The organism is Sphingobacterium ginsenosidimutans (assembly GCF_039536865.1).
Lineage (GTDB): Bacteria > Bacteroidota > Bacteroidia > Sphingobacteriales > Sphingobacteriaceae > Sphingobacterium > Sphingobacterium detergens.
This window is the reverse complement of record NZ_BAAAZK010000005.1, coordinates 269535-327205: the sequence shown is the minus strand read 5'-3', so window position 1 is coordinate 327205 and position 57671 is coordinate 269535. Positions and strand designations below refer to the sequence as shown.

56 protein-coding genes (1 of these 56 only partly in view) are annotated in these 57671 nt (G+C 39.4%); 31 read left to right on the top strand and 25 right to left on the bottom strand.

Going from position 1 to position 57671, the window contains the following annotated elements; genetic code table 11:
- Positions 1-101 precede the first annotated feature (101 nt).
- From ABFX33_RS10365 to ABFX33_RS10355, 3 genes are all read left to right on the top strand, one after another.
- A complete protein-coding gene (locus ABFX33_RS10365; protein WP_346085938.1) occupies positions 102-2504 on the top strand; it encodes an FtsX-like permease family protein in 2403 nt (800 codons plus the stop codon).
- A gap of 93 nt (positions 2505-2597) precedes the next feature.
- Entirely contained in the window at positions 2598-3257 is a 660-nt protein-coding gene (locus tag ABFX33_RS10360) for an ABC transporter ATP-binding protein (RefSeq protein ID WP_120261602.1), read from the top strand.
- Between the two features lie 96 nt (positions 3258-3353).
- Positions 3354-4205, top strand: a complete 852-nt coding sequence (locus tag ABFX33_RS10355; RefSeq protein ID WP_306429556.1) for a transglutaminase-like domain-containing protein — start codon at positions 3354-3356, stop codon at positions 4203-4205.
- Positions 4206-4218: 13 nt separating this feature from the next.
- On the opposite strand, the gene ABFX33_RS10350 is transcribed toward ABFX33_RS10355, so the two are convergent.
- Positions 4219-5370, bottom strand: coding sequence for a hypothetical protein (locus tag ABFX33_RS10350; RefSeq protein WP_346085936.1), 1152 nt, complete (start codon positions 5368-5370; stop codon positions 4219-4221).
- 177 nt (positions 5371-5547) lie between these two features.
- On the opposite strand from ABFX33_RS10350, the gene ABFX33_RS10345 reads away from it, so the two are divergent.
- From ABFX33_RS10345 to ABFX33_RS10290, 12 genes are all read left to right on the top strand, one after another.
- The gene (locus ABFX33_RS10345; RefSeq protein ID WP_346085934.1) at positions 5548-6198 is read left to right on the top strand and encodes an epoxyqueuosine reductase QueH; all 651 of its coding nucleotides are present in this window, start codon (positions 5548-5550) and stop codon (positions 6196-6198) included.
- 102 nt (positions 6199-6300) lie between these two features.
- Entirely contained in the window at positions 6301-6837 is a 537-nt protein-coding gene (locus ABFX33_RS10340) for a YceD family protein (RefSeq protein ID WP_046672268.1), read from the top strand.
- 14 nt (positions 6838-6851) lie between these two features.
- A complete protein-coding gene (rpmF, locus tag ABFX33_RS10335; protein WP_077437804.1) occupies positions 6852-7043 on the top strand; it encodes a 50S ribosomal protein L32 in 192 nt (63 codons plus the stop codon).
- Between the two features lie 106 nt (positions 7044-7149).
- Positions 7150-8088 (top strand): phosphate acyltransferase PlsX, encoded by a 939-nt coding sequence (gene plsX, locus ABFX33_RS10330; protein ID WP_077437805.1) that lies wholly within the window; start codon positions 7150-7152, stop codon positions 8086-8088.
- 6 nt (positions 8089-8094) lie between these two features.
- Positions 8095-9084, top strand: coding sequence for a beta-ketoacyl-ACP synthase III (locus tag ABFX33_RS10325; RefSeq protein ID WP_120261596.1), 990 nt, complete (start codon positions 8095-8097; stop codon positions 9082-9084).
- A 75-nt stretch (positions 9085-9159) separates the two neighbouring features.
- Complete coding sequence (gene accB / locus ABFX33_RS10320) at positions 9160-9639, top strand: acetyl-CoA carboxylase biotin carboxyl carrier protein (RefSeq protein WP_257093866.1); 480 nt, start codon at positions 9160-9162, stop codon at positions 9637-9639.
- Positions 9640-9710: 71 nt separating this feature from the next.
- On the top strand, positions 9711-11066 hold the full coding sequence (gene accC, locus ABFX33_RS10315) for an acetyl-CoA carboxylase biotin carboxylase subunit (protein WP_120261594.1): 1356 nt from the start codon (positions 9711-9713) through the stop codon (positions 11064-11066).
- Between the two features lie 76 nt (positions 11067-11142).
- Entirely contained in the window at positions 11143-12003 is an 861-nt protein-coding gene (gene tatC / locus ABFX33_RS10310; protein WP_346085930.1) for a twin-arginine translocase subunit TatC, read from the top strand.
- A 13-nt stretch (positions 12004-12016) separates the two neighbouring features.
- Positions 12017-12463, top strand: a complete 447-nt coding sequence (gene rpiB / locus ABFX33_RS10305; protein WP_282250232.1) for a ribose 5-phosphate isomerase B — start codon at positions 12017-12019, stop codon at positions 12461-12463.
- A 269-nt stretch (positions 12464-12732) separates the two neighbouring features.
- On the top strand, positions 12733-14307 hold the full coding sequence (locus ABFX33_RS10300) for a M28 family peptidase (protein ID WP_346085928.1): 1575 nt from the start codon (positions 12733-12735) through the stop codon (positions 14305-14307).
- Between the two features lie 127 nt (positions 14308-14434).
- Positions 14435-15370, top strand: a complete 936-nt coding sequence (locus tag ABFX33_RS10295) for a DnaJ C-terminal domain-containing protein (RefSeq protein ID WP_346085926.1) — start codon at positions 14435-14437, stop codon at positions 15368-15370.
- Between the two features lie 4 nt (positions 15371-15374).
- Positions 15375-15665 carry a chaperone modulator CbpM gene (locus ABFX33_RS10290; RefSeq protein ID WP_257093872.1) on the top strand — a complete coding sequence of 97 codons (291 nt, stop codon included), beginning with the start codon at positions 15375-15377 and terminating at the stop codon, positions 15663-15665.
- A 36-nt stretch (positions 15666-15701) separates the two neighbouring features.
- On the opposite strand, the gene ABFX33_RS10285 is transcribed toward ABFX33_RS10290, so the two are convergent.
- From ABFX33_RS10285 to ABFX33_RS10265, 5 genes are all read right to left on the bottom strand, one after another.
- The gene (locus tag ABFX33_RS10285; RefSeq protein ID WP_346085923.1) at positions 15702-16595 is read right to left on the bottom strand and encodes a hypothetical protein; all 894 of its coding nucleotides are present in this window, start codon (positions 16593-16595) and stop codon (positions 15702-15704) included.
- Positions 16596-16607: 12 nt separating this feature from the next.
- The gene (locus ABFX33_RS10280; protein ID WP_346085922.1) at positions 16608-18647 is read right to left on the bottom strand and encodes an energy transducer TonB; all 2040 of its coding nucleotides are present in this window, start codon (positions 18645-18647) and stop codon (positions 16608-16610) included.
- A gap of 29 nt (positions 18648-18676) precedes the next feature.
- Complete coding sequence (locus ABFX33_RS10275; protein WP_223583938.1) at positions 18677-19045, bottom strand: BlaI/MecI/CopY family transcriptional regulator; 369 nt, start codon at positions 19043-19045, stop codon at positions 18677-18679.
- A gap of 149 nt (positions 19046-19194) precedes the next feature.
- Complete coding sequence (arfB, locus tag ABFX33_RS10270) at positions 19195-19599, bottom strand: alternative ribosome rescue aminoacyl-tRNA hydrolase ArfB (RefSeq protein ID WP_346085919.1); 405 nt, start codon at positions 19597-19599, stop codon at positions 19195-19197.
- Complete coding sequence (locus ABFX33_RS10265) at positions 19596-20315, bottom strand: DUF1003 domain-containing protein (protein ID WP_346085917.1); 720 nt, start codon at positions 20313-20315, stop codon at positions 19596-19598. The genes arfB and ABFX33_RS10265 overlap by 4 nt, the downstream gene beginning before the upstream one ends.
- A 208-nt stretch (positions 20316-20523) precedes the next feature.
- Here ABFX33_RS10265 and bshA point away from each other — a divergent pair, with 208 nt between their 5' ends.
- From bshA to ABFX33_RS10245, 4 genes are all read left to right on the top strand, one after another.
- The gene (gene bshA, locus ABFX33_RS10260) at positions 20524-21666 is read left to right on the top strand and encodes an N-acetyl-alpha-D-glucosaminyl L-malate synthase BshA (protein ID WP_257093889.1); all 1143 of its coding nucleotides are present in this window, start codon (positions 20524-20526) and stop codon (positions 21664-21666) included.
- Between the two features lie 74 nt (positions 21667-21740).
- Positions 21741-22445: a UMP kinase gene (gene pyrH / locus ABFX33_RS10255; RefSeq protein WP_075991132.1), complete on the top strand. Its 705-nt coding sequence runs from the start codon at positions 21741-21743 to the stop codon at positions 22443-22445.
- A 28-nt stretch (positions 22446-22473) separates the two neighbouring features.
- On the top strand, positions 22474-23037 hold the full coding sequence (frr, locus tag ABFX33_RS10250) for a ribosome recycling factor (protein ID WP_346085915.1): 564 nt from the start codon (positions 22474-22476) through the stop codon (positions 23035-23037).
- A gap of 258 nt (positions 23038-23295) precedes the next feature.
- Positions 23296-24279: a sugar phosphate isomerase/epimerase family protein gene (locus ABFX33_RS10245; RefSeq protein WP_346085914.1), complete on the top strand. Its 984-nt coding sequence runs from the start codon at positions 23296-23298 to the stop codon at positions 24277-24279.
- A 43-nt stretch (positions 24280-24322) separates the two neighbouring features.
- Here ABFX33_RS10245 and purE read toward each other — a convergent pair whose 3' ends face one another.
- From purE to glyA, 8 genes are all read right to left on the bottom strand, one after another.
- Entirely contained in the window at positions 24323-24832 is a 510-nt protein-coding gene (purE, locus tag ABFX33_RS10240; RefSeq protein WP_223583932.1) for a 5-(carboxyamino)imidazole ribonucleotide mutase, read from the bottom strand.
- A gap of 7 nt (positions 24833-24839) precedes the next feature.
- Complete coding sequence (locus ABFX33_RS10235; protein WP_346085911.1) at positions 24840-25982, bottom strand: 5-(carboxyamino)imidazole ribonucleotide synthase; 1143 nt, start codon at positions 25980-25982, stop codon at positions 24840-24842.
- A 32-nt stretch (positions 25983-26014) separates the two neighbouring features.
- Entirely contained in the window at positions 26015-26518 is a 504-nt protein-coding gene (locus tag ABFX33_RS10230) for an NADH-quinone oxidoreductase subunit B (protein WP_259186463.1), read from the bottom strand.
- Positions 26519-26520: 2 nt separating this feature from the next.
- The gene (locus ABFX33_RS10225; protein WP_346085909.1) at positions 26521-27108 is read right to left on the bottom strand and encodes an NADH-quinone oxidoreductase subunit A; all 588 of its coding nucleotides are present in this window, start codon (positions 27106-27108) and stop codon (positions 26521-26523) included.
- Between the two features lie 126 nt (positions 27109-27234).
- Entirely contained in the window at positions 27235-28575 is a 1341-nt protein-coding gene (gene ffh, locus ABFX33_RS10220) for a signal recognition particle protein (RefSeq protein WP_259186461.1), read from the bottom strand.
- A gap of 135 nt (positions 28576-28710) precedes the next feature.
- Entirely contained in the window at positions 28711-29406 is a 696-nt protein-coding gene (locus ABFX33_RS10215; RefSeq protein ID WP_120261577.1) for a zinc metallopeptidase, read from the bottom strand.
- A gap of 233 nt (positions 29407-29639) precedes the next feature.
- Positions 29640-30188 carry an RNA polymerase sigma factor gene (locus ABFX33_RS10210; protein ID WP_428835645.1) on the bottom strand — a complete coding sequence of 183 codons (549 nt, stop codon included), beginning with the start codon at positions 30186-30188 and terminating at the stop codon, positions 29640-29642.
- 646 nt (positions 30189-30834) lie between these two features.
- Positions 30835-32106, bottom strand: coding sequence for a serine hydroxymethyltransferase (gene glyA, locus ABFX33_RS10205; RefSeq protein ID WP_257093901.1), 1272 nt, complete (start codon positions 32104-32106; stop codon positions 30835-30837).
- Between the two features lie 286 nt (positions 32107-32392).
- On the opposite strand from glyA, the gene ABFX33_RS10200 reads away from it, so the two are divergent.
- The 7 genes from ABFX33_RS10200 to ABFX33_RS10170 all read left to right on the top strand — a co-directional run bounded on the left by ABFX33_RS10200 (position 32393) and on the right by ABFX33_RS10170 (position 40249).
- Positions 32393-32743, top strand: coding sequence for a HesB/IscA family protein (locus tag ABFX33_RS10200; RefSeq protein WP_346085906.1), 351 nt, complete (start codon positions 32393-32395; stop codon positions 32741-32743).
- 335 nt (positions 32744-33078) lie between these two features.
- A complete protein-coding gene (gene ileS, locus ABFX33_RS10195) occupies positions 33079-36492 on the top strand; it encodes an isoleucine--tRNA ligase (RefSeq protein WP_346085904.1) in 3414 nt (1137 codons plus the stop codon).
- A gap of 3 nt (positions 36493-36495) precedes the next feature.
- Positions 36496-36882 carry a TraR/DksA family transcriptional regulator gene (locus tag ABFX33_RS10190; RefSeq protein WP_046674049.1) on the top strand — a complete coding sequence of 129 codons (387 nt, stop codon included), beginning with the start codon at positions 36496-36498 and terminating at the stop codon, positions 36880-36882.
- Between the two features lie 54 nt (positions 36883-36936).
- Positions 36937-37587 carry a lipoprotein signal peptidase gene (locus ABFX33_RS10185; RefSeq protein WP_257093902.1) on the top strand — a complete coding sequence of 217 codons (651 nt, stop codon included), beginning with the start codon at positions 36937-36939 and terminating at the stop codon, positions 37585-37587.
- Positions 37588-37718: 131 nt separating this feature from the next.
- Positions 37719-38663: a M20/M25/M40 family metallo-hydrolase gene (locus ABFX33_RS10180; protein ID WP_120261573.1), complete on the top strand. Its 945-nt coding sequence runs from the start codon at positions 37719-37721 to the stop codon at positions 38661-38663.
- A 129-nt stretch (positions 38664-38792) separates the two neighbouring features.
- Positions 38793-39707, top strand: a complete 915-nt coding sequence (locus ABFX33_RS10175; protein WP_346085902.1) for an SDR family oxidoreductase — start codon at positions 38793-38795, stop codon at positions 39705-39707.
- A gap of 14 nt (positions 39708-39721) precedes the next feature.
- Complete coding sequence (locus ABFX33_RS10170) at positions 39722-40249, top strand: acyl-CoA thioesterase (protein WP_257093904.1); 528 nt, start codon at positions 39722-39724, stop codon at positions 40247-40249.
- Positions 40250-40368: 119 nt separating this feature from the next.
- Here the strand turns inward: ABFX33_RS10170 and ABFX33_RS10165 are convergent, their stop codons facing one another.
- The 4 genes from ABFX33_RS10165 to ABFX33_RS10150 form a co-directional block, all read right to left on the bottom strand.
- Positions 40369-40779: an EVE domain-containing protein gene (locus ABFX33_RS10165; RefSeq protein ID WP_257093906.1), complete on the bottom strand. Its 411-nt coding sequence runs from the start codon at positions 40777-40779 to the stop codon at positions 40369-40371.
- Between the two features lie 27 nt (positions 40780-40806).
- The gene (gene gldC, locus ABFX33_RS10160; protein ID WP_088160288.1) at positions 40807-41157 is read right to left on the bottom strand and encodes a gliding motility protein GldC; all 351 of its coding nucleotides are present in this window, start codon (positions 41155-41157) and stop codon (positions 40807-40809) included.
- 99 nt (positions 41158-41256) lie between these two features.
- The gene (locus ABFX33_RS10155) at positions 41257-41502 is read right to left on the bottom strand and encodes a hypothetical protein (RefSeq protein ID WP_346085899.1); all 246 of its coding nucleotides are present in this window, start codon (positions 41500-41502) and stop codon (positions 41257-41259) included.
- 7 nt (positions 41503-41509) lie between these two features.
- Positions 41510-42880: a DEAD/DEAH box helicase gene (locus tag ABFX33_RS10150; protein WP_346085897.1), complete on the bottom strand. Its 1371-nt coding sequence runs from the start codon at positions 42878-42880 to the stop codon at positions 41510-41512.
- Positions 42881-43056: 176 nt separating this feature from the next.
- Here ABFX33_RS10150 and ABFX33_RS10145 point away from each other — a divergent pair, with 176 nt between their 5' ends.
- Positions 43057-45195: a S46 family peptidase gene (locus ABFX33_RS10145; RefSeq protein WP_346085895.1), complete on the top strand. Its 2139-nt coding sequence runs from the start codon at positions 43057-43059 to the stop codon at positions 45193-45195.
- A gap of 119 nt (positions 45196-45314) precedes the next feature.
- A complete protein-coding gene (locus ABFX33_RS10140; protein WP_257093909.1) occupies positions 45315-45494 on the top strand; it encodes a histone H1 in 180 nt (59 codons plus the stop codon).
- A gap of 75 nt (positions 45495-45569) precedes the next feature.
- Here ABFX33_RS10140 and ABFX33_RS10135 read toward each other — a convergent pair whose 3' ends face one another.
- From ABFX33_RS10135 to ABFX33_RS10105, 7 genes are all read right to left on the bottom strand, one after another.
- Entirely contained in the window at positions 45570-46361 is a 792-nt protein-coding gene (locus ABFX33_RS10135; protein ID WP_257093910.1) for a GLPGLI family protein, read from the bottom strand.
- Position 46362: 1 nt separating this feature from the next.
- Entirely contained in the window at positions 46363-49080 is a 2718-nt protein-coding gene (locus tag ABFX33_RS10130; protein WP_346085892.1) for an outer membrane beta-barrel protein, read from the bottom strand.
- Between the two features lie 286 nt (positions 49081-49366).
- On the bottom strand, positions 49367-50155 hold the full coding sequence (locus ABFX33_RS10125) for a GLPGLI family protein (RefSeq protein ID WP_346085890.1): 789 nt from the start codon (positions 50153-50155) through the stop codon (positions 49367-49369).
- A 20-nt stretch (positions 50156-50175) separates the two neighbouring features.
- Positions 50176-52917, bottom strand: coding sequence for an outer membrane beta-barrel protein (locus tag ABFX33_RS10120; protein ID WP_346085888.1), 2742 nt, complete (start codon positions 52915-52917; stop codon positions 50176-50178).
- A 177-nt stretch (positions 52918-53094) separates the two neighbouring features.
- Positions 53095-53445, bottom strand: a complete 351-nt coding sequence (locus tag ABFX33_RS10115) for a hypothetical protein (RefSeq protein ID WP_257093925.1) — start codon at positions 53443-53445, stop codon at positions 53095-53097.
- Complete coding sequence (locus ABFX33_RS10110; RefSeq protein ID WP_257093927.1) at positions 53438-53989, bottom strand: RNA polymerase sigma factor; 552 nt, start codon at positions 53987-53989, stop codon at positions 53438-53440. Before ABFX33_RS10110 ends, ABFX33_RS10115 begins: the two co-directional genes overlap by 8 nt.
- A gap of 7 nt (positions 53990-53996) precedes the next feature.
- A complete protein-coding gene (locus tag ABFX33_RS10105; RefSeq protein ID WP_257093929.1) occupies positions 53997-54311 on the bottom strand; it encodes a hypothetical protein in 315 nt (104 codons plus the stop codon).
- A 107-nt stretch (positions 54312-54418) separates the two neighbouring features.
- On the opposite strand from ABFX33_RS10105, the gene ABFX33_RS10100 reads away from it, so the two are divergent.
- The 3 genes from ABFX33_RS10100 to ABFX33_RS10090 form a co-directional block, all read left to right on the top strand.
- The gene (locus ABFX33_RS10100; RefSeq protein WP_346085885.1) at positions 54419-55789 is read left to right on the top strand and encodes a dipeptidase; all 1371 of its coding nucleotides are present in this window, start codon (positions 54419-54421) and stop codon (positions 55787-55789) included.
- Between the two features lie 61 nt (positions 55790-55850).
- Positions 55851-56753, top strand: coding sequence for a LysR substrate-binding domain-containing protein (locus ABFX33_RS10095; RefSeq protein WP_346085883.1), 903 nt, complete (start codon positions 55851-55853; stop codon positions 56751-56753).
- Positions 56754-56833: 80 nt separating this feature from the next.
- Positions 56834-57671: the 5' portion of a c-type cytochrome gene (locus ABFX33_RS10090; RefSeq protein ID WP_346085881.1), read on the top strand. 143 nt of this gene lie beyond the right edge of the window; the window shows 838 of its 981 coding nt (coding positions 1-838); its start codon is at positions 56834-56836; its stop codon lies beyond the right edge, outside the window.

The window sequence follows — 57671 nt, the reverse complement described above, 5'->3', positions numbered from 1 at the left end:
CAAACTCATAATAAAAACTTTAAAACAATGGCAAGAGGATTGTATTTTTTTCATAGCGGCGGATTTGATACAGAAGAGACCGAAACATAAAACCTTACAACATGACACAAAATGATTTCAAACTGGCTTGGCGTAAGCTCTTAAAAAATAAGGGGTTCACGTTCTTGAACATTATCGGATTGATGCTGGGTTTTACCGGTTTTATCCTTTCCTATCAATACATCAATCGGGAAACAAGCTTTGATAAATGGAATCCAAACTATAAGGAAATCTATCAGCTTGGTCTGGAAGCAGAAGGTGCTTTTACGGACGAAACCTCGCCTTCCCTTGCTCCGTTGCTAAAACAGAATTTACCGGATATTGTATATGCCGGTAGAAAAATGGTTTACAACTATGGTAGCTACCCACTATTCGGGGAGAAGACGGTGCTTATCAAAAATGCTGCATTAATTGATTCTTCGGCTGCGCGGATCTTTCAGGTAGAAAATGCCAACGGACCGCTCTACAAAAACAAAGATCAAAAGGACGCGACCATGGTCAAAAGTCCTATTGCCGAACAGCTTTTCAAAAAGGAGGATTTAACATTTGACAGCCCGCATTCCATTCCGTCTATGAGCCTTGATCTGGGAATGCGTGAGATGATTTACGGTACCATCAAAAAGCACGATCTTTCGATGATTGATTACGACCTTCTTTTTATCCGTGAACCACAGGATCTCTTTGCTGAAAATAATCCTTTTTTATACCAGACTTTTATTCAGGTCAGACCGGGTACAGATATCGCTAAGTTGACCGATCAGATCAACACAATTTATCACAAGGAAATCGCCCCAAAAGATAAAATACGCTCTTCCGCTTATGCCAAAGGCAAGATTTACTTAGATCCATTGGCCAACCTGCACCTGCGACCAAAAACCGGAAGCAACACGGCCTACATCATGACGTGGATTATCGGTATTCTTTCCCTATTGATCCTCCTGCTCGCCTCCGCCAATTTCGCCAACATGATTATGGCGCAAGCCGATCAACGTCTTAAAGAGCTTGCCCTCAAAAAGATATTGGGAAGTTCGCGCTGGGCTATCGTAAGGCAATTGTTATTGGAAGTGTTTATACTGACCAGCAGTGCTGCAGTATTGAGTTTCATTACCTTGGCACTTACGGGGAACATATTACAAAGATGGTTCAATGATGATCTGAGAAGTTATATTTTAAGTTCTGAAACCATTATCCAACTCTGTGTCGCTGTACTATTAACAACAATCCTTTCGGCAATATACCCGGCCATCGTTCTTTCAGGTTTCAAATCCGTCAATCTGCTCAAAGGCGGATTATCGGCAATACTTAAAAAAGGAACATTCCGAAATGCTTTACTAACCTTTCAGATCAGCATGGCGATTCTGTTTATTTCAGGTATGCTGGTCATTAGGGCCCAGCTTCAATACATGCAGCATACAGATAAAGGGTTTGAGCCAGCGCAAGTGGTCAACTTCAAAGGAGTGGGCATGTATTACGACTCCAAAATTGATGGTTCTTTCCATCAATTGAAACGGCGATTAGAAAATGATCCGAGCATTGAGGCGGTGGCTTCCTCCACAAATATCCCGGGAGAAGGGGAACAACCTCCCAAAATGGAATTCTCCTATGCACAAAAGAATATTTCCTTTGCTCATGTCGGTATCGATCCGGGCTATTTTAAAACATTAAATATCCCTAATCTACAGGGGAATATCAATCTGTCAATCGATCAGTTGCTCCATGACTCCCTTTCCAACTATGCAGTCATCAATGAATCAGCTGCTAAAAGTTTGGGACTTTCGAATCCCATTGGCGTTAAAATCAGTGGCTGTGACGCAAATTTCGAAATCGTCGGCCTTGTCAAAGATAGTAAGGCCTATGGCTTTGAAAATGCCGTTCAACCTACCCTCTATTCATTTAAAAATGAGTGTGGAAGCATGCGTTTCCAAACGACGCTTATGGTGAAAACAAAACCGGGAATGGTCGATCCGGCGATTGAGGCAGTAAAGAAAGAATGGGCAAAAAATACATCTGCAAAAGATCTGCCTTTAGACTACTCCTTTATGGATCAGCAATATGCTTTGCAGCACAAGAAACAACAGGAACTACAGGTTGCTTTCAATAGTTTCGCCAGCCTTTCGGTTATTATTGCTGCATTGGGACTATTCAGCATGGCGGCTTATCAGGCCGCATTACGCAAAAAAGAAATGAGTATCCGGAAAGTACTCGGTGCCTCGGCACAACTCCTCTTTGTCCAATTAAATAAACCGTTTTTCAGGCTATTTCTGATCGGTATCGTCATAGCCATTCCTTTAGCATATTTACTCATGGACAAATGGCTTTCCAATTTTGCATATCATGTCAATATACAATGGTGGTCGTTTTTGATCCCGATATTTTGCATATTTATCTTAATATTGATTTCCATTAGCTTCCAATCGTTGAAAGTTGCAAGAACAAATCCGGTAGATAGCCTGCGGGATGAATAAGTAAAAATTAAAAGACAAAATAAAAAAAGAGATACCGGGTAAGCCGAGGCTTGTACAACCAAAATCTCAATACTAAAATCTCAATACTAGAAAATGATACAATTAAAACATTTATTCAAGTGGTATAACGTAGGTGGTACACGCTCATTTGTGCTCAAAGATGTCAGTTTAGATATAGCAGAAGGTGATTTCATATCCATAATGGGCCCTTCGGGTTCAGGCAAATCCACCCTGCTGAATATTATTGGAATGCTGGACGAACCGGATGAAGGTGAATATATCTTTATGGATGAAAACGTATTGGAGATGAAAGCAAAAAAACGGTCGCAGCTCTACCAATCTCATATTGGATATGTATTTCAGGCTTACCATTTACTGGATGAATTGACAGTATATGAAAATATAGAAACACCACTGATCTATAAAGACATTTCCAGCAAAGAGCGCAAAGCCATTGTGGCTGATATGCTTGACCGTTTTGGTATTGTAGGAAAGAAAGATCTATTTCCGGCTCAGCTGTCCGGAGGGCAACAACAGATCGTTGGTATCGCACGTGCATTGGCGGGATCTCCGAAACTCTTGTTGGCAGATGAACCTACGGGTAACCTCAATTCCAAACAAGGCGAAGAGATCATGGAACTGTTCAAACAATTGAATGATGACGGTGTCACGATCATACAAGTTACCCACTCCGAAAAAAATGCGGAGTACGGCAAAAGAATTGTCAATATGCTGGATGGCCAGCTCAAATAATTGTATACCAATTTAACCTGAATAATCCCTACCTGGTACATGAATACTGTAGGGATTTTTTTGTATCATTTCTCAATTCATTTTTTTAACTTCGTTATGATGAATGAGAGAGAGCTGAAATCGTTAATATTCCTGTTGGACGATACCGACCAACAGATTATTCAGGAAGTGGAACATCAGTTAAAAAGCCAAGGTCCTGAAATTGTTCCTTATTTAGAAAAATTCTGGGAGTCGAGCTTTGATCCAAGAGTCCAGGGGCGGCTGGAAAACATTATTCATGAAATTCAATTCGACCAGACCAAAAATGAGTTACAGATCTGGAATCTGAGCAATTCCTTCAATCTGCTGGAAGGACTTATCATTCTCAATAACTATCAATATCCTTCTTACGAGGACCATAAAATCGTGTTGAAAATCGAAGATCTGAAAACAGAGGTGTGGCGCGGACTACAATACGATATGAGTCCATTGGAGAAGGTGAACCTGCTGAACCATGTGCTATTTGGTTCCTTTGGTTTATCTGGCAATACAAAGGATTATCACCATCCGCAAAACTCCTATATCGGTCAGGTTTTGGACACGAAGCAGGGGAATCCGTTGACCTTATCCTGTATCTATAGCATTATTGCACAAAAGCTGGATATCCCGATCTATGGGATCAATTTACCCAAGCATTTTATCCTGGCCTATATGGATTCGGATGAAGAAGGAAATGAACATGTTTTGTTTTACATCAATGCATTTAACCGGGGGCAGATCATGCAAAAAAGTGATGTTAATTCGTTCCTGAAACAGTTAAACCTAGGTCCAGATCGGGAATTTACATTTCCCTGCGACAATGTGACTATCCTAAAGCGCGCTTTGCGGAATCTCCTGTCAGCGTATGAAGCTCATGAAAGTTCAGGCAAGCAACAGGAAATCAGAGAACTGTTCGAATTGCTTGCTTGACAGTGTGTATAAATTAAAAATTTGTCCTTTCTCGGGCATCCAAAAAGATATAATTTGGAATCAGAGTCCCATATTCTTGTGTTAGTTCCGGTGCTACATTCCCTTCATCCGTCAATTTAAACCGGCTGATTTTCCTATTCTTCGCATCTGAAATATAAAGAAATTTTCCATTTTCAATACGGTCATCGATGGCAACTCCCGTAGGCTCTTCCAACCCTGTAGCGGAACCACCGATCACATAATCGGGAGGGACAGTTTTTTCTCCAGTTCCAGTAAACAATTCCTTCGGATTTCTAAAGAACAACACCTCTTTTCCCTCTCCTGTAGCAACGGCCAATAATTTTCTATTGGGCGCATAAGAAACAGCTCCCAAGTCTGTTTTTCCCTGCACATAGACCTTCAGTGTCGGTACAAATCTAGACGCCGCAACAATCGTATCTCGAGGCCTATCAATCAGTTCTTGTTTAAGAATTGTATAAACAGCGAAACCATTCCCTTTATTTGTACCATCATTTTCAAACCCTACGAGTAGCAGTTTTTCGTTTTTATCAGCTGTATTCCCTTCTAATAAGGTCAACGAGGTTGGAATAATCGTCCCGAGGCTAATCTGTTTATCGATGATCTTGGAACCACCTGTTGATCCACCTTTTCCTTCGGGGCGGCTTATCGCATATAACATATTGCCACCTGTCGCCGCAAGTAGAAAGTTGGTCACTGCCGATCCCCCAGTACCATTTTGTTGCGCATAGGAGTAATAACCTAATCCTACCACATTTCTAAAACCTGTAAACCCAAGTTGACTAGCATCACCGGGATTCCCATAAATGTCGTCCAAAGGAATCCGCTGGATAAAGGTATCTTGAGCAACGGCTCCCGAGCTTGCCTGGAAAATAGATGTCGCATTGGGATCAAAGAGCACCGGTCCACCACCTTTCGCTGGGGAAAGATATTGAACGGTATTATTCAGTGTATTGGTGTCTGCAGGATCAACAATCATAAGATTCTTGATCGAATTATTTGTTCGATAGTCAGAGAAAGAAATATACAATCTTGAAATAAGTGTCGGCAGACCATTTTCTGGTTCATCATCCAGTTTTTTACAGGAAGCAACACCTATTAAACTGGCAAATAATACAATAACACAGGTTTGAAATGAAAATTTCATATTTTTTTATTATAAATAGCTTATTGCGTCAAACATACAAATCTACTAATATATGCAGAATATCAATGAATTTATCTCATTCTTTTAGACGGATACCATGATGTCTAAAACGGAAATATTTGCCATTTCGCTACTTTTTGATTAAAATTGCCTTTGTTTTTGATATCACATACGATTATGGAAAAGAAGGAATTTGTACGGGAGAAGTTGGCATTACCAGGAGAGGGCAAGAAATTGCTTCTACATTCCTGTTGTGCACCTTGTGCCGGAGAAGTCATGGAAGCATTGATTGCTTCGGATATCGATTTTACGATTTATTTCTACAATCCCAATATCCACCCACGCAAGGAGTATGATCTGCGCAAAGATGAGAATATTCGTTTTGCAGAGAAGCATAATATCCCTTTTATTGATGCGGACTATGATGTAGACCATTGGTTTGATCTGGCTAAGGGTATGGAACAGGAACCTGAGCGAGGAATCCGTTGTACCATGTGTTTTGATATGCGTTTTGAAAAAACTGCAGAATACGCGGCGGCTAATGGCTTTGATGTGATCTCTAGTTCATTGGGTATTTCCCGTTGGAAAAACATGGAGCAGATCAACGACTGTGGCTTACGTGCCGCTTCCCGCCATGAAGGGATGGAGTACTGGACGTTCAACTGGCGCAAGAAAGGTGGTTCGGCAAGGATGTTAGAAGTCTCCAAAAAAGAGAAATTCTACATGCAGGAATATTGCGGCTGTGCATATTCGCTACGTGATACCAATAAATGGCGCATGGCAAATGGACGCGAAAAGATAGAGTTAGGTAAAAATTATTATGAATAAGTCGTGCTCTGTGTATAGATAAAGCGTTCGACTGGAATATTTAAAAAAATATTTCGATCCTAATGATTTTATACATACCTTTGCAGGCTCAAATGCAAGATTGTGAAACATCTAAAACAATACAGAATTCCCTTTTCGGGACTCAACGCTGGAAAGCACAATTTTGAATTTGACATTAATAAAAAGTTCTTTGACTGCTACGAACATTCGATTGTAAAAGATGGCAATCTGAAAGCAGAAGTTGAGTTGCAAAAACAGGAGAACCTGTTGATTTTGCATTTTGATATCCAAGGCGAGATTCAATTGACTTGTGATACCTGCTTGAAAGAGTTTATGTCGCCGATTTCAATTCAAGAACGGATATTGGTCAAATTCACGGATGAAGATTGGACAGACAATACCGAAGAGGTGTTGATCTTATCAAAAAGCGACCATGAGTTGGATATAGCTGAACTGTTGTACGAATACATCAATTTGGCGGTTCCCTATATCGTGAAATGTGAAGAGCAGGGACAAGGCATACAATGCGATCCTGAAATGTTGGCTTTATTTACAAGCGAGCCGGATTCAGAAGAGCAAAAAGAAGAAGAAATTATCGACCCACGTTGGGAAGCATTGAGAAATATTAAAAATAACTAAAACAAAAATACGAGATGGCACATCCAAAACGTAAAACTTCTAAATCAAGAAGAGACAAAAGAAGAACACATTATAAAGCTGAAGCTCCTAGCTTGACAGTATGTAAAGAAACTGGCGCAGTTCATTTACCTCACCGTGCTTACAAAGTAGACGGAAACTTGTACTACAACGGTAAATTGATCATTGAAAATACAGCTGTTGTCTAAGGTAAACCTTTCATAACACCAAAACATCCCAAACAAGCAATATTTTAGAAATTTGCTTTATTTTGGGATGTTTTTTGCGTATTATTGATTTACTAAATAATAACGGATGAAGATTGGTTTAGATATTTTAGGAGGAGATTATGCTCCTAAAGCAACGATAACAGGTGCGATTGAAGCACAAAAACAGCTTACTGGAGACCAAAAGATAGTCCTTTTTGGTAAAACTGAAGAGACTAAACAATTAATCGATCAAGCCGGAGGAAATTCATCTGACTTTGAATATGTGGAAGCTCCAGAAGTCATTGCGATGGGTGAACATCCAACCAAAGCAATAACTCAAAAACCCAACTCAAGTATTGCGAAGGGATTTGAATATTTAAAAAACAAAGAAATCGACTCATTCGCATCCGCCGGTAACACCGGAGCCATGCTCGTGGGATCGATGTTCAGCGTGAAAGCTATCCCAGGCGTATTACGCCCAGCCATAGCATCAATTGTTCCAAAATTGAAATCAGGATTCGGAATCTTACTGGATGTCGGTGCAAACGCAGACTGTAAACCAGAGATGCTGAATCAATTTGCAATGTTGGGCAGCCTCTTTGCCGAGCATGTATTCAATGTATCCAACCCTAAAGTAGGATTGTTGAACATCGGAGAAGAAGAAGAAAAAGGAAACATCCTGACAACCTCTACCTACCCCCTACTTAAAGCCAACGACAAGATTAACTTTATCGGAAATGCAGAAGGCCGCGACCTGTTCAGTGATCATGCCGACGTATACGTCTGCGATGGATTTACGGGCAATGTGGTCTTGAAACTTGCAGAATCATTTTATGTAGTGACCCTGAAAAAAGGTTTTAAAGATGATTTCTTCGACCGATTCAACTACGAGCAGTACGGCGGTAGTCCAATCTTAGGAGTTAACGCTCCTGTTATTATTGGTCATGGTATTTCAACACCTGAGGCCATTAAAAATATGGTTTTATTTTCAAGAGATATGATCGAGTCTAAATTCATTGACAGTATCAGATCTATTTTCAATTAAGTATTTATGTCAAAGATTCATGCCGCGATTACGGCTGTAAATGGTTACGTTCCGGATTACATCCTCACCAACAAAGAGTTGGAAACAATGGTCGATACCAACGACGAGTGGATTGTATCACGAACAGGAATCAAAGAAAGACGCATCTTAAAGGGCGAAGGGCTTGCTACATCAGATCTTGCTGTACCTGCCGTTCAGGGTTTGTTGAAAAAGAGAGGAATAGAAGCGACGGATATCGATTTAATTATCTTTTGTACAAGTACACCTGATATGCTGTTTCCCGCTACGGCAAATATTTTAGCCGATAAAATCGGTGCGACAAATGCATGGGGCTTTGATCTACAGGCTGCTTGTTCGGGCTTCTTGTTTGGACTGAATACCGGAACACAGTTTATCAAAGCAGGCACGCACAAAAAAGTGCTTGTCATCGGTGCTGATAAAATGTCATCGGTAATCAATTATCAAGACCGTAATACCTGTATCCTTTTTGGAGATGGTTGTGGCTGTGTGTTATTAGAGCCAAATGAAGAAGGATTGGGTATACAAGATGCGATTTTGAAGACAGATGGTTCTGGTGGCCAATTCCTAAATATTAAAGGTGGTGGTTCATTAAACCCTGCCTCCCATGCTACGGTCGATGCAGGATTACATTATGCGTACCAAGAAGGCCGTACAGTATTCAAATTTGCAGTGACCAATATGGCTGATGTTGCTCATGATGTCATGGTGAAAAACAATTTGAAGTCAGAGGACATCGCTTGGTTGGTACCGCATCAGGCCAACAAACGTATCATCGATGCAACAGCAGAACGTGTAGGTCTTCCGGAAGAAAAAGTGATGGTAAACATCCAAAAATATGGAAATACAACCAGTGGAACAATTCCTTTATGCTTATGGGAATGGGAATCTCAATTGAAAAAAGGAGATAACCTGATCCTTGCTGCTTTCGGTGGTGGTTTCACCTGGGGATCCATCTATTTAAAATGGGCGTATTAATTGTCCATTTTATGGTATAATTTATTACTTTTGACAGTTAGAATTTTTTAAGAAACAAACAAAACCTAGAATACTATGGGTATGGATATCAAACAAATTCAAGACTTGATTAAATTCGTTTCAAAATCAGGTGTGAATGAAGTCTCGATTGAAGAGCAAGATTTTAAAATTACAATAAAGACAAATCAAGAGCCTACGTACGTAACAGCTTCTGTTCCAGCTGTAGCACCAATTGCTGCTGCTCCTGTTGCTCAAGCAGCAGCTCCAGCTCCGGTAGCTACCCCTGCAGCACCGGCTGCTAGTGCTGACGCAAACTTGATTACTGTTAAATCACCAATGATCGGTACATTCTATCGTTCAGCTGGACCTGGCAAACCATCTTTCGTTAATATTGGTGATGATATCAATACAGGTAATGTATTGTGTATTGTTGAAGCGATGAAATTGTTCAACGAAATCGAATCTGAAGTTTCTGGTAAAATCGTTAAGATTTTGGTAGAGGATGCTCAACCTGTTGAGTATGACCAACCATTATTCTTAGTTGAGCCTAAGTAATTTACAAACGTAAATGAATACTATGTAGCCTCCAAAGGGCTACATTTTTGTAAACTTCATAATTCAAGACAATGTTTAAAAAAATATTAATTGCAAATAGAGGAGAAATTGCCCTGCGCATTATCCGTACCTGCCGTGAGATGGGTATCAAAAGTGTTGCAGTATATTCGACCGCAGATAGAGACAGCTTACACGTACGTTTTGCTGATGAAGCGGTTTGTATTGGCCCTCCACCGAGTAAAGATTCTTACTTAAACATTCCGAATATTATTTCTGCGGCTGAATTGACAAATGCAGATGCTATTCACCCAGGATATGGTTTCTTATCTGAGAACGCACGTTTTTCGGCAATTTGTGCAGAGTATGGTATCAAATTTATTGGTGCTACTGCTGAACAGATCGAAAAAATGGGCGATAAGTCCCGTGCGAAGGATACCATGAAAAAAGCCGGTGTACCTACTGTACCCGGATCAGATGGTTTGATCTCAAACGTAAAAGAAGGGATCACGCTAGCCAATGAAATAGGTTACCCTGTTATTATCAAAGCTACCGCCGGTGGTGGTGGTCGTGGTATGCGCATCATCTGGAAAGACGAAGAGTTTGAACCAGCTTGGGATTCTGCCCGTGTCGAATCTGCTGCTGCATTTGGTAATGATGGTATCTACCTTGAAAAATACGTTGAGGAACCCCGTCACATTGAATTCCAGATTGTAGGTGATCAGTTTGGTACAGTTTGTCACTTGTCAGAACGTGACTGCTCGATCCAACGTCGTCACCAAAAATTGATCGAAGAATCTCCTTCTCCATTTATGACGCCTGAATTAAGAGCTGAAATGGGTGAAGCTGCTGTGAAAGGTGCAAAAGCTGTAAACTATGAAGGTGCCGGTACAATCGAATTTTTAGTTGACAAACACCGCAACTTCTACTTTATGGAAATGAATACGCGTATTCAGGTGGAGCATCCTGTAACTGAAGAAGTGATCAACTTCGATCTGATCAAAGAGCAGATCAAGGTTGCAGCAGGTATTCCAATCTCCGGAAAAAATTATGAACCGGAAATGCACGCGATCGAATGTCGTATCAATGCGGAAGATCCGTTCAACAATTTCCGCCCTTCACCGGGAAAAATCACCAACTTCCACTCACCAGGTGGACATGGTGTACGTGTAGATACACACGTATATTCAGGCTATACGATTCCTCCTAATTATGATTCCATGATCGCGAAGTTGATCACTGTTGCACAAACGCGTGAAGAGGCGATCTGTACCATGGAGCGTGCATTGAGCGAATTTGTGATTGAAGGCATCAAAACAACCATTCCTTTGCACTTGAGATTAATGCGTGACCCTAACTTTAGAGCAGGCAATTTCACAACAAAGTTCATGGAAACATTTGACCTAACTGAATATCCTGTAGAAGATTAAATAAAATTATCTTTACATACATAAAAAATACCATTCTTTACAATAAGAATGGTATTTTTGTTTCCAAACAATTTTTATGAGTACACCAAATTCGAAAGATCTAATACAAGCTATCAAAAATAAGGGGAAGAATATAGAAGCAGAGATGTCCTTCTTTGACCATCTTGAGGTCTTAAGATGGCATTTGGTCCGTTCAGCTATTGCAATCTGTATCTTTGCAGGTATCGCTTTCACATTCTACGATTTCGTCTTTAAAGATATTATCATGGGACCAAAAAATCTGGATTTTTGGACCTACCGCATGATGTGTAAAGCGGCGGATGTATTTAATTTAGCCGACTTCTGTGTCAAGAAAATACCTTTTAATATTATCAATACGGAATTGGCCGGACAATTTATGCTCCAGATCAACTCCTGCTTGTTGATGGCTTTGATGATGGGTTTCCCCTATCTTCTTTTCGAAATTTGGTTGTTTGTAAAACCAGCCTTGACAGATGTGGAAAGACGTTCCGCACGTGGATTTGTATTTTACTCTTCTGTATTGTTTATTTTAGGTGCACTTTTCGGATATTATATTGTTGTACCCTTATCCATCAATTTCCTAGCGAATGTATCCTTAAGTGATGAAATCGTCAACCAGATTACAATAGACAACTACCTGTCTACCATTGCCACATTGACATTAGGCTGTGGAATCGTATTCCTACTGCCGATCATGGTATTTATTCTGTCTAAAATAGGTATTATGACGCCTGAATTTATGCGTGCCAGCCGTCGTTATGCAACAGTAATCATTTTAGTCATAGCAGCAGTAATTACGCCTTCTGCTGATATCATCACCATGTTGACTGTTGCTGCACCAATGTTCTTATTGTATGAAGTAAGTATCATGGTCTCCGCGGATGTCAAAAGAAAAAAATTAGCACAAGAAAAATAAAATAACAATAGAAATGAGCAGTGTAAAGAAAATTGCGATTGGAAGTGACCATGCAGGTTTTGAATACAAAACAGCATTGGTTAGCTTTTTAAATGAATTGGGTTATGAAGTAACCGACTTTGGAACAAACTCCCCAGATTCAGTCGATTACCCAGATTTTGCACATCCGGTCGCATCGGCGGTAGAGAACAAAGAGGCTGATGCTGGTGTTTTGATCTGTGGCAGTGCCAATGGTGTTGCGATCACAGCCAATAAACATCAAAATATCCGTGCCGCAATCTGTTGGTTGGAGGAAATTTCGGCATTGGCACGTCAACATAATGATGCCAATGTGGTGTGTGTCCCAGCCCGTTTTATCGATCTTGATCTCGCTAAAAAGATCGTATCAACTTTTATGACAACCGAATTTGAAGGTGGACGTCATGCCAACCGTGTCAATAAAATAGCTTGCAGCTGTTAGTAAATTAACATATTTTAAGAAGCGGATGAAGGGTAGTATATACTTTTCATCCGCTTTTTTAGTTATATTGTGTATGATTTAAGGTGATCAAAATTGGCATGCTATCACTTCATATTGTTATGGACATAATAACACACTGTTGTTAATAGTTAACAAGCGATCATCCTATATATACTATTTTTAACAATAAAAAGTGTATTGCGTACAACGTAGAACCTAAGCTTTCAGCACCCGGATCTCAATACGTAATACTAAATTCTCAATACTAAATGAATAAAATACATAACCTGATTTGGGTCGCGTTTTCTGTGGTGAGTTGTGCTCAGGCACAGGATGTCAGTACCAAATATGCGAATGAAATCACTGTAGAATCGACACAAAAACATCTACGAACCCTTGCTTCGGTGGACTTTGAAGGAAGAGGAACAGGACAGAAAGGTGGTCAATTGGCTGCGGACTATATCGCAAATGAGTTCAAAAAATACGGACTTTCAGCGCCCGTAAATGGATCATATTTCCAGCCCCTACAGCTTATTCATAATAGTTTTAAGGTCAAGCAATTTACGATCAATGACCGGCCTTTTCAAAATGGGAAGGATATCTTTGTCATTGGTAACAATGAGGAGAAACTCTTTGAAAGCAATGAAATAATATTCATTGGCTATGGAATTGATGATCCAAAGTATTCCGATATCACGGGCTTAGACCTGACCAATAAAGTTGTCCTGTTATTGAACGAAAGTGAACCTACGGATGATAAGGGAAATTCATGGATCACCGGGAAAAAGGCTCCATCTGACTGGTCCACAAGCAGGAATAAGAAAATCAAGGAAATTCTCAAGAAGAAGCCAAAGCTGGTGTTGGCTGTCAACAGCCAGCTATCCCAATTGCTTGAAGAAGCAGGAGACCGCGCGACCGAAGGACGTTATAACCTGGCTATAGATCAGCCCGCACCCGAAAAGTCACCCATGATCCCAGTCGTCAACATAACGGATCATGCTGCGAATTATATCTTTAATCTTGCACGTACAAATCTCGCCGCTGTTGTCGGCAAAATCAATCGCTCTGGACAAGCAAATTCTTTTGTGATTAACACCAATCTCAAGGCCGACTTCGGTACAAATGCAAAACCTTTAGCTGACCCGAATATCCTGGGATACCTGGAGGGAACCGACAAAAAAGATGAAATAGTTGTCATTGGTGGACATTACGATCACGATGGCAAAGATTCCAAAGGAAACATCTTCTTTGGTGCTGATGACAACGCCTCCGGAACAACGGCCGTACTGGAACTTGCCCGCAGTTTTTCCCGCGCAAAAGCAGCTGGTAATGGCCCAAGACGCAGTATCCTTTTTATAGCCTACGCCGCTGAAGAAAAAGGCCTACTAGGTTCTAAATTCTATACTGAAAACCCTGTTTTCCCACTTGCAAATACTGTTGCCTGTATCAACATCGATATGATTGGCCGTGTAGATGATAAGCACCTCAAAGGGAATCATGACTATATCCATGCGATCGGTTCAGACAAACTGAGTTCTGAACTTTATCAGATCAATAAAGATGAAAATGAAAAAAACACCAAACTGGAAATAGATTATATGTATGATAATCCAAAGGATCCAATGCGTCTGTATTACCGCTCAGACCATTATAACTTTGCAAAGAAAGGCATACCATCCATCTTCTATTTTTCGGGTCTCCATCCAGACTATCATACACCGGCGGACACCTATGACAGAATTGATTTCCCATTAATGGTCAAACGGGAGAAGTTGGTCTTTTTCACGGCATGGCAGATCGCCAATAGAGAAAACCGCTTGGCAATAGACACTAATAAAGAATAAGTGCATTGCTTTTCAATAAAGGCAAAAAGTCCTGGGTATTGGATACCTGGAACTTTTTGTTTTTGATCAAAATAAAGAACAAAGCCCCTATAAATTTGTTATATTTATTATAACACAGCAAAGATATATGGCTTTTGTAGATTACTATAAAGTGCTTGGCATTGATAAAACAGCCTCGGCTGATGATATCAAAAAAGCATATCGCAAATTAGCGCGTAAATACCATCCTGATGTAAACCCGAATGATAATGAGGCTAAACAGCGGTTCCAGGAGATTAATGAAGCAAATGAGGTATTGTCCGATCCCGAGAAACGCAAAAAATACGACCAATATGGTGAACATTGGCAGCATGGGGAGGAATATGAAAAAGCGCAGCAACAATACAGACAATCCCAATCTGGTGGTGGCAATCCGTTCGGTTCTGGAGGAAATCCATTTGCTGGTAGTGGCGGTTCGCAAGAATATACCGGAAATTTTGATGACGGCCAATTCTCAGATTTTTTCGAACAGATGTTTGGAAGTCGACGTGGCGGTGGCAGGCAAAGTACTTTTCGCGGGCAGGACTTTAATGCCGAATTGAGTTTAAGCCTCCAACAGGCTTATACAACCCATCAACAAACCTTTAATATCAATGGTAAAAGCATTCGTATTACAATCCATGCGGGTGTAGAGGATGGACAGAAAATCAAATTAAAAGGTTACGGTAGTGAAGGGATCAACGGAGGCCCTAAGGGCGATTTGTATATTACAATCAATATCACTCCCGATGCAACCTTCAAACGACAGGGAAATGACCTGTATACCTCCTTGGATGTCGATCTCTATACCGCTATTTTAGGGGGCGAGGCGACACTCGATACCTTTGGAGGTAAGATCAAATTAAAGATAAAACCTGAAAGTCAAAACGGTGCAAAAATGCGGCTCAAGGGTAAGGGTTTCCCGCTCTACCGGAAAGAAGGTGAATTCGGAGACCTTTATGTCAGCCTTAATATCAAAATGCCCAGCAATCTTTCCGACGAGGAAAAAGCATTGTTTCAGCAATTGAAGGATTTAAAACAATAATCTCATGGAAACGACACTCATAAAAGTTATTGACTTCTGCCAATCCAGAAAAGTTGAAACAACTTTTCTACAGACGATGGAGGAATATGGCCTTATTCACATTATCATACAACAGGAAGAACAATTTATTGATGAAGATGAACTCAAGAAACTGGAACGTTTCTCAAACCTTTATTACGACTTGGAAGTAAACCCACAGGGAATTCAAGTGGCCAATCACCTCTTGGATAAGGTTGAGCAACTTCAACATGAAATTCTACAGCTCAAAAATAAATTAAAATCCTTGGACTATTAATCCAAGGATTTTATACCAATCCATAAAATAGCATAACTAGAATACAACATCCTTCTCTGTATTGATTTTGGTCTGCCAGACGATTTTATCTTGCAGTGTTGTATAGTGAATTTCATAGTCTCCTTTGCAAACGACAAAGGATCCAAAAAAATCTTTTGGTTTCATTAGTCGATAGACTACCAATGTGCGCTTCCCTTGGACCTTCCCGTATGCTTTCATCAGCATATAGCCAGTTTTGTTAATCTTCTCGTCAGGAATCTTATAGTCCAGGTGCGAACGGCTTCCATCATCGGCGCATTGTATCTCCGTCCTGCTCGGCGTAAAAACATAGCGATCCCGGTACATCGCTACATTGGATTGCACAATATTCTTCGCCCAGACAATATCATTGAAATCAGGCGGAAGCAGAAAGATCATACTAACCATCTTCTCTTGCCAAAGCCGGTCATTGAACGGAATAACAAAGTGCAGTAGCTTCTTCCCCTTAAATTCACCTACGCTATAAAAATAGCGCCCTTCCTTGTTTTCCTCACGCTGGAATGTAGTCAAGTCGAGCAAATGACTTTTCTGGCCTTTAATATTCGGATAATTGTTTATCACAGCAAGCATATCATAATTGTAATTCCCTTTCAGGCTTCCCGTAAACAATACCTTGTAAGCTGTATCCTGGTAATTTAGATGCTTAAGCACTTTTGTGTATTCTGCCTTGACTGTACTCACATTGATGGGTCCGGTATTTGCACCCCAGTTTTCCTCTTTTAAAATATCATCTCCTAAAAATACTGCAAGATTTTTATCCACATTGATGAAATATTCATCGCCCTCCACTGTATAACCATTAGGCGCTACCTGATAGGATTTGCAGGATACAAGTGTAAAGATTAGCGAAATGGCGATAAACAAGAATAAGGTACTCTTCTTTCTAAACATCCGATCGATCTCCTACGATTTAATCTTTTGCACCTTTACCCCTTCCCAACGATAAACATTATAAAGATCTGCATTCATCTTCATTAGCCTTAACGTCAGTTCATATTGATTTTTAATTGGACTACCGTCAAGAATACCAGGTTTCCACTTTGTTCCAAATCGCAACAATCGAACAAGCTCATCACCTGCCTTCGTACTAGGAGTACTGATTACTTTAAAATTATTCAGTTGTCCATTTTTTTCGACGACAAACTGCACAACGACGTTCCCGTCTTCACCTGTCGAATTTGGATTAAAATTCTTCATGACATAATCACGCAATGCAGTCATCCCTCCTATAGGTTCTGAAGTGACATCCACCCGGCTATAATTTTTCACATATTCACCACCAGGTTTAAATTTGAAATAAAAAGCTGCCTTTGACTCGACGGGAACACCTTTTTCCAAAACCGGATTCCATTTAGATTGCGACAATAATTTTGTTGCTTGATCTCTAAACTCTTTGCCAAGATCCGTATTAACAATTAAAGACTTTATAGTACCATCAAGATTAATGGTGAAAACACTTTCAATGATCGGATCAATATCTTTATTGGATATTGCTCTTGGCATTTTAAAATTTTTGGCAAACCAAGTTCTCAATCCTTCATAACCAAGTTTTGGTTCAGCCCATACCTTGCCAGATTTGTTTGGCTTATCTTCTCCCTGACTCAAGTTTAAACGGATAGGTAAAGTATAAGCAACACGAACGTTTCTACCATTTTGCATTCCAGGACTCCATTTCTCAGCACTTCTCAATAGCTTCAATGCAGCCTCCCCGGTACCATAGCCCAGATCCTTTGTGATTTTGAAATCCGTTAAGCTTCCATCCCGCTCCACGACGAATGAAATCTCCATCACACCATTCACTGCATTTTCCATTGCGGCTTTTGGGTAATCATAATTGTCGGAAACCCAGGTCATAAATTTACGCATTCCGCCAACTGGTTCGGGAATAACTTCAACCTCAGTAAAAATAGCGCCTTTCCTAAGATTTGTCGTATCTTGCTGAATCAATCCTTCTCCCTCACCATTTAGTGCGAAGCCGCCTTCAATACCAGGTTGAATAGGCTCAGCAGTAGCCTTCAATTTTGGTTCAACGGCTTCACTTCCCTCCATTAACTTTTCAAAACTTTTAACGGCTTCTTTTGATCCCGCGACTTCCACCTGATTGATCGAACTTTCTACATCTGAGACGATATCCTTTGCACGCGTGGTATTGAATACCAGTGTAGACCCTGCTACAACCAGTAGCATCGGTAATACTGCGGCATATAACAAACGCTTTTTGCGCGCTGACTTATTCTTAAATAACATCATAATTCTTTTCTTTAAAAACGAATGATTAGAAAACTCATGCGTCAGTGGCAGATGATCCACCTGCAGGGCATGAGCGACCAGCATTTCGGCGTAGGCCACCTTATCCGTGGAACAGATTTCGTCGGCAATACATTCATGCTGGAACTTTAACTCCTTTTGAAAGAAATATAAAATCGGATTAAACCAGTTGAAAATTTTCAACAGCTCCATCAAAAGCAAATCGTAGGAATGCCCCTGATCGACATGAACACGCTCATGTGATTCGATACTACCACTGTCTTTAATGGACTCCCCAATGATGATTTTATTGAAAAATGAGAAACTTAAATAATCATGTTCATCCCGTAATGCACGAACCAGCTTTATCAACCTAAATAGCAACGACATGCAAGCAACTGCAACACCCGCCCAATACACATAAGTCAGGATGTCTATCAAGTAAATTGGTTGCTCTTTGGGGCTATTGATGGCGATCTCCATATAGCCACTCAAATCCACCATAGGTATGGAATACGCTATTAACTCGGTTTTCGGTAATTCAATAAAAATCCCTATTGGTGCCAAGAGCGAGAAAAATATCATCCCGATCAAATAGACGCGATTCCATTGAAAGAAGGTAAGTTTTCGAAAAATCAGCCTATAGAGCGCAAAGCTGATAATCAATGAAACATTGACAATCAATAAGTAAATCATAATCAAAAGTTTATAAGAGGTAGTTGTTGTTATTTATTCCGTTGGATGATCGAAAGAATATCGTTTAATTCTTTAACATCCAATTTATTCTCTTCCAGAAAATAAGAAAGCATACTTTTGGGAGAATTATCAAAATAATTATTCAACAACTTACCAGTGATTCCTTTTTTATATTCCTCTTTTGAGATCTTCGGTAAATACTGATGGCTTTTACCAAAAGACTCATGCGACACAAAACCCTTGGTTTCGAGAATACGCACTATCGTTGAAACTGTATTATAAGCAGGCTTCGGTTCAGGCAGTCGGTCAATGATATCTTTGACAAAACCACGTCCCATTTCCCAAAGCTCCTGCATGATCTGTTCTTCTGCTTTAGTCAATTCTTTAAAATCTTCCATAACTCCTTATTATTAACAGTACTGTTGTAATCGATTACAATACAAGTATATAACTAAAGAAATAGTTTTACAACTATTTCTTTAGTTATATACACAAGGCACTGATTATTAAAACAATAAAATTCAACCGAATACTTTTTTATAACAAATTAATCCTCAAAACTTCGTCTACGTGAAGCTTTCAATTGGGATTGTTGTTTCTTCCGATCTAATCTTTTCAGCACGCTGGAATAAGGAATTTTGGTTTTCTTTCTCGGTTTAGTAGGTACGAGGGCTTCCTTCAGTAGATTAAGGAAACGATCAATGGCTATTTCTTTGTTTCGCACCTGTGAGCGGTCCGTATCTGATTCCAATTGTAATATTCCCTCTTTATTGATACGATTCGAAAGCTTCTCAGTCACCAGAGCCTTTTCTTCAGCTGAGAAAATTGCGGACTGCTCCACACTCCATTGCAGGGTAACTTTGGAGGATACCTTGTTGACATGTTGTCCCCCTGCTCCTCCCGACCTTGAAAATTTAAAAGTCAGCTCTCCTATTAATCCTGTTATATTCATTTGTTTTTAAACGCTTCTTCTATTTTTTCCATTTTCTGCAACAGGAAACCCAATTTTTCTACCTGGTCACGCTGCACATCAACGAGTTCCTGTTCTTTTCTAATAATGAGGTGGTCGATTTTCTCATGTAGTTCCCGGATTTCAAGCTCGGCCTTCAGATTAACCAAATAATCATTCCGCGCCCGCTCGCGATCCTTGGCTTCTTGCCTATTTTGGCTCATCATAATCACCGGGGCCTGCAGCGCAGCCACACAGGACAAGATCAGATTAAGCAAAATAAATGGATAAGGGTCAAAACCTTTATTATTTAACCAATACATGTTGACCGCGATCCAGATCAGCAAAAATACAACGAAAGAAATAATGAACGTCCAGCTTCCCCCAAATTCAGCGACTTTGTCTGCGACACGTTCACCTACTGAGGCTGTTGTTGCTCCATCATTATCCATGCTTGCACTAATGACCTTGTTGTCCTTAAAGCTCTGTATAACCTGTTGATCCAGTTGACTGAGCTGTCCCGACTCGTCTTTCAAAAATTCGGTAATATAAGCTTCCTTAAACCGAGTCAGTTCTGTCGCGGCAATATATTTATCTTTCCCAAAATTCGGATATTCCTTCCGGATTAATTTAAAAATGGGCTGTCGAATAGAAGCCCCCAAAATACGTTGTTCCAAAGGGAATTGTTGCCCCGAGATGTCACTGGTAAAATTGTCCATATACCGCTTAAATGTCTACTTAAAGATAATGCTTTTTAAGTAATCAAAAAATTCACAAAACTATGGCAATTGGTTTTTGTTATTTTAGGCATAAATAGTCGAAATTTGCAACACAAAAATTAGAGATGAAACCATCATGATTTATTCCATCCGATAAAGGCTGATTAAATCTGAATACGTCATCTGCTTTAAAAATCAATTCATAAAGATGAAAATAGGCATTGTTTGTTATCCCACGTTTGGTGGCAGTGGTGTTGTGGCAACGGAATTAGGAAAGGCTTTGGCAGCCAATGGACATGAGATCCATTTTATTACCTACCGACAACCTGCACGCCTAGATTTCTTTTCGGAAAACCTCTATTACCACGAAGTTGCAGTATCCCAATATCCGCTTTTTGACTTTTTACCTTACGAATCTGCGTTGGCCAGCAAATTGGTTGATGTCGTACGTTTTGAAAAGCTGGATCTGATCCATGTACATTATGCCATTCCCCATGCTTCGGCGGCATTCATGGCAAAACAAATCTTGCTGACGACCTATGGTATTAATATCCCTGTAGTAACCACACTTCATGGTACAGATATTACACTTGTTGGAAAAGATAAAAGCTTTAGTCCTGTCGTCACCTTCTCGATCAATCAGTCAGACGGTGTTACCGCCGTTTCACAAAATCTAAAAGATGAGACACTCCGGTATTTTGATATCAGCAGAGATATTAAAGTCATTACCAACTTTATCGATCTTGATAGATTCAGCAATAGGGACCGCTCCCATTTCAAAAAAGCGATTGCTCCGGGCAATGAGCGGATCTTGGTCCATACCTCCAATTTCAGAAAAGTAAAAAATACGGAAGATGTCATCCGTATATTTAAGAAAGTACATGACGTCATCCCCTCCAAACTATTAATGGTTGGTGATGGTCCTGAACGTCGCAATGCGGAGGAACTATCCAGAGAATTGGATGTATGTATGGATGTTCGTTTTTTGGGTAAACAGGATGCTGTCGAAGAGATCTTGTCCGTTTCCGACCTTTTCTTGATGCCTTCGAGCTCCGAGAGCTTTGGTTTGGCGGCCTTAGAGGCAATGGCTTGCCGCGTTCCGGTTGTTTCATCCAATACAGGTGGATTGCCTGAACTGAATGAAAACGGTGTAACGGGATTCCTGAGCAATGTAGGCGATGTGGACGATATGGCCAAGAATGCGATCTATATTTTAGAAGATGCTGACAGGTTGGAGAAATTTAAAGAAGCAGCATTAAATCATGCAAAAAAATTCCAATTGTCCAATATCATGCCTTTGTACGAACAATATTACCGCGAAGTGATTGATCAAACAACAAAAGCGCAATAAATATCATTTTTGGCCTTAAGGGTTGAAAAAAAAATTTTATCTTTGACCTTTGGAAAATTTCCAAAAAAACAATTATGAAATACAAACGTATCTTATTAAAACTTAGCGGTGAATCCTTAATGGGTGACCAAAGCTATGGTATCGATATTAACCGTGTATCACAATACGCTAATGATATCAAAGAAATTCACGATCAAGGTTTAGAAATTGCAATTGTTATCGGTGGTGGTAACATTTACCGCGGTTTAAGTGCTGAAAAATCAGGGATGGACCGTGTTCAAGCAGACTATATGGGAATGCTTGCCACTGTAATCAACAGTATGGCACTTCAAGATGCTCTTGAAAAAGTAGGGAAAAAGACACGTTTGCTAACAGCTATCAAGATGGAGCAGATCTGTGAACCATTTATTCGCAGAAGAGCTGTACGCCACTTGGAAAAAGGTCGTATTGTTATTTTCGGAGCTGGTACAGGAAACCCCTATTTCACGACGGATACAGCAGCTTCTTTGCGCGCGATTGAAATCAATGCCGATGCTGTACTAAAAGGAACACGTGTAGATGGTATCTATACTGCTGATCCGGAGAAAGATCCTAGTGCAACAAAATTCGAAGAAATCTCATTCACGGAGGTATACGAGAAAGGATTAAATGTAATGGATATGACTGCCTTTACCCTTTGTCAAGAAAACAAATTACCAATCATCGTATTTGACATGAACAAGCCTGGCAATTTATTGAAACTTGCCAATGGTGAACATGTTGGAACTGTGGTAAAATAATTAATATCTGTAAAAAACGTAATCTTATATGAACGAACTAATTTCAATTGAATTGGACGATTGTAAAGACAAGATGTCCAAAGCAGTTGCTCACACGGAGTCAGAATTAACAAAAATTCGTGCCGGTAAAGCTTCTCCATCTATGTTAGATGGTATTTCAGTCGATTATTATGGTAGCGCTACTCCACTTTCACAAGTAGCTAACATCAATACAACTGATGCTCGGACTATTGTCATCCAACCTTGGGAAAAATCGCTCATCAACGCAATTGAAAAAGCAATTACGGATGCTAATCTTGGTGTCAACCCACAGAATGATGGTATTGTGATCCGCTTGAATATCCCGCCTTTGACAGAAGAAAGAAGACGTGACTTGGTGAAAAAAGTAAAAGAGGAGACTGAAAGAGGCCGTATTGGTATCCGTAACATCCGCAAAGACACCAATGAGTCCATCAAAAAATTAAAAAATGATGGTGCCTCAGAAGACGAAATCAAAACCGCCGAAGGGGAAGTACAAAAATTGACTGATGCATACATTGTAAAAGTTGATACTTTGGCTGAACTGAAAGAAAAAGATATCATGACTGTTTAAGTTCTTATTCTTAAATAACACACAAAACGAGGATGTTCAAAAGATTGGACATCCTCGTTTTTTTATTGCTGCTTTTGTATCCTCCCTTCTCCACTTAGCAAATGTGCAATTTTCAGCGGGTTTGCTTTCACTTTTTACGCATGTCTTTCTTATTTCCCTGATAGTTGAATGTTATCTCTTCGCAAAAATATTCCGGTATGTGCTATTGATTTTTGAACAAAATAATTGTACATTGTACACTAACACATAATCAGTTATATGATGAACAATTCTCGCCGTCAATTTTTAAAGCAAGCTGGAATAGGTCTTTCGGCAGCTTATCTGATGCCCAACTTGATATCTTGTCAAAACAAAACGGGTGCTGTCAGTGACAATCCTTTGCAGAATATAGGCGTACAGCTGTACTCCATACGTGATTTGATGGATAAAGATCCGAAAGGATCTTTGGAGCAGGTCGCAAAAATTGGCTACAAACATGTTGAGCTTTATGGCATAGATTCTACTGCCAAACAATTTTGGAAATTACCCTATAAAGAGCTTAAAAAGATTCTGGATGACAATGGCCTAAAAACGCACTCAGGCCATTATGATATGTCTAAATACCTCAGTAAATCACATACTGATAAAGAAGATTTATCCGTTTACTTTGATGCGGCAAAAGAGCTCGGACAGGAATATGTGATTGCGCCAGTGACACCGATGTTCGACATTAATGCGCTTAAAAAAGATGACTATCTCTATGCTGCCGAACAGCTCAATAAGGCTGGTGAACAAGCCAAAAAGATGGGGCTAAAGGTTGCTTACCACAACCATTTTTGGGAATTTAGGGATTTAGGGAACAATACCACAGGGGAAGATGTCATGCTGGCTTTTACGGAACCTGATCTTGTCGATTTTGAGCTTGATCTTTTCTGGGCCGAGAAAGCCGGGAAAAACCCCATCTCCATATTTGAAAAATTCCCCAATAGATTTAAACTATGGCATGTGAAGGATATGGACCGTACAAAATCTAATCCGATCGAATGGCCTAAGGATGGTAAGTTACCTGTGGAACAAATCTTTAAGGATATCAGATATACCGAAGTTGGTACTGGAAGCATCTCTTTTCCGGAAATTGTCAAAGAAAAGACCAAAGCTGGCTTAAAATACGCTTTCGTAGAGCAAGATGATATCTATATGCCAAACAAGATGGAAAGTCTTAAAAAAAGCTACGATTACGTTCAGGCAAATCTTATCAAATAAAAAAGGGAAGCAATGCTTCCCTTTTTTATTTGATAAGATTTTATTAGAATTGTGTATCCTCTACTTCGACCGCAGTTTCAATCACTTTACGGGCTAATTCTTCTTTAAAATCAATAATATTTTTGCTTATTGTCTCATCATGTGTACCAAGGATCTGAGCAGCCAATATACCCGCATTTTTTGCAGCGTTTAGCGCAACTGTTGCTACAGGAATACCATTAGGCATCTGTAAGATGGATAGTACCGAATCCCACCCATCAATAGAGTTAGATGATTTTACAGGTACTCCGATTACAGGCAAATGTGTGATTGAAGCCACCATTCCCGGTAGATGCGCAGCACCACCGGCTCCCGCGATAATTACTTTCAAACCACGGAATGCGGCATTTTTTGCATAATCAAACATACGTTGCGGTGTACGGTGTGCCGAAACAATTGTGACCTCAAATTCTACTCCAAGGACTTTCAGGACATCGATGGCATCCTGCATAACAGGAAGATCGGATTTACTTCCCATGATAATGCCTACCTGGGCCTTATTATTGACTGACATAGTATTATTAAGCTTTAACTTTTAATATTTCTTGTACTTTTCTTGCGTTGGAGATGGCTTTATCCCGGTCATCATTGATGATACAGATATGCCCCATCTTGCGGAATGGTTTTGTATACTTCTTGCCATACAGATGTAAATAGACTCCTTCCATCGCCAACACCTCTTCTACTCCATCATATTTTGCTAAGCCCTCATAACCATCCTCGCCCAGTAGATTGATCATGACAGCGTTTGTCCGGCATCTTGTATCACCCAATGGTAAATTGAATATTGCTCTCAAATGTTGTGCAAATTGAGAAACATAATTCCCTTCGATCGTTTGATGACCACTATTATGCGGACGTGGTGCAATTTCATTCACCAGAATATCACCGTTTTTCGTGAGGAACATTTCCACTGCAAGCAAACCGACGATTTGTAAATCATCCGCAATTTTCTTCGCAATTGCTTCCGCACGTTGCTGAATCTCTACACCATATAATGATGGCGCGATAAGAAATTCCACTAAATTGGCTTGTGGATTGAATTCCATTTCTACCATTGGAAAAGTGGAGACATCACCTCTATCGTTACGTGCAACAATAACAGCAATTTCTTTTTCAAAATCTACCCACTCTTCAATCAAACTTGGCTCTTCAAAGGCATCCTGGATATCCGCTTCAGTAACGATCTTCTTTACGCCTTTTCCATCATACCCATCTCTACGTAGTTTTTGAATGTAGGGTAAACTCAACGAAGCATTTGTTAAGTTATCTTTAGTCGATATCAATTGAAACCCAGAAGTCGGGATATCATTTTGTTTAAAAAACTGTTTCTGTAATCCCTTATCCTGGATCAGGCGAATAATACGCGACTGCGGGTAAACGATCACCCCCTCCTCTTCCAATTTCTCCAAGGCATCCACATTCACTTTTTCGATCTCGATAGTAATCAAATCCAGGTCTTTACCAAAATTATATACTGTCTCGAAATCGCTCAATGAACCACATTCAAATTTATTGCACAGTTTACGACAAGGAGCATTCTTATCGGGATCCAGTACATGAACGTTTACATTGTAATTAATGGCTTCCTGGATTAACATTCTTCCGAGTTGACCACCACCAAGAATGCCTAATTGCAGTTCGCCATAAAAATCTTTTGCCATAATTGATTCTAAAATCTTATAAAATTTATCTTTTAAGCCTTTTCCCTGAACAGCTGTTCACCTAATAAGCTTTCTTTATCTATCTTTTTTTGCAGTTCAATAAAAGCACCTATCAGTGCTTCTGGACGAGGTGGGCATCCCTGAACATACACATCCACTGGGATAATCCGATCCACTCCCTTCACAACATGATAACCATGCTGCCAATAAGGGCCACCACAATTGGAACAGGATCCCATTGAGATCACATATTTCGGATCGGGCATCTGCTCGTATAGTTTTTTTATACGGTCAGCCATTTTAAATGTGACTGTACCAGCAATAATAATAACATCTGACTGTCTCGGTGAGGGTCTAGGAAAAACACCCATCCGATCCAGGTCATAAGTTGAAGCCATGGCTCCCATCATTTCGATCGCACAACAGGCAATCCCAAAACTCATCGGCCACATCGAAGAAAGTCTTGCCCAGTTTAGCAGATCATCCAATTTGGCAACAACGACACCATTATTTTGCAATTGACTATCTAAACTCATGCTTACTCAGGTTTTTTAAATCGAGGTTTAAAAGCGATCTTCGGCGCAGCTGTCACTTCTTGCGCAACAGTATCCTCTACGACCGCAACCGCCGGCTCTCTGTATTCCCGCACTTGATAGCTGCTGTTGTTCAATGTTGAATAAGCACTTTGAGGAATATTTACAGGAACCTTAGGTAGAGATACATTGGGTTTCACCCATTCCAGATCTCCTTTTTTCCAGACAAAAACCAATCCCAAGATTAAAATACCGATAAACATCGCCATTTCAATCATCGTAAACCATCCCCATCTGCCGTCCGCGGCAATGTATTCCGATTGTCCAAATACGGTAGCCCAAGGAAAAATAAAGATGAGCTCAACATCAAAAAGCAGGAACACTAAAGCAATGACGTAAAATCGAGGATTGAATTGTATCCAAGAGGAACCGATAGGATCTTCGCCACATTCGTAAGTACCAGATTTAATGGGATTATTCTTTTTGGGAGAGATTAAACGTGCTAGAAAAATGGTCGCACAGACTAACAATGCCCCTATCAGCAGAATGATAAGGATTTTGCCGTATTCCGATAATTGCGCGGGGTCATCCATAATGTTTACAAATTTAACAATTATTTCGTTTACTCTAGCGAGGAACTTGAAATTACAAATTATTTATTAAAAAAATAGGGCATTGTATGCGTACAATGCCCCATCGTATATAACTATACATTAAAATTACATTTTTCCAGGCATTTTAGGCATATTACGCATCAACTTCGCAGCCATTGCAGGATTAGACATTTGTTTCATCACTTTACGCATGTCACCAAATTGCTTCAACAATTTGTTTACTTCATTAACGTCTGTTCCCGAACCTTTGGCAATACGCAAACGACGTTTTTGGTCTATTACATCTGGATTTTCACGTTCAAAAGGTGTCATCGAATCAATGATGGCTTCGATAGGTTTGAATGCATTGTCATCGACTTCAATATCCTTCATTGCTTTTCCTACGCCAGGAATCATACCCATCAAATCTTTCATGTTACCCATTTTTTTGATCTGTTGGATCTGAGATTTGAAATCATTGAAATCAAATTTATTCTTACGGATTTTCTTTTGAAGCTCCGCAGCTTGCTTTTCGTCAAACTGTTGTTGTGCACGCTCTACCAACGATACAACGTCACCCATACCCAAAATACGGGAGGCCATACGATCTGGGTAGAAAACATCCAGTGCATCCATTTTCTCTCCGGTACCAATAAACTTAATTGGTTTATTGACAACAGATTTTATGGATAATGCAGCACCACCGCGCGTATCACCATCTAATTTGGTCAATACAACACCTGTAAAATCAAGACGATCGTTGAATGTCTTCGCTGTGTTGACAGCATCCTGACCAGTCATCGAGTCAACAACAAATAAGATCTCATCCGGTTTTGTCGCTTCCTTAACAGCAGTGATCTCCACCATCAAAGGCTCATCTATGGCCAAACGACCAGCAGTATCGATGATAACAACATTATGACCATTACGTTTTGCCTCTTCAACACCTGCTTTGGCAATAGCAATCGGGTCTGTTGATGCTCTATCAACATAAACAGGAACACCAACTTGTTCAGCCAAGACTTCCAATTGATCAATCGCTGCTGGACGATAAACGTCACCTGCGACCAACAATGGTTTTTTATTCTTTTTATCTTTCAGGAATAATGCCAGCTTACCAGAAAAAGTTGTTTTACCGGCACCATTCAGACCTGCAATCAAAATAACAGTAGGATTTTTACCAATCTCTAACTCTGTGACAGACCCACCCATCAATTCTGTCAACTCATCATTCATGATTTTAGTCAACAATTGACCCGGAGAAATACTTGTCAATACATTCTGCCCTAAAGCTTTTTGTCTAACATCATCTGTAAAAGTTTTAGCAGTTTTGTAATTCACATCGGCATCCAACAATGCTTTGCGAATTTCTTTCATCGTTTCAGCAACGTTGATTTCGGTAATACTGCCTTGTCCTTTTAATACTTTAAAGGCCCTATCTAGCTTATCTTGAAGATTTGAAAACATAAAATCTGAATCTTATTCTATATAAACAGCAAAGTTAAAAAAATTGTCTGTAGTAACCTCATTAACACCCCATAAAAAATGCGACTATTAAAAATAATCGCATTTCTTTGTATACTCGAGTTACCTAACCACTCATTAGTCACTCCTACGCCCACCAAATAAGATGGAAGCATAATATAAAAGTGTTACCAAGGCACTCAAAGCAGCAACGACATAAGTCATAGCAGCCCATTTTAATGCATCTTTAGCACCATCATGTTCCTCACCATTATACGTAACACCAGCATGGTTCAACCATTCCAAAGCGCGGTTTGACGCATCAAATTCTACAGGAAGTGTGATAAACGAAAATATTGTTGTAATCGCCAATGCTCCCACACCTACCGCTAACAACCATGGATTACCGCCTTTGGAAAATGCAAATAACATCACGCCGAGCATTAATACCCATGAAGTCAGTTTGGAAGCCGCATTGACCATTGGTACCATCGCTGAACGGAAACCCAACCATTTATATGCTTTCGCGTGCTGGACAGCGTGACCACATTCATGAGCCGCTACCGCTGCTGCCGCTACACTGCGACCACTATATACCTCAGGACTCAAGTTGACCGTTTTATCCGATGGATTATAATGATCGCCCAGGCGATCAGGAATTGACAATACCTTCACATCATATATACCGTTATCATTGAGCATTTTCTGCGCAATCTCAGCTCCAGACATTCCATTCCCCAATGGCATCTCTGAATACTTCTTAAATTTGTTTTTAAATCTTGTCTGGACAATTAGGCTTACCACCATTATTCCAATAAATAAAATCAAGTACATAGCTTTTTTATATTTTTATCGTTATTCTCTTTTTAATAGTTTCAATATGATCATCAAACCTCATTCCAATTCCTATAAATTGATAAAGGCATGAACTTCTAAGATAATAAAAAGCGTATAACTGACAAAAAGAACAATTTCTTCTGATGCAGACATGACATTGTAGCATAAAAAAGGGAGTGAAAAACTCACTCCCTTTGTTTGTTATTTTCTAAATTATAGTGCTTATTTCATTATCCCATCTGAAAGACTAAATCAGAACCCTCTATCATTTTACGTAAATTACTCAATGCATAGCGCATTCTTCCTAAGGCGGTATTGATACTCACCTCCGTTATCTCAGCAATATCTTTAAAACTCATATCACAGAAGTGTCGCATAATTAAAACCTCTTTCTGATCATCTGGTAGTTTCTGGATCATTTTCTTTAAGTCGACATCGACCTGTTGTCTCAGCATTTTTGATTCAGCACTTTCATCGCTGAATTCCAATACTTCAAAAATGTCGAAACCATCCGCATTAACGATATTTGGGGCCCGCTTGGCTTTTCTAAAAAAGTCAACGATCATATTGTGGGCAATACGGATAGCCCAAGGCAAAAATTTCCCCTCTTCATTGTACTTGCCCGATTTTAATGTGTTGATGATTTTAATGAAAGTCTCCTGGAAAATATCTTCAGCAAGATATTCGTCTTTTACTTTCATATATATAGAGGTGTAAATTTTCGATTTATATCGATTCAACAATGCCTCTAGGCCGGACTCTTGGCCCCCGACATACATTTGGATCAATTCTTGATCACTCTTACTTTTCAAAAGTCTCATACGTCACTTACTTTTTAGCAGTTCGCAAATAAATTATCAGTTCTGTTGTAAAATGTAAATGTTTAGCGTATAGTGTTCCTTTCTTATTGTAAAACAATCAATTAATAGTATTTCAAAGTACCGTAAAATTATTGAGTAATCAAATTATTACATTTCAATTTAAGGTTTTTTAACATTTAAAATGTTAAAACTCCCTTTCCTTCGCAAAAAGGCATTTAATAAAAAGGCTTATGTCTGATTCAATTTATCCAGTGACTAACCTTGAGACAAACTCTCAACTAACAGGGACTTTATAGGGACCTCATTCGGACCTTGTCCGGACCTTATTCGGACCTTATTCGGATGAAAGCGAATAAAGTACCTATCAATCCCCTATTATATTAGGATAAAATTCCTGTTAATTAGAAGGTTGATGCACAGTTGCCCGTAAGATAGTACGGTCGTACTTCATAGCAGATACGGCGCATAAAACTTAAAAAACAAATGCATGAATGACTCGCATGTGGCAGAGCAAGTACGCGGTGGGTATCGTATAAGATCAAAAACGAAAAAAGCGGAATCACCCTGAGATGATTCCGCTTTTCTATATGATAAAGACAGCGTCTTATTTATACAATGGGAATTCTGCCATCATGGCTTTCACTTTACCATGGATCTTATCCAATTCAGCATCATTGGATGCATTTTTCAATGCCTCATCAATTAACTCTCCGATTTGAATAATATCATTTTCTTTGATACCACGAGTAGTGATTGCGGCTGTACCGAAACGCACACCTGAAGTTACAAAAGGAGAACGTGTATCAAAAGGAACCATATTTTTATTGGTTGTGATACCTGCTTTACCCAATACGGCTTCAGCTTCTTTACCAGAAATATCTTTGTTACGTAGATCAACCAACATCAAATGGTTATCTGTACCACCAGAGATAATCTTATAATCTCGATCAACGAAGAACTTTGCCAATGCAGCAGCATTTTTCTTCACCTGAACAATGTATTCCATATACTCGTCTGACAAGGCCTCACCGTAAGCAATTGCTTTTGCAGCAATTGTATGCTCCAAAGGACCACCTTGCGTACCAGGGAAAACAGCTAAATCCAACAATTGCGTTATCGTACGGATTTCACCTTTGGGTGTTTTGATACCCCAAGGGTTTTCAAAATCCTTACCAACCATAATCATACCACCACGAGGACCACGTAGTGTCTTGTGTGTCGTAGTTGTAACAATATGACAATGAGGAAGTGGATCATTCAATAGACCACGCGCGATCAAACCTGCTGGATGGGAGATATCAGCCAAAACAATCGCACCGATTTCATCAGCAACTTTACGGATGCGTGCATAGTCCCAGTCACGGGAGTAAGCTGAAGCACCACAGATGATCATTTTTGGTTTTTCACGAAGCGCGGTTTCTTCCAACTGTTCGTAATCAATTAGACCTGTTTCTTCTTTTACACCGTAAAATAATGGTTGATAGATCTTACCAGAAAGGTTTGCTGGTGATCCGTGAGTCAAGTGTCCACCATGAGATAAATCAAGACCTAAAATTTTGTCTCCAGGTTTGATTGTCGCCAAAAAAACAGCCGCATTTGCCTGTGCTCCAGAGTGAGGTTGAACATTTACCCATTCTGCGCCAAATAATTGCTTTGCACGATCAATTGCGATGGTTTCAATTTCATCCACAACTTCACAACCTCCATAGTAACGTTTTCCTGGGAGGCCTTCTGCATATTTATTTGTCAACACTGAACCAGCAGCTTCCATCACTTGTTTTGAAACAAAGTTTTCCGAAGCAATTAATTCAATACCTTCTTCTTGGCGTTTCAGCTCATCAGCTATTAAATTAAAAATGGCTTGATCTCTTTCCATTGTTTTTAAATGTTGTAAAGTAAATTTTGTTTTTATTTTAATGCCTCAAAGATAGCATATTCCATAAAGAATATCGACAAAAAGCCATATTTTATTAAATGTTCCTAGAAAAATGAGCTTATTTATGCGAATTAGCTAATTAACCAAGGTATCCGTTTAACTCCTATCTGGATTCACACAATCCAATAAAAATTGAATGTTTTGTAAATGTCAAAAAATCCAAGGCGGGCGATTTGCGATTAAAAATATGTATTTTTGTTAAAGAATTGGCTAAAACATTATCAAAATGAGCACAGAACATACAGCAATTGCTCCTGTTACCTTAACGCAAGGGGCAATCAAGGAACTCAATAAATTAAAAGATCAGCAAGAAATTTCTGATGATTTTGGTTTACGTGTCGGTGTAGAAGGAGGCGGTTGTTCGGGTATGAGTTATATCCTTGGTTTTGACCAGAAAAAAGATGGAGACAACGAGTACGAAATTGAAGGAATCCGTATTTTTATGAACAAAGCACATGGCTTATACCTTGCAGGCATGGAAATTGACTTCAAATCAGGACTTGACGCAAGAGGTTTTACTTTCAATAACCCAAATGCAAGTAGCACTTGTGGTTGTGGAAGTAGTTTTTCAGCATAAGTTGAAATTTGCACATATTCCAATGAAAAAGGGATTGCGGATAGCAATCCCTTTTTCATATTAGCCCTCCGTAACAGCAAACCTGATCGACTGTTTCGGAAAATTCAACCGCCCCTTATTCCACGTATTCCTGCTACGATCGCCCTATCTCCTAGCTTTCAGTTCGACTTCATCAGCCACCATGATTGTGTAATCGTTGATCATTGACCGTATCGGGGATTTTCAAAAATATTTTGCTCATCATATAATGATACTACAGCAACAAAGCCCTCTTTCTTTTTCCATCATAATTCACTAAATTAGCGACCTTTAGAAAAGAAGCATACAACAGTCTGATGTACAAAGAATATAAGCAGTTAAATTTACCTGAGATTGGTAAAGAGATTTTGACCCGTTGGGAACAGGAAAAAATATTCGAAAAAAGTATCAATAATCGCCCTGAGAGCAAGTCATATACATTTTTTGAAGGGCCACCTTCTGCAAATGGAATGCCTGGAATCCATCACGTGATGGCTCGTACGATTAAGGATATTTTCTGTCGCTACAAGACATTGAAAGGCTACCAGGTAAAACGAAAAGGAGGCTGGGATACCCACGGCCTTCCAATTGAACTTGCCGTCGAGAAAGCTCTTGGTATTACTAAGGAGGATATCGGCAAAAAGATTACCGTAGAAGAATATAATGACGCTTGCCGCAAGGAAGTGATGAAATATACCGATGTATGGAATGACCTAACCAACAAAATGGGTTATTGGGTCGATCTTGAACATCCTTACATCACGTATAAAAACGAATACATCGAAACCTTATGGTATTTGTTAAAAGAGCTCTATAAAAAAGGCTTATTGTATAAAGGTTACACCATTCAACCTTATTCACCTGCTGCAGGTACAGGATTGAGTTCCCATGAGCTTAATCAACCGGGTACGTATAAAGATGTGAAGGATACAACAATTGTTGCTGAATTCAGATTGATCAAAAGCCAGCTCCATCCAGCGATTGAAAAGTTAGTGGATGATGAAGCCGAAGATATTGCATTTATCGCTTGGACGACTACGCCTTGGACCTTACCGTCCAATACAGCTTTGGTTGTTGGCAAGAAAATAAACTATGTCAAAATCAGAACTTTCAATAAATATACAGGTGCACCAGTATCTGTTGTATTGGCAAAAGATCTGGTCAGCAAGCATTTTAAAGCAGAGGGGCAAGATGCCTCTTTCCAAGACTACAAATTGGGTGATAAAGTTATCCCTTGGGAACTTGCAACAGAATTTGTAGGGGAAGAGCTTGTTGGCTTGCGCTATGAACAATTGTTGCCTTATATCACCAATGAAGATTTACAAGAAAATGCATTCCGCGTCATCCCTGGTGACTTTGTGACCACTGAAGATGGTACAGGTATCGTGCATGCTGCGCCGACCTATGGTGCAGATGACTTTCGTGTAGCAAAAGAACACGGTGTACCGGGTATTTTGGTCAAAGACGAAAATGGGAAAGATGTTCCTACGGTAGACCGTACAGGTCGTTTCGTGAATGAAATCACCGATTTTGCAGGACGATTTGTAAAAGAGGAATACTACAGTGCAGAAGAGCGTGCGAAAGAAGATTTCAAACCTACTGACGTCTTGATCTCGATCAAACTAAAAGAGGATAACAAAGCATTTGATGTTAAAAAATACGAGCACACCTACCCACACTGTTGGCGTACAGACAAGCCGGTTTTATACTATCCATTGGATAGCTGGTTTATCCGTACTACTGCGGTAAAAGAGGATCTGGTCGCTTTAAATAAAACGATCAACTGGAAACCCGAAGCAACTGGAACAGGACGCTTTGGAAACTGGTTGGAAAACCTGGTCGATTGGAACCTTTCCCGCTCTCGTTACTGGGGTACACCACTTCCAATCTGGCGTTCAGAAGATGAGAATGAAGAGGTCTGTATCGGTTCGTTACCTGAATTAAAGTCTTTGTTAGAGGCCTCCCTGACTTCGGATGTGCTATCGGCAGATGAGAAAGCGAAAAACCAAGCCTATCTAGATAAATTTGACACAGAAAAGCTAGATTTACACCGTCCATATGTTGACGACATCGTTCTTGTTTCTGATGCTGGTCAAAAATTATTCCGTGAGCCTGACTTAATTGACGTATGGTTCGATTCGGGAGCAATGCCTTATGCACAATGGGGATTGGATCATGAGAAGCTGGCAAAAGGTGAAGAGTTTCCATTTAAAGATGGATTCAATCATGCATACCCTGCAGACTTCATCGCCGAAGGTGTGGATCAGACTCGTGGATGGTTCTTTACGCTACATGCGATCTCTACAATGATGTATAAATCGGTCTCTTTCAAAAACGTTGTTTCCAATGGATTGGTATTGGATAAAAACGGAAATAAGATGTCCAAACGCTTAGGCAATGGTGTTGATCCTTTCTCAACGATCGATCAATATAGTGCTGATGCTACCCGTTGGTATATGATCAGCAATGCTGCTCCTTGGGACAATTTAAAATTCAACATGGAGGGATTGGATGAGGTACGCCGTAAGTTCTTCGGTACGCTATACAATACCTATGCATTTTTTGCGCTTTATGCCAACATTGATAAGTTCTCCTATGCAGAACCAGATATTACATTAGAAAACCGTCCTGAAATCGACCGCTGGATTGTCTCGTTACTAAATTCACTAACGAAAGAAGTAGATGAATATCTAGCGGATTACGAACCGACGAAAGCCGCACGTGCAATCCAAAACTTTGTGGATGAACACTTGAGTAACTGGTACGTTCGTTTGTGCCGTCGTCGTTTCTGGAAAGGAGAATATACCGAAGATAAAATTTCTGCATATCAGACATTATACACTTGTCTGGATACCATTGCGAAATTAATGTCACCAATATCGCCATTCTTCTCGGATAGACTATTCCTGGATTTGAATACTGCAACCAATAAGGAACAAGTTGAGTCAGTTCACTTAGCCAACTTCCCGGTATACGATGAAAAACTAGTGGATAAAGATCTGGAAGAACGTATGGCCCTGGCGCAGGATATTTCGTCTTTGACACTTTCACTACGTAAGAAAACGTCGATCAATGTGCGTCAGCCATTAAACAAAATCCTCGTCCCAGTACTGGATAGTGCTTTCCAGGAGAAGGTGGAAAAAGTAAAAGATTTGATACTTTCGGAAACCAATATCAAAGATATTGAGTTCATTACGGATACAACTGGTATAATCAAGAAAAAAATAAAACCAAACTTCAAAGCTCTTGGCGCGAAAGTTGGTAAGGATATGAAGTTAGTTTCTTCAGCTATCCAATCGTTGACTATAGATCAAATCAGCACATTGGAATCAGCCGGTGAATTGGCCCTAACAGGTACGCCATATACTATTCTATTAAGCGATGTAGAAATTATAGCAGAGGATGTGGAGGGATGGCAAGTTGCTAATCTGGGTAAATTGACCGTAGCATTGGATGTTCATATCACCGAAGAATTGAAGAAAGAAGGTTTATCAAGAGAGTTGATCAACCGTCTACAAAATTTACGGAAGGAAAAAGGACTTGAGGTGACTGATAGAATTAACGTAAAGTTAACAGCAGCCTCAGAAGTAGTCAATGCAGCGAAAGAAAATTTATCTTATATTTGCACCGAAATTCTAGCCGATTCATTGGTATTTGAAGATTCACTAACTGAAGGAGAGACCATCGAGATCGATGGCAAAGAACTTAAGGCATTAATCCAAAAAAATTAAATTATGGCAAACAACAACGAGAAAACACGCTATAGCGATTCAGAATTACAAGAATTCAAAGATATTATCTTGGACAAGCTTAGAATAGCAAAAGAAGAGCTTTCCTCGTTGACAGCAACGCTCAATAACAGCAATGCGAATGGTACAGACGATACTGCGGGCACATACAAGACCTTAGAAGACGGCTCTGCAACTTTGGAAAAGGAACAAACCAACCAATTGGCTGCACGTCAAAAGAAGTTTATCGACAATCTGGAAGCAGCGTTGGTGCGCATCGAGAACAAAACGTATGGTATCTGTAGAGAAACAGGAAAACTGATCCAAAAAGAACGTTTGAAAGCTGTTCCGCATACAACCTTGAGCATCGAGGCGAAAAACAAACAATATTAATTTTAGGTAAAAATATATGGTCTTTGCGTAGGCAAAGACCATTTTTATAGCACAATGAAGGGGTATACGAAACCAGTCGCACTGATTGTCGCGATTCTTTTAATAGACCAATTGTCAAAAATATGGGTTAAGCTCTCTATGACAATTGGACAAAGTCATCACATATTAGGTAAATTCTTCCAAATCCATTTTATTGAAAACAATGGGATGGCCTACGGAATGGAATTTGGTGGTGATTACGGGAAATTGTTCCTGACCGTGTTTCGGATACTGGCCGTAGCTGGTATTGGGTATGGTCTACATTACATGATCAAGAATAAATACAACCGTGGCTTTATATTAAATGTCGCCCTGATTCTTGCTGGTGCTTTGGGAAATATCATTGATTCAGCATTCTATGGTGTGATCTTCAGTGACAGTACTTTTTACGACAAGGCATCTTTATTTCCGGCGGGTGGAGGATATTCATCCTTCCTGCATGGAAAAGTAGTTGACATGCTTTATTTTCCTTTAATTGAAGGTACTTTCCCTACTTGGGTACCTTTTTGGAGTGGTGAAGAGTTTCTATTCTTCCGGCCGGTATTCAACATTGCAGACTCAGCTATTTCAGTGGGGGTCGTACTGATACTATTATTCCAAAAACGTTATTTCAAAACAGAAAAAGAAGAGAAATCGAGTATCCATAGCGAAATCGTTGAAGATTAACGAAATATCTTACAAAAGCCTTGTTAATCGCAAGGCTTTTCTTTTAAAACGTTAAAAACGGGGATCGTATTCTGATTATCAAGCAATCTGGTCATATAGGTTATGACGGTCTCCATACTAAATACCAAAAAATGAAAAACATTAACTTATTCCTTATCGTCTGCGCACTTTTTGTGACAAAAGTGGCACAAGCACAACAAATTGAAATCCCGAATCTAAAAAAACATATCTACTACCTGGCGGATGACAAAATGCAAGGTCGCGGGACAGGTAGTAAAGAAGTGTTCAAAGTAGCGGACTATATCGAAAAGGAGTTTAAAAAATATAAATTACAACCCAAGGGTGAAAAAGGCTATCGCCAATCTTTTAAAGCAAAGGTGTGGAAGGTAAAGGTAGCTGACAGTATTCGTAATGCTGACAATATTATAGGTTTTATCGATAATGGAGCCCCGCTGACAGTTGTGATAGGTGCGCATTACGATCACTTGGGAACAGGTCGCCAAGGTAGCTCAAAAGACTCGCTAGGTGTTGGTAAAATCCACAATGGTGCTGATGACAATGCTTCGGGTACTGCTGGTTTATTGGAACTCGCCCGTTATTTTAGCAGCAATAAGGAAAAAGAGCCTTATAATTTATTATTTATCGCTTTTGGTGCCGAGGAGCTGGGTCTGGTGGGTTCCAAATATTTTACCGAACACCCTACCCTACCGTTGGAAAAAATCACGGCAATGCTTAATATGGATATGATCGGCCGCTACAATCCCGACAACGGTCTTGCCGTCATCGGATACGGAACAAGCAGTCAATGGCCGACTATTTTCAAAGATATCCAAGCGCCTATCAAGTTCAACTTAAGCAAAGACGGTAACGGCGGGTCGGATCAGACTTCATTCTACAAAAAGAATATTCCCGTATTATTCTTCCATACTGGCGGACATCCCGACTATCATATGCCAACGGATGATGCAGACAAAATCGATTACAATTCATTAAAATCTATTCTGGATCTAGAGAAATCGGTAATCGAGAATATCATGAAACAATCAAGTAAAATGGACTTTATCTGGACCAACTAAAACGGATAAAATAATCCGTTGATGACCTTTTAAAATATAGCCTAGGCTCGAGGGCAAACGAGAGCGGATTTATTAAGGTACTTTAGATACCCGCGAGATTAAAACACAGATAAAAAAATAAGTATACGGATGAAAAAAATTCTTGTCACAGGATCCAATGGCTTTTTGGGTCAGAAGGTCGTTGACCTATTTGCTGGAAATAATCTTTATGAGGTTACAGCCATTTCAAAAGGCCCGAATAGAAACCCGAATCAAGCAGGATATATTTTCTATCAAGTTGACTTGTTGGATCAGATCCTATTAGCGGATTTTTTATCCAACCATATTTTTGATGCGATTATACACACCGCTGCTATGACCAGTGTGGAAGCATGTGAGGCCGATAAAGCTGCCTGCCAGCTGATCAATGTAGATCTGGTACAAACACTAGCAAGTTACTGCGAAAAAAATAAGACACAGTTGATCCATCTCTCTACCGATTTTGTATTTGATGGCAAAAAAGGCACTGCCTATAATGAACTGGATGCCCCCCACCCACAAAGTGAGTATGGGAAAAGCAAATATGCCTCTGAACAAGTACTGGCACAGTCTTCCTGTCCTTATGCGATCTTACGTACAATTTTGGTCTACGGTATCAACGGAGATCCGAATCGTTCCAATCTAGTCCTTTGGGCGAAGGCAAAGCTCTCCCAAAAAGAAGCTATAAAAGTGGTTAATGACCAATGGAGAATGCCTACCTTTGTAGATGATTTAGCGCATGCTTGTCAATTGGCTATTGAACGACAAGCTCAGGGAATATTTCATATCTCTGGAGCGGAGTTGATGTCCATCAATGAGGCGGTTTATAAAATCGCAGATTATTGGAAACTGGACAAAACATTGATTTCAGAAATCAGCGCGGCGAGTATTGGACAAGCGGATAACAGGCCGCGCCAGACAGGTTTTGATCTCAGTAAATCCGAAAAAGAACTGGGCTATGTACCAACAACATTTTTGAAATCTTTGGAAATAATTGATAGCCAATTCAAAGAATTTGGACGATAATGACAAAAAATGATATGATAGAGAAATTTGCTAGAGAGTCATACACGGAGATGAACGAATTGGTCCTACCTAACGATACCAACACATTTGGAAATCTAATGGGCGGCCGTTTATTATACTGGATGGATATCTGTTCAGCTATTGCCGCACAAAAACATTGTAGCAATGTGGTCGTTACAGTATCTGTGGATAATGTATCTTTTAAACGATCGATCAAATTGGGTGAAGTGGTCACCATACAAGCGCAAGTGACACGTGCATTTAACAGCTCCCTAGAGGTACGCATGGAAATTTTCGCATCAAATCTGCCCGAGGGCACACGTGTAAAAACCAATGAGGCTTATTATACCTTTGTTGCTGTAGACGCCGACAACAACCCCAAAGCCGTCCCTGTGTTGATCCCGGAGACAGAGCCAGAACACAAAGCTTACGAGGATGCGCTACAACGACGAGAACTTCGCCTTATTCTGGCAGGAAAATTAAAACCCGAAAATGCAAAAAAACTAAAAGCATTGGTCAGTTTATTTAGCCAAAAGAATTGATACCTTATGCTATAATTGCAGTAAATAAAAAGAGAGAACATATATACAAGTTCTCTCTTTTTATTTATAATCCTGTCCAAACAGGAGCAGTATGTTAGTCTAGCATTCTTCTAAATCAACTAGTCCTCGTTACCTAAGGCTAAGATTCGATCAAATTCCTCCGGTTTAAGTGGCATCACCGATAGGCGGCCCTGTCTTACCAAAGCGATATCCTGTAACTGTTCATCTGCTTTGATCGTCTCCAGGGTGACAGATTTCTTCAATGTTTCAACAGGAGCCAGATCCACGACAACCCAACGTTCATCATCTGTCGTTGGGTCCTGATAAAATTCTTTCACCACTTTTGCGACACCAACCACATCCTTTCCTTCGTTGCTATGATAGAACAGAACCAAGTCCCCTTCTTTCATCGCTTTCATATTATTCCTAGCCTGGTAATTGCGTACACCATCCCAAAACGTCCGTCCATCTTTATTGAATTGTTCCCAACTATATTTAAATGGTTCAGATTTTACTAAGAAATATTGCATAGTCAAATATTTGTTAAGCGTTAAAAACTATTGTTGCGGCATTAATACTTCCATTTTATCCGCAAAATGCGCACAGTAGTCACGCAAGTCACCGATCACCTTCTCAGCCATGGGATCTCCACCTGAGGAACGGATAAAGGAATCGCCCAAGGTTTGTAAGGTTTCATAAAAAAAACGCTTCATTTCATCATAAGGCATGTCTTTGGTCCAAAGGTCAATGCGCATTGAATTTTTATAATGAGAATCCCATAGGGCTAAAAACATTGCTTTAGCAGGTAATTCTTCTGCATTATTCCCATCTGTGGACGACCACATGATGTTTTCAGGAACATTGTTTTCGTCCAGCTCTACTTGTAATTTTATTTCCGCTTTTTTCATTTTAGTATTGAGTATTGAGATATGAGTATTTAGTATTGAGATTTCAGTTTTGTAAGCCCATGGCATACATCGTATCTCTTCTTATTTTTTTATTTTCCACTACGCAAATGTCACTTTAACGATCAGGCTAGCAACACAGACGACCAGCAAAAACGCCAACTGTAGCATCCACATTTTTTTATTCTCTTTAATGAGTACTCTAAACAAAATATCAACGATTGTCAGTAGTACCATCAAAGCTATAAATGCCCCCCATGTAAATAGTGCCTTTTCGTCATTGGGATTTTCCATAACAAACCAAGCTACCAAGCATGCACTAGCGATATTTAATGGAGTAAACCGCATTCTTCACCTATCGCTTCTTGAAATTACGATTTGATCCTGTTGCCTTACCACCACCAGACTTCCCTTTGCTCTTGGCTTTCGGCTTAAAGCCCGAGGCACGTTGTGCTTCACGTACTTCCTTTTGTTTGATCACATATTTCTTTTCATGGAAGGCTCCCTGATAATCTGGATTGTCTTTTTTCTTTTGATTATCAATATCACGTGCGATATCCTGTTTCTCCTGAAAAGGTGTTTTCTCAATAAATACCTCTTCCGGAATTGGATGTACCGGAATACTCTGCTTAATCAATTTCTCAATTTTTCGGACATAATATTTCTCGGCCTCATTACAAAAAGTGATTGCATCCCCTTCATTGAAGGCTCTACCGGTACGTCCGATACGATGCACATAGTCTTCGATAACAATAGGAACTTCGAAGTTGATTACGTGGCTCACATTGGACACATCAAGTCCCCGTGCTGCGACGTCCGTTGCAACTAGGATACGGATATTTCCCTCCTTAAATGCGTTGATCGAGTTTATACGGGTATTCTGTCCCTTATTCGCATGAATGACACGAACTTCATCTTTGCCATATTTACGCTCCAGAAAATGAAAAACGTTATCTGCAACCTGCTTTGTTTTACAAAAAACAATCAGTCTACTAAAAGCTTCATCATCTTTCAATAGATGCTGCAGTAAATTCAGTTTTGTTTTTTGATTAGGGACAAAATACAAAGCCTGGCTAACCGTTTTTGCGGGAGTCGCTTGTTCAGACACCTCGATAACGGTAGGAAAAGCAAGAAAATCTCCAGCGATCTTACGAACAAGCTCACTCATTGTTGCTGAAAACAATAGATTTTGGCGTTTGCGAGGAACGATTTCCAATACGCGGTGGATTTTGCTGATAAATCCCATATCCATCATCTTGTCCGCTTCGTCCAAAACTAAAAATTTGAGTGATTTAACGACGATATGTCCTTCTAAATATAAATCAAGGAATCGCCCCGGTGTAGCAACGATAATATCAACTCCTTTTTCAAGTGTTTCTATTTGAGTTTTTGGTCCTAATCCGCCATATAATACAACAGAACGTAAATCAAGGTAAGTAGAAAATAATTTGATGTTCTCCTCGATCTGCATCGCCAGCTCGCGGGTTGGTGTTAAGATCAGGGCGCGTGCATCAGTTCCTTGTGCATACTTCAATTTCATCAACATGGGCAATACAAATGCAGCTGTCTTTCCGGTTCCGGTCTGAGCTATTCCCATCACATCCTGCCCCGCCAATATCGGTGTAATTGCCTTTTCTTGGATCTCAGTCGGTTGTTCATACCCCGCTTCTGTGACCGCATTTAAGATCTGTTTATTGAATTTAAAATTTTCAAATGATTGCTGCATCCGACAAAGATAAGGAAAAGAGTCCATTTGACTTTCTTTGATAACCAATACGGTACACATTTACTTTTAATTGACATAAAAATTGGAAAAAAGCACAATATAAAGTCTATTATTTTGGTTTTTAATAGAATTAAAGCATTTTTGTAGGGTATAAACAAACTTTTTATCAGGTTGATATGAAAAAATTATGGATGTGTTTGTTGTTGATAACAACAAGCTTTGCTGCATTTGCCGATGAGGGAATGTGGTTTTTAATGTATCTGAAGCGTCTAAATGAGGCCGATATGCAAAAGAAAGGCCTTCGTTTAAGTGCCGAAGAAATCTACAGCATTAACAACTCGAGCTTAAAAGATGCTATCGTGCAATTCAACGGTGGCTGTACAGCAGAGATTGTGTCTGACCAAGGCTTGGTATTCACCAATCACCACTGTGGCTATGGCGCTATTGCCGAATTGTCTACACCCGAAAATGACCATTTAACAAATGGTTTCTGGGCAAAAACAAAAAGCGAGGAATTGAAGCCTAAATCATTATCTGTACGCTTTTTTGTACGCATGGATGATGTTTCGAAACGTATCTTAGGTTTGGTCAACAATAAAATGACTGAAGATGAGCGTAACAAAATCATAGCAGCTGAGATCGCAAAAATCCAAAAGGAAAACAGCGAAAATGGCAAATATGTTGTTGAGGTAAAATCTTTCTACCAAGGGAATGAATATTATTATTTTGTATACCAAGATTATAATGACGTGCGTCTAGTGGGAACTCCTCCAAATAGTATTGGTAAATTCGGTGGCGACACCGACAACTGGGAATGGCCCCGTCATACAGGTGACTTTTCAATTTTTCGCGTGTATGCAGACAAAAACGGAAACCCAGCAGAATATGCACAGGACAATGTTCCATTGAAACCAAAACATTTCTTACCTGTTAGCTTAAAAGGTGTTCAAGAAGGCGATTTTGCTATGATCCTTGGTTACCCGGGGCGTACCAACCGTTGGATGCCTTCAGGTGGCATCAATCAAAACGTGAAATTTGCGTACCCAGCTTGGGTTGAAGCATCTAAAACAGGTATGGATGCTATGAAGAAATTCATGGATCAGGATCAAGCTGTCAAACTAAACTATGCTTCGAAATACTCTCAGGTAGCCAATTACTGGAAAAATCGTCAGGGTATGATTGATGCATTGACCTTACATAAAACAGCGGCATCTAAAGCTAAAGATGAGGTTAAATTTGACAAATGGGCAAATCAAGCCGCCAATAAAGCGGAATACGGTGATGTAATCAAAACAATCAATGCATTTTATAGTGCAACAAATGAGAAAGCGAAACACGATAATTACCTGATGGGTATGATCCGTTCCAGTGCAATCGCTACGCTACCTTATTCGATCGGTTCTGGTTTAGAAGTTTATGCTGCGGGTGATGAAGCGCGCAGAAAAGATATTCTTCCACGTTTAAAATCAGCAATCGATGCAGGCTACGAAAAAATGTATATGCCTTTAGAAGAGCAGGTATTAATCGATGAATTGAATCTATATGCAAAAAAAGCTGGGAATATCGCTCCATATGTTGCTGAATTAGCTGCTAAAAATAACAACGATTTCACAGCCTATATCAAAGAATCGGTAAAAAACAGCATTTTTGCTTCTGCTGAGCGTTTAAACAATTACTTGGAAAAACCAAATGCTGAAATTTTAGCAAATGATCCATTGTATAAGTTATCTTCGGCATTGATCAACAAATACCGTGAGGAAGATCCTAGCGCGAAAGCTGAGCATGACAAGTTTGACGCAGCTTACCGCAAATATGTTGCAGGTGTATTGGCCTCCAATCCAAAAGGTAAATTCTATCCGGATGCAAACAGTACATTGCGTCTTTCTTATGGCACTATCAAAGGCTTACCAAAAGACCCTCGTAACGATGCTGACAAGAACTTCTATACAACCTTAAAAGGTACTGTTGCGAAATACAAAAAAGGTGACGAAGAGTTCGATTTGCCACAACGTTTGATGGATTTGTACAAAAATAAGGACTATGGCCGTTACGCTGACAAAAAAGGATATTTACCAGTAAACTTCCTAAGTAACAACGATATAACTGGTGGAAACTCCGGTTCTCCGGTAATAAATGGCAATGGCGAATTAATTGGCCTAGCTTTTGATGGTAATATTGAGGCGATGGCTGGTGATGTGATCTTCGACCATAAGCTACAACGTACAATTTCAGTTGACATCCGTTATGTATTATTTATCATCGATAAATTTGCTGGGGCAACGAATATTATTGAGGAACTTAAGATTGTTGAATAGTTTTTTTTAAGCTTTTTCGATAAAAAAAAACGAAATTTATTTTCAATTTGATTCGTTTTTGTATATTTAGGGAGTGTTTAGGAAAAAACCATAAAAACTAAAATTATAATTATAAAAAAATGGAAAACTACGTAAAATTAAAAGAGTTAGTAGCTTCTATCGAAGCTGATGCAGACAAGTTCTTCAACAATGGTAATTCTGCTGCTGGTACACGTGTACGTAAAGGATTACAAGACATCAAAACCTTAGCACAAGAAATTCGTAACGAAGTTACTGCTAAGAAAAACAACGGAAAATAATCTTTCTTGAGTTTACATAAAAAAGGCCTTTCAAATGAAGGGCCTTTTTTACGCACTAATGCGACCTAAAGCTTGTTACAAGTAGTAACAGCCCATCACAAGGTTATACACCTTCACACCAAGATAACCACCCACAACTGCATTTAGTTTGTCGTAAACTTGCTTTCTATTCAAAGGTTTGTCTTTTTTCTTAAGAAGCTCGTTAGAAGAAATAGTTACAGGACTCAGCTCTACTTTAGTGGCAAACATATTATAATGGAGCTCCGGGACAGCCAAACCCAAAATCATCCCAGGTAGACCATTGAATGCAGACGGCCCGCCAGATACGGGAATCTGATCTGTATAAAATGCGACAGCATAGATTGAGTCAAGTACAAGCCCATTAGCTCTGCGGCATTGATATCCTGCGATCTCTCTGTACTCGTTTGTAATTTTCCATTTAATCTTCAGCGTAGAATCGGCTATTACAATCCGTTCTCCTCCCAATTCAAATGTAGATTTGAATTCCTTTGTTTTCAAATGTTGATAACTGCTGATTCCCGATTCGAAAATCCCCATCCGCATCAGCTGCTCAGCGGCCTCAGGGTAATCCTCAGGAACATGTTCATAAAGCACCTCATTTGTAGAAAACTTCAACGTCTTTTTGAGGACTTGATTTTCTGGCGCATGTTCCGCCATTCCCTTAAATGCATTTCGGCTCTCTTCGTCCTTAGCATAAGCTCCATAACGCTTGATCAAATTTTTAAGAAATACGGTTTTCTCAAAAGTAATTGTTCCCTGATCTGGAAAATAAGCATATTGCCCCTCCGCTACCTTTCCCAAACATAGTATTAAAAATAGGGTTATTATATTTCTGATCGTTCTCATTTTATTTTGATTTGACTAACATCTTATTGATTTCCCAGCTCAGTTTCACCATATAATATCTACCGATGGTATTAAATCGGCGCTCAGTCAGAAGTGTTCCATTTTGATTTCGTTCAAAGCCAATATTTTGGTTCAATACGTCATTGATCATAAATGTCAGTTCGAGCTTCTCGTCTTTCATAAACTTTTTTGATAGTCCGGGACTCAGCACAAAACGCTCGAATTTCTTACTATAAACCGCCGTTGGTGCCTGATATATGTAGTTAAATTCTGTCCGTAATACAAATTTGGCTGGCAGGAAGTATTTAAATTCTCCATTAGATGAGAATGTAAACCCTTTACTATCTTCCATCATGCCAATCGAATTATCCTGGATGACATATCCCGGTGAAACCTCAATTCCAAAATCCAAACCTTTTGTTGAAGACTTTTGAAGTCCATAACTCAAAGAATAGGTCTGAAACTTTGCATTGGCTAAAACATTATTCACGTAATTATAATTATTACCGATAGAAATAGCTGGCCCTCCACCGTGTCTCAATTGGTACTTTTTCCATAAAATCCCATAATACATTGGTCTTATGCTAATTTGATTATTGGCATTATTGTTCAAGTTATCCCAAATAAAGGTCGTTTTACCGACAGAGTCGATTGTGGTATTTTGCACCAAAGCATTCTTCGTTCGGGAAGCATTGATGTAAATACCGTAAAACTCACCTGTAAGAATGGAGAAAGATCTAAAATTTAAATTCAATTCATTCGTATAAGATGGCTTTAAATTTTCATTTCCTAAATATTCGTTCAATGGATCAAGATTTGAGCGTAGTGGCTGAATCTGATTGAGTGAAGGTAATCCATTTGTTCCTCTATAGATCACGGAAATCGATCTATTTTTTTTAATCTCATAATTTAAATCCAAAACGGGATTATAGACAAAAAAAGATCTGGACAAGTGTGCGTCGTCCGCCCTGTTCAATTGTGACAAATCACTATTTTCAAACCTGTTGGCAATGTTAACAACAAATTTTTCCATCGGCTTATAGTTGATCGAAAGATTATAGGTGTTCTTCGTTGTTTTGTACAAAAAGTCATTGCTATACACATCATCCTTATCGTGATACTTTCCTGTGTTCAGATTTTTGTTCAGGGATTCTACCGAATTACTATTACGGTTAAAATTAATACCGTATTCAAAAGCTAGTATGACCTTTTTTGATAAAGGTTCAGAATAAGACAGCTCACCACCAGTTGTAAATGTATTGTTATCAATGACCTTTTTCTGATCCAAGGTTGTATTTCCCACAGAATCTCCATTTCTATAATAAACTAAACTTGAATATAGCTTTTGCTCACCATCCTGCTTACTTCCTGAGGTGAAATAATTGATTGTTAATGAACGACCCATTTTCTTAAATCGTTTCACATAAAGTGCTGAAGCATTATACTCCTCTGACTTGGTATCATTGTTAAGATCTCGGATATTTCCATTAACCAGCTGATCAAATTGGTTGACCGTGTTTGAAATAGTCCTTGAAGAACTGATATCGCGTTTCCTATTAGCGCCTGCCCATACTGTCAAATCGGATAAAGAATCTATTTTAAATTCATATTTCAGTCCCACATTATGTCTTTTATTATCACTGGAAGCAGCGGTAATGTTATTGCTAATCAGAATGGTATCTCTCGCCGCATTTCTGGTAAATATACTTCTATCCAGATCTACATTTGACTGGCTATATTTATAGTCAATCCGCCAGGAATGTTTCTTATTTGCGGTTTTATCCGAGTATAAGAACCCTGTATTGAGAGACTTTGGAATTCCTTCGCCCTCAAAGTTTCCGGAACCGTCCCCATCACCGCCTATACTTGAAGCTTCCTGACCATTCAATCCTGTTTTGCCTGTATTACTTGCGATCAAATAAGTTGAAACCCGAAAAGATTGGTTGAAATAATTCAAAAAACCTTGACCAAGATAAAATTTATTGTTTCCTCCTCCAGCATCGACTTTTCCAAAAACACCGCGCTTGGCTTCCTCTTTTAGCTTAACATTGATGGTCTGTGTACGTACACCATCATCAATACCAGTTTTCTCTGCTTTATCAGATTTTTTCTCATAGACCTGAATCTTATCCACCATATCCGAACGGATATTTCGGCTCACCAATTTTGGATCGTCACCAAAAAATTCCTCCCCATCAACAAGCATCTTTTCAACGGTTTTCCCTTGTGCGGTAATCTTTCCAGAAGCATCTACAGTAATTCCGGGCAAAACTTTCAAAAGATCCTCAACCTTTGCATTCTTTTCTACCTTGAAACTCCGGGCATCGTATTCTGTTGTGTCTCCCTTTATTGTTATTGGAATCCGGCCCGTTACGATTACCTCCTGCAATAAAGTAGCACTATTTGTAAGCCCAATCGACAAGTTTGAATAATCTCTCTTTGGTAAGATGTCGGCATAATATTCGCCATATTTTGGATAGGTTACGATAAGCACATATTGGCCAGTATCTGGCTGTAATAGAGAGAACCTCCCTTCTTCATCGGATCGGGTGAAGTCCGTCAGAATCGAATCTTTGGCAGTTAACAACATAATTGTCGCATTATGAAGTTTAAGCTTATCTTTTGCGTCTTTAATTTTTCCCTCGATTTTGGATTGCGCATGAACTGTTCCGCATAAGCAAAGTAGAAAAAGTAAAAGTGATAACCACACTCTTTTCATAAAATTTATTAAATGGTATTTAATGACAAATTATAATAGCAGGCAAAACTACTATTTTACTGGATATTTTTTACTTCGTCATAAAAAAAAATAACTATGTAATGAAAAAATCACTAGAAGATTCAATCTAAGTCAAACGAAATCAACAACGTTTCATGTAAGATCATCAATATAAACATTGATTTTATTTTGCCACGATCAACAAAGGGCTATCCATAGATAACCCTTTGTTGATCGAAACAGCTCCTACCTCCAATCGCATTGATCATTGAATAAGCTGACCTTCCTACAAATTGCCTAGCTCCATGATAAATTGAACTGTTTCTTTATTCATGTGCTGCGACAATACAGCCGAAATCTGATCGGTCATTGTCTTTCTGCTCATCCGTTTCATTTTGCTTTTTTCGAATCTCTTCTTATCCATGACTACATCATTGCTCAATTCGACTTTAGTGGCAAAATAAGAAACGTGCTGACTTGGTACCACCAATCCAAGGATCATCCCCGGAAGCCCGTTAATAGACTCAGGTCCACCACTAATCGGAATTTCGTTACAATAATACCCGATCACATAAATCGAATCAGCGGTAAGACCATTAGCTCTCCGGCAGCTGTATCCAGCAATTTCGCGATACTCGTCGGTAACTTTCCATTTGATACGTTTCATCGTGTCTTCCACAATAATCTTTTCGCCAACGATATCATTATACCTTTGGAAAGATCGAGTCGTCATATTGGACAAGGTAATTCCTTCAAAATCCAAAGCGAGCATCATGATATATTGCTTGACCACCTGATCCAGATGATCATCTTTGACCGGTTCAAACAAGGTTTCATTGGCATTGAATTTTAAGGTCTTTTTCAATACTGCATTTTCTGGCAGTTTGGGCAGCACCTGTTCAAAAAACATTTTTGATTTATCATCAGCTTTTGCTAAGAATTTCTTACCCACAATATTCTTTATGTACATGGTCTTATCGTAGGCAATGCTCCCAGACCTCCCGAATAGGGTGTACTGTGCCTTGAGGCTTAGCATAGTGAAGCATAAAAAGAGAAAAACGATATATTTTAGCATGGTATTTATCTTAAATTTTATTAAAACATTTTGGTGAAGTCCCAGGATAGCTTGAGCATATAATATCTACGGATCGTATCATAACGACGCTGTGTAAAAATTGATGTCGATGCTGAACGACTGAAACCCTTATTTTGGTCAAGCACATCATTGATCATAAAATCCAACATGAGCGATTCATTCTTCAGGAATTTTTTACTTACTCCGGGGTGCAACAAAAATTGTTCAAATTTTTGATCAAAAGCCTTCGTTCCTGCTTCGTAGGTATAGCTATAGTTTGTATATACTTTAAAGGTTTTGCCAATAAAATATTCTACACTACCGTTCGATCCAAATACAAAACCATTACTATTTGTGTTGCGCTCCAAGCTGGATTTCATTAACCGATATTGCGGACTGAAGTTTAAATCGAAATTCAATCCTGTCTTTGTATCTCTTTTAAAGTTATATGTAAAATTGAAATTCGTTGTATTGACTTTGTTCAATTGCTGATTGAATAGATTATAATTGTCACTCATATTCAGAGAGAACTGTGGCGAATTGGACAAACCCAGTTTTTTGCTCAATTTGAAATGGTACCCAGACCAGATGTTAACAGATGTATTTGTTTTACCACTTACATTATTCCATGTATAGATATTGAATCCCTGTACAGTATCAATATTTTGTGTGATGGGATTTTTATCCAAAGAGATATTTCCGCCCACATAGACATAACTTCCGGTCAGAATCCGAAATGAGTTATAGTTTATATTTAAGGAGTTTATAAAAGAAGGTTTTAAATTCTCATTTCCCAAATAACGGTTAATCTGATCCGAATTATCCAAAATAGGTTGAATCTGAGTCATGGAAGGCAATTGATTCTTTCCTGTGTAATTCAACCATAACCCTTTGGTTTTTGTGAAAGAATATCCGGCACTCACATTGGGATTATACGTAAAATAACTTCTGGAAAGCCCCTCTTGGCTATAGTAATTATATTGTTTCAGTCTGTCATTATTAAAATTATTTGCAACGGTAAACCTAAACTTATCCGTCGTATGCACTATGGCTAATTTATATCTGCTGCTCCGTCTATCGAAATCGTAATTGTTACTGAAACGACTGTCCAGGTTATTATATTTCCCGTCAACACCTTTATTGAATGATTCAACACGGGAGGAATTATTACTACTTTCTATTCCAGTTCCGACAACGAGATTCCAAACTTTTGACAACGGCTCTGTATACGATACCGAAGCGCCTAGCACCTCATTTTTATTATTGCGTTCCTTACGTTGATCTGTAGAGTCTATTGGCGTATAACCTGCGGTATCCTTCTTAGCCAAACTATTTTTAACCTCTGAGAATAGATAACCATCTCCTATCATTTCAGTTCGTCTGACTTGACCATCTAATGTAAATGAGCGCCCCTTTTTCTTAAATTTATGGGTAAAATAAGTACTAAAATTCAACTCGTTGATCGTGTTCTTAATGGTCTCATGAGTTTTTTCAGCTACAGTCGTATCCATATTCTGCGTAAACTGATAGGCTTCACGTCTGTTGTCCGACCAGAGATTTTTGCGGGAAGCTCCACCCCGGATGGTCAAGGTATTTAATGAGTCAAAATTTAGATCATATTTTAAATTGGCGCGATGCTGATCATTCTCTGTATCTACAGATTTATTCGATTTATTATTGATCAAGCCTGTACTGATGGTCTCATCGTCTCCATCACTGCTTAATCTTCCGTATTTATAGTTGATATTAATATTATGTTTATCCTTATTGAATTTATCCGAAAAATTAACCCCGGAATTAATCGCTCGGGGTATACCGATAACACCTTGCCCTGAAAAAGGATCCGTAAAATTAGTCCAGGACATGGATCCGTCATCCCCGTATGAAACACCCGAGTCACCACCATATTTCTGTGCGTCTTGCCAGTTCATACTTGTTGTCCCGTTATTTCCAAAAAGACCATAAACGGAAATCTTTTGAGATCCTTTGAATTTGTTTAACATCAACTGCCCCATGTAATAATCACTGGTACCGCCTCCGAGTAAGGCTTTTCCGAACATGCCATTTTTGGCACCCTCTTTTAGTTTGACATTGATCGTCTGTTCCCGCTGTCCATCATCTACTCCTGTTCGTTCCGCCTGCTCGGATTTCTTTTCATACACCTGTACCTTATCAACCATATCTGATCGGATATTACGGGTCACCAATGTCGGATCATCACCGAAAAACTCCTCGCCATCCACGAGTACCTTTTTGACAGTTTTACCCTGTGCAGTAATTTTTCCGGACGCGTCGACTGTGATCCCCGGCAAGACTTTTAACAGGTCTTCCACCTTCGCATTTTTTTCCACCTTAAAGCTACCGGCATCATACTCAGTGGTGTCTCCTTTTATTGTAATGGGAATTCGACCCGTAACAATAACTTCCTCCAATAAAGTGGCCGTTTTGGTCAATCCCACAGTTAACTTAGAATAATCTTTGTCTTTAGAAATCGATGTATAATAATCACCGTATTTGGGATAACTGACGATCAACAGATAGGATCCCGTATCTGGCTTGGATAGAGAAAAAAGTCCATTTTCATCCGATCGGGTAAAACCTGTCAATATGGAATCTTTAGCGGTTAACAACATAACTGTTGCATCAGATAGTTTGACCTGATCTTTTACATCACTTATTTTTCCGGCAATTTTGGACTGTGCTAGCACTATTCCATGAACACCGAAAACGAAAAACAAGAGAATTTGCAAAACTCTTTTCATAAAATCGTTGGATAGTATATCAATATTACATTAGTAAATAAAACCAATGTTTTGTTACAGTAAATTTAATTTTATTTCTCAAAAAGCATTCTGAAGCGTTCCACAGCTAATTGAGACAAAATATAGTGGTTATAATTAAGAGGTATCAATCGGATAAATTCCACAAGAGGTTCGGAATTATTGATAGCTTTTATCGCGTTGTATCTTGATCAATTTCCATAATTGATGACAGAACGAGCAAATCAATACCACAAAAATAATCTGGGAGATTATCGCTATATAATTGCGGTATGCGACCATTATTTCTATCCTCTCAAGTTTATTCATCCAATAGTTATTGAGTAGAATACCACAAATTGACCCCAATAGAAAAAATATAATGGCATATTTTTTATCCGAATGAGCTTTGGATTTTGCATTTTCCAAATCTGTAATCTGCCCCATAATACGTTGCTCAAAGTCATCAAATGGCATCCTTACTTTGCTCATTTGCATGATCTGTTTCATTTTCTTGTGTTCGTTATCCATGATATTCGGATTTTTTTATCAGTTGACTCAATACCAGTTGCATATTTTTGCGTGCCCGATGTAGAATGACTTTCGTATTAGCGAGTGTCCAGCCCATGATTTCCTGAATTTCCTCCATGGATTGTTCCTCCAGATAAAATAGGCGTAGGGCGACAGATTCCTTGGGAGATAAAATAGCAAGGGCATCATTAATCATTTCTTTTCGCTCATTGTCAATAATTTCGTCTAGAATAGACACATCATATGCTTGGTCATGATCTGTTAGGTCAAAATCGATCAGTGTTAACTTCTTATACCGGATACTATTAAAAGCAATATGGACAACGATACGATAAAACCAGGTGCTAAATTTTGATTTGCCTTTAAAAGAGGTTAAGGACTGATAGCATTTAATAAAAGCATCTTGAACAACATCTTCAGCCAAATGTTCTTGCTTGACAATGGAAAGCGCAACAGAAAAAGCCATATCCTGATACGTTTTTATAAAATACCGGTATGACTCTACATCCCCGGACAATACTTTTCGAATATAGATTTCGTCCATTGAATGGCTAAATATCGTGTTTTTTATCCAGTCTATTTGCGACAATCATAGCTATACCAGCGGATATAATCAGAATGGCAACAGCGAGTGAGTCAGGCAAGCCAGCACTCACATAGTTTTGTATTATGCCCACAATCAACAAGCCTATACCTATGCCTAACACCAGAATCCCCGGTTTTTGCCAATCAGCGGGCTGCCTTCTTCTTTCCTCCCCAGGGAGATTGATTGCAGTACTGCGATAACGCATGACAAAATAAACACAAAGTGTGATACAGGTAAATAATCCCACAGCCATAACCGCTGCCATTGTCTGTTTTTCCATAATGATTTGATTTAATTTTTACATTAGTCACTACCGACTCTGAAAAGGTTACAACAAATTGAGTTAAATGTGCCGATTTGTGTAAATTTGTTTCAAATACAAACAATATGCAAAACATTAAAGAATATGTAGAAGCAAACAAGCAACGTTTTTTAGATGAGTTGTTTGATTTATTGCGTTTACCTTCGGTCAGTGCTGATCCCAAATTTAAGGGTGACGTACAGAAGACTGCTGAATTTGTTGCTCAGAAATTGCGTGATGCAGGGGCCGACAACGTCGAAGTTTGTGCCACTGCTGGTAATCCAATCGTTTATGGCGAAAAAATTATTGACCCTTCATTGCCAACTGTACTGACCTACGGCCACTATGATGTACAGCCAGCTGATCCATATGAGTTGTGGGACACCCCTCCTTTTGAACCGACTATCCGCGATGGTAAAATATATGCCCGCGGTTCGGCAGATGACAAAGGACAATTTTACATGCACGTAAAAGCTTTCGAATATATGATGCAAAACAATGCTTTGGCATGTAACATCAAATTTATGATCGAAGGTGAAGAAGAAGTTGGTTCTGTTAACTTAGGAACTTTTGTCAAAGAAAACACCGAAAGACTTAAGGCAGATGTGATCGTGATTTCGGATACATCTATGATCAGCATGGCGCAACCGTCTTTGGAGACAGGTCTCCGTGGACTTTCTTATGTCGAAGTTGAAGTCACTGGACCTAATCGTGATTTACACTCTGGCGTATATGGTGGTGCTGTTGCGAACCCAGCTACTATTCTTGCAAAACTTATAGCTTCTTTGCACGATGAAAACAACCATATTGCAATCCCTGGATTTTATGACGATGTTGTTGAATTAACGGCCGAAGAACGCAAAGCATTGAACGAAGCTCCATTTGATATCGAAGAATACAAATCAGATTTGGGTATTCAGAATATTTGGGGAGAAAAGGGATACACAACTTTAGAACGTACAGGAATCCGACCTACTTTGGAGGTCAATGGTATCTGGGGTGGATATATCGGTGAAGGTGCCAAAACTGTTTTACCTTCCAAAGCAAATGCTAAAATCTCGATGCGTCTTGTTCCAAACCAAAATTCTGAACGGATTACCGAACTATTCAAAAAACATTTTGAAGGTATTGCACCAGATTATGTTAAAGTTGAGGTAAAACCGCATCACGGTGGTGAACCAGTGGTCACTCCTACAGATAGTGTTGCCTATAAAGCTGCTGAAAAAGCTTTGCATGAAACATTTGGCGTAAAACCAATTCCTACCCGTGGTGGTGGATCTATTCCAATTGTTGCTTTATTTGAAGACGTCCTGGGACTCAAAACGGTACTTCTGGGATTTGGACTTGACAGTGACAACTTACATTCTCCAAACGAGAAATATGGAATTGAGAATTACCTAATGGGTATCTCAACAATTCCTTTATTTCATAAATATTACGCAGAACTAAGTAAATAATTTAGTTTTTCATTAGATAAAGGGTTATTTTTAAATTTTAGAAATAACCCTTTATCGTTTTATGGATTTTGATTTTCGTCTCATCGTTTTTTATACTGCAGCTCAGCATCTTAATTTCACCAAGACAGCTTCGGCACTCTTCATCTCACAACCTGCGGTAAGCAAAAACATCCAGGAGCTAGAAAAAAAACTCGGTGTTCCTCTTTTTGAGAGGAAGGGGAATAATCTCGACCTTACTGAATCGGGGCAGATTCTCTATAAATACGCCCAACAGATTATTAATCTCTACAATCAGGCAGGACAGGAGATACAAGAACTACAAACTGGACGTAAAGGGAATCTTGTATTAGGAGCCAGTACAACGATCTCCCAATATGTACTTCCCACATTACTGGCGGATTTTCTCTCCCAATATCCAAACAACCGTATCCAATCTTTTCAATCCAATAGTCGAAGCATTGAAGAACAGCTTATTGACAAAACATTGGATCTTGGTATCACGGAGGGATCAACAGACAATAGGGCTTTAAAGTATATCCCTTTCATGAAAGATGAGCTCGTATTGGTTACCAATAGCGAAAACCCATTATTAAAACAATTAAAAAATCCCATTCTCTCAGATATAACACGATTACCTCTGGTCCTTCGCGAACAGGGTTCAGGTACCCGCACGATTATTGAGAATGCATTAAAAGAACAACGGATCAGTCTTGCCGAAATCCAGATCGAAATGATACTTCCATCAACAGAAAGTATCAAAGGGTATCTGGCCCGCCGCCATAGTTTTGCCTTTCTTTCTATTCATACTGTTCAGCGGGAGGTCCTGAATAACCAATTGACCATCGTCGATATTCCTCATTTGGCTATCGAACGTTATTTCTATTTCACACATCTATATGGTGGCCTTGCCGGTACTCCAAACCAATTCCTGCAGTTCTGTCTGAGACAAAATTTCAAGATATAACATTTGGTTATGTCTCATAAAGAAACATCGTTTTAATCCATGTCGATAGGCTGGTAGATTTGTACAAACGAATTAGAGGCATGGAACACAAAAAACTAACAAATTACCTAAAAGCGCTCAGTTGGATTATTGTCGCACTGTTTATTACCTGTACAACGCTGTGTGTGTTTCCACTTAAACATGCAAACAATGACAGGTCAATGGATTCACTTGCTCTCGCTAATGATTCATTGATCACACATGTAGCACAATTCAAAGCTGTTTCTTTCAAAGACAATCCGGAAGGAGAAATGGCTAGTTATGGCGAAAAGCTAATCAAAAACACGTACGACTACTTTTACGATGGTGACATAAAAATCGGAAATAAATTGGCTTGCAGCAGTTGCCACCTAAACGGCGGGACAAAGGCATTCGCAGCTCCCTATGTTGGACTCACAAATGTTTTCCCAGTTTACATTGGACGGGAAAACAAAGTAGAATCTCTGGAGGAACGCATTAATGGCTGTTTTGAAAGAAGTATGAACGGTCGTGCTATTCCAGAAAACAGCAAAGAAATGCGCGCTATTGTTACCTATATAAAAAACATCAGTATCAATACAGTCAATAAAGGAAGATTAGCCGGACAGGGTTTTGTCAAAATGGAGATCCCAAACCGCGCCGCAGATTTAAAACATGGTCAGTTGGTATTTGAAGGCAAATGCACGAGCTGTCATGGAAAAGAAGGACAAGGCATGGCACAGCCTACCGGCAAGGGATATCTATACCCGCCACTTTGGGGGAAAGACAGCTATAACGATGGAGCTGGTATGGCCCGATTGCTTACCGCAACACGCTTTATAAAAGCAAATATGCCCTTAGGAGCAAGTTACGACGCACCTCAGCTCAGCGACGATGAAGCTTATGATGTCGCTGCCTATA

Excerpts from the sequence above, each read along its gene's own strand:
- ABFX33_RS10365 (WP_346085938.1), top strand. The coding sequence starts at position 102 with ATGACACAAAATGATTTCAAACTGGCTTGGCGTAAGCTCTTAAAAAAT.
- ABFX33_RS10360 (WP_120261602.1), top strand. The coding sequence starts at position 2,598 with ATGATACAATTAAAACATTTATTCAAGTGGTATAACGTAGGTGGTACA.
- ABFX33_RS10355 (WP_306429556.1), top strand. The coding sequence starts at position 3,354 with ATGATGAATGAGAGAGAGCTGAAATCGTTAATATTCCTGTTGGACGAT.
- ABFX33_RS10350 (WP_346085936.1), bottom strand. The coding sequence starts at position 5,370 with ATGAAATTTTCATTTCAAACCTGTGTTATTGTATTATTTGCCAGTTTA.
- ABFX33_RS10345 (WP_346085934.1), top strand. The coding sequence starts at position 5,548 with ATGGAAAAGAAGGAATTTGTACGGGAGAAGTTGGCATTACCAGGAGAG.
- rpmF (WP_077437804.1), top strand. The coding sequence starts at position 6,852 with ATGGCACATCCAAAACGTAAAACTTCTAAATCAAGAAGAGACAAAAGA.
- plsX (WP_077437805.1), top strand. The coding sequence starts at position 7,150 with ATGAAGATTGGTTTAGATATTTTAGGAGGAGATTATGCTCCTAAAGCA.
- ABFX33_RS10325 (WP_120261596.1), top strand. The coding sequence starts at position 8,095 with ATGTCAAAGATTCATGCCGCGATTACGGCTGTAAATGGTTACGTTCCG.
- accB (WP_257093866.1), top strand. The coding sequence starts at position 9,160 with ATGGGTATGGATATCAAACAAATTCAAGACTTGATTAAATTCGTTTCA.
- accC (WP_120261594.1), top strand. The coding sequence starts at position 9,711 with ATGTTTAAAAAAATATTAATTGCAAATAGAGGAGAAATTGCCCTGCGC.
- tatC (WP_346085930.1), top strand. The coding sequence starts at position 11,143 with ATGAGTACACCAAATTCGAAAGATCTAATACAAGCTATCAAAAATAAG.
- rpiB (WP_282250232.1), top strand. The coding sequence starts at position 12,017 with ATGAGCAGTGTAAAGAAAATTGCGATTGGAAGTGACCATGCAGGTTTT.
- ABFX33_RS10300 (WP_346085928.1), top strand. The coding sequence starts at position 12,733 with ATGAATAAAATACATAACCTGATTTGGGTCGCGTTTTCTGTGGTGAGT.
- ABFX33_RS10295 (WP_346085926.1), top strand. The coding sequence starts at position 14,435 with ATGGCTTTTGTAGATTACTATAAAGTGCTTGGCATTGATAAAACAGCC.
- ABFX33_RS10290 (WP_257093872.1), top strand. The coding sequence starts at position 15,375 with ATGGAAACGACACTCATAAAAGTTATTGACTTCTGCCAATCCAGAAAA.
- ABFX33_RS10285 (WP_346085923.1), bottom strand. The coding sequence starts at position 16,595 with ATGTTTAGAAAGAAGAGTACCTTATTCTTGTTTATCGCCATTTCGCTA.
- ABFX33_RS10280 (WP_346085922.1), bottom strand. The coding sequence starts at position 18,647 with ATGATTTACTTATTGATTGTCAATGTTTCATTGATTATCAGCTTTGCG.
- ABFX33_RS10275 (WP_223583938.1), bottom strand. The coding sequence starts at position 19,045 with ATGGAAGATTTTAAAGAATTGACTAAAGCAGAAGAACAGATCATGCAG.
- arfB (WP_346085919.1), bottom strand. The coding sequence starts at position 19,599 with ATGAATATAACAGGATTAATAGGAGAGCTGACTTTTAAATTTTCAAGG.
- ABFX33_RS10265 (WP_346085917.1), bottom strand. The coding sequence starts at position 20,315 with ATGGACAATTTTACCAGTGACATCTCGGGGCAACAATTCCCTTTGGAA.
- bshA (WP_257093889.1), top strand. The coding sequence starts at position 20,524 with ATGAAAATAGGCATTGTTTGTTATCCCACGTTTGGTGGCAGTGGTGTT.
- pyrH (WP_075991132.1), top strand. The coding sequence starts at position 21,741 with ATGAAATACAAACGTATCTTATTAAAACTTAGCGGTGAATCCTTAATG.
- frr (WP_346085915.1), top strand. The coding sequence starts at position 22,474 with ATGAACGAACTAATTTCAATTGAATTGGACGATTGTAAAGACAAGATG.
- ABFX33_RS10245 (WP_346085914.1), top strand. The coding sequence starts at position 23,296 with ATGATGAACAATTCTCGCCGTCAATTTTTAAAGCAAGCTGGAATAGGT.
- purE (WP_223583932.1), bottom strand. The coding sequence starts at position 24,832 with ATGTCAGTCAATAATAAGGCCCAGGTAGGCATTATCATGGGAAGTAAA.
- ABFX33_RS10235 (WP_346085911.1), bottom strand. The coding sequence starts at position 25,982 with ATGGCAAAAGATTTTTATGGCGAACTGCAATTAGGCATTCTTGGTGGT.
- ABFX33_RS10230 (WP_259186463.1), bottom strand. The coding sequence starts at position 26,518 with ATGAGTTTAGATAGTCAATTGCAAAATAATGGTGTCGTTGTTGCCAAA.
- ABFX33_RS10225 (WP_346085909.1), bottom strand. The coding sequence starts at position 27,108 with ATGGATGACCCCGCGCAATTATCGGAATACGGCAAAATCCTTATCATT.
- ffh (WP_259186461.1), bottom strand. The coding sequence starts at position 28,575 with ATGTTTTCAAATCTTCAAGATAAGCTAGATAGGGCCTTTAAAGTATTA.
- ABFX33_RS10215 (WP_120261577.1), bottom strand. The coding sequence starts at position 29,406 with ATGTACTTGATTTTATTTATTGGAATAATGGTGGTAAGCCTAATTGTC.
- ABFX33_RS10210 (WP_428835645.1), bottom strand. The coding sequence starts at position 30,188 with ATGTATGTCGGGGGCCAAGAGTCCGGCCTAGAGGCATTGTTGAATCGA.
- glyA (WP_257093901.1), bottom strand. The coding sequence starts at position 32,106 with ATGGAAAGAGATCAAGCCATTTTTAATTTAATAGCTGATGAGCTGAAA.
- ABFX33_RS10200 (WP_346085906.1), top strand. The coding sequence starts at position 32,393 with ATGAGCACAGAACATACAGCAATTGCTCCTGTTACCTTAACGCAAGGG.
- ileS (WP_346085904.1), top strand. The coding sequence starts at position 33,079 with ATGTACAAAGAATATAAGCAGTTAAATTTACCTGAGATTGGTAAAGAG.
- ABFX33_RS10190 (WP_046674049.1), top strand. The coding sequence starts at position 36,496 with ATGGCAAACAACAACGAGAAAACACGCTATAGCGATTCAGAATTACAA.
- ABFX33_RS10185 (WP_257093902.1), top strand. The coding sequence starts at position 36,937 with ATGAAGGGGTATACGAAACCAGTCGCACTGATTGTCGCGATTCTTTTA.
- ABFX33_RS10180 (WP_120261573.1), top strand. The coding sequence starts at position 37,719 with ATGAAAAACATTAACTTATTCCTTATCGTCTGCGCACTTTTTGTGACA.
- ABFX33_RS10175 (WP_346085902.1), top strand. The coding sequence starts at position 38,793 with ATGAAAAAAATTCTTGTCACAGGATCCAATGGCTTTTTGGGTCAGAAG.
- ABFX33_RS10170 (WP_257093904.1), top strand. The coding sequence starts at position 39,722 with ATGATAGAGAAATTTGCTAGAGAGTCATACACGGAGATGAACGAATTG.
- ABFX33_RS10165 (WP_257093906.1), bottom strand. The coding sequence starts at position 40,779 with ATGCAATATTTCTTAGTAAAATCTGAACCATTTAAATATAGTTGGGAA.
- gldC (WP_088160288.1), bottom strand. The coding sequence starts at position 41,157 with ATGAAAAAAGCGGAAATAAAATTACAAGTAGAGCTGGACGAAAACAAT.
- ABFX33_RS10155 (WP_346085899.1), bottom strand. The coding sequence starts at position 41,502 with ATGCGGTTTACTCCATTAAATATCGCTAGTGCATGCTTGGTAGCTTGG.
- ABFX33_RS10150 (WP_346085897.1), bottom strand. The coding sequence starts at position 42,880 with ATGCAGCAATCATTTGAAAATTTTAAATTCAATAAACAGATCTTAAAT.
- ABFX33_RS10145 (WP_346085895.1), top strand. The coding sequence starts at position 43,057 with ATGAAAAAATTATGGATGTGTTTGTTGTTGATAACAACAAGCTTTGCT.
- ABFX33_RS10140 (WP_257093909.1), top strand. The coding sequence starts at position 45,315 with ATGGAAAACTACGTAAAATTAAAAGAGTTAGTAGCTTCTATCGAAGCT.
- ABFX33_RS10135 (WP_257093910.1), bottom strand. The coding sequence starts at position 46,361 with ATGAGAACGATCAGAAATATAATAACCCTATTTTTAATACTATGTTTG.
- ABFX33_RS10130 (WP_346085892.1), bottom strand. The coding sequence starts at position 49,080 with ATGAAAAGAGTGTGGTTATCACTTTTACTTTTTCTACTTTGCTTATGC.
- ABFX33_RS10125 (WP_346085890.1), bottom strand. The coding sequence starts at position 50,155 with ATGCTAAAATATATCGTTTTTCTCTTTTTATGCTTCACTATGCTAAGC.
- ABFX33_RS10120 (WP_346085888.1), bottom strand. The coding sequence starts at position 52,917 with ATGAAAAGAGTTTTGCAAATTCTCTTGTTTTTCGTTTTCGGTGTTCAT.
- ABFX33_RS10115 (WP_257093925.1), bottom strand. The coding sequence starts at position 53,445 with ATGGATAACGAACACAAGAAAATGAAACAGATCATGCAAATGAGCAAA.
- ABFX33_RS10110 (WP_257093927.1), bottom strand. The coding sequence starts at position 53,989 with ATGGACGAAATCTATATTCGAAAAGTATTGTCCGGGGATGTAGAGTCA.
- ABFX33_RS10105 (WP_257093929.1), bottom strand. The coding sequence starts at position 54,311 with ATGGAAAAACAGACAATGGCAGCGGTTATGGCTGTGGGATTATTTACC.
- ABFX33_RS10100 (WP_346085885.1), top strand. The coding sequence starts at position 54,419 with ATGCAAAACATTAAAGAATATGTAGAAGCAAACAAGCAACGTTTTTTA.
- ABFX33_RS10095 (WP_346085883.1), top strand. The coding sequence starts at position 55,851 with ATGGATTTTGATTTTCGTCTCATCGTTTTTTATACTGCAGCTCAGCAT.